This is a genomic window from Amaricoccus tamworthensis (genome assembly GCF_049800875.1).
GTDB classification, from domain to species: Bacteria; Pseudomonadota; Alphaproteobacteria; order Rhodobacterales; family Rhodobacteraceae; genus Amaricoccus; species Amaricoccus tamworthensis.
Map to the genome: position 1 here is coordinate 57,672 of NZ_JBNAFV010000014.1, position 57,671 is coordinate 115,342.

The following is a 57,671-nucleotide window of genomic DNA, read 5'->3' on the forward strand; positions in this document are numbered from 1 at the left end:
CCCGCCTTCATCTGCACCGGCACCACCGGCCCCCGCGCAACCCGCCGGATCGCGGGCGCGGGCGACCCGCGTGCGTCCTGATACGAACGGGCGGCCCGGATCACCGTTACTCCTCCCGATCCACGTCAGCCTTCATCGCCCGCAACAGAGGCTTGATCCGCCCTGAGGTCGCCGTCAGCCTGCGCCCCGGCACCAGTGTCGGACGTCTGACGTCCGGCCGGGTTGGTCGCAGCGGATCCCTCTCGCGTTCCTCAGGCAGCCTGTCGGAATCGCTCTGAATGCGAATGTCGGGAACCAGAAGCGACGCCCTGCCAAGCTCGAACACCCGACTTGCCACGCTCTCGGCCCCGCGGGTCGGCGGCGTGGCAATGATGGTCGCGCCACGGTCGAAATCCGCGCCACTCCGCTCGATCTCGTCCATGGAGAACCGCATCGCATACTTGCCGTTCCTGTCGGTCGTACCAGGCTGAAGCGCCGTGACCGGACGGCCCCGCGCATCCCCAAGCGCCACCTCCGCCAGCGCAATGCCAACGCCCCGCAGGGTGGTGACACGCCCCTGAAGCACCACAAGCCTGCGGTTGTTGTCGTCGGTTTCCTCCTCCACGATCTCCGGCTTGTCGGCCACAATCTCCTGCGCCGCCCGGATGCGCGTCACGTCACGCCGGATCGTCGCCAGCCGCGCCCGGTTGGCCGCCACGATATCGGCCCGCGCACCTCCGCCGGTCTCAAGCCTCGCGATTTCATTGTCGAGAAGCGCCGCATTGGCGGTCTTGTACTCCACCGCCTCCGTCAGCCTCGCCTGCTGATAGGTGTTCAGCGTCACCAGATTGGCATCGAGCGCCTGGCCATAGACCCGCCCGGCCCCCTCGGGCTCATCAAGATCGTTGATGAACCCCAAATCCTTCAGACCCGCCGTCCCCAAAATCGGGTTCCGCGCCGCACCCGCGGCGGCCGACTGCAACTGGTCACAGAAGGTCGTATCGAAAACCATGTTACCGCCCGACATCAGCTTCGGTGGCGACCCCAGATCAAAGGCATAAATGCAGTGATCCCCCTGGTTCGACGTCGCGGTGTTCATCAGGGTGGTGAGCGACAGCAGCGAAAGCTGAAACGCCGTCTCCGTCGACCGGAACGGCTCCCGGAACCGGTTGCCCGTCGCCCGCGTCGATCCCGCAAACACCAGCGTGTTGAGCATGAACGACCGGTCGCCGGAGACGAGCCCGCCATGCAGCGCGTGGATCTGGTTGGCATCGAGCCCCAGATCCTCCGCCGCCGCCAGCGCCACGGCGATCATCGCCTCACTCTCGGCCCCGAGCGAAATCTGGTTGGAATTCACCAGACACCCGCCGGAGGGCAGGTTGCCCACGCCGCTGAGACTGATCAGCATCAGCGCCCCGGCCATACGGTCCGCGGCCTCCGCACCCGTCCGCTCGGCCGTCAGGTGGTTTGCAATCACCGAAACCGGTCCGGCCGCCATCACCGTCATCGCCCGCCCCATGGGCTGCTGCACCACATTGTCATGCACCCGCAGCGCCGGTTTGACCGTCAGGCTGCCGCGATTGTCATCCGCCCCGAAATCATCCAGCCCGATGGACAGGAAAATCCCGGCAATACCGCTGCGCAGCCCCGTCCGGATCTCCGCCTCGGTCCGCTCAAAGGGACCATTGTCGCGGATCAGGTTGTCGGTAATCTCCACCTGTTCACCGAACAGAATGAAAATCCCGCAGACCGGATCAACATGCCGCCGCCCGTTCGACTCAATCCGGTTGCCCGCAACCGTCACCGTCTCGCACAGGCCAAGGGAAATCCCGCCAAACCCGGACACGCGCGCCGCATCCAGCATCGCGGTGCTGAAGGGCCGACCCAGGTTACGCACAATCCGGTTGTTGCGGATCGTCAGATCATTGACCGGATGCCCCAGCCGTTCCAGCGCCGGGTTAACCGCCGCCGCCCGCGCCACCGAGAAACGCGGCTCATCCGCCCGAACCCTGCGCAGGGTCGGGCTGTCCGGCTGTACCTCCGCGCTGATGCCGAGGACACCGGGCGCGGGTGGAATACCTATTCCGTTCAGGCCCATCTCCGAAATGACATTGTCTTCGATGCGAATGCCATAGAGGAACCCAAGCCGCGGATCGGCCTCCTCCCTCTGGCGGTTCAGCCCGAGGCGCATCCGCACCAGCGACCCCCGTCCGGTGGTGATCCGCCCCAGGATTTCCGCCGTCTCAATTCCAATGCCGGTCGTCACCGGCGAGATCCGGTGCGTGCCCTCCTCCTCGAAAAGCCGGATCGTGAACCCGCCGCTGGCACTGACCTCAAAACTGCGCACCTGCCCCGATGGTGAGCGGATCTGAAAGGTCGTCCCCGACGCCGGGTTGCCGTCCGGGTCGATCGCCTCGCCCTCCACAACCAGGTCGGTCCGCACCAGGGCAACATCCTGGAACACCGGACCGTTCCCGCCGCCATCCCCGCCCTCGACGATGTGGCTGCCACCAAGGGTGATGCCATTGCCCGCACCGCCCAGAATACGGTTGTCGAGCACCCAGGTCCGCACCGTACCGGCGCCGAGCTGAACACCGCCAAGCGCGCGATAGGGCGGCGGCAGATAGGCCGTCAGCGTGAACCCGAACAGAAACTCAACAAACCCGATCAGAAACCCGATATTGGCATAGATGGTTTCCTCGTCGGCGCAGGGATCGTTGGGATCCTCCGGCTCGTCATCGTCCTCCCCGTCATCGGGCGGGCGCGGCGTCACCTCCGCCGGAACCACACCAATGTCATTGTCCTCGATACGGCTGTCCGACGCCGCCAGATAAACCGCCACGCCGGAGCCGTTCCTGTCGATCATGCGGATACGGTTTTCACGGATTGCGATATCACTGCCACCCTCGAACTGCACCGCCCGCACACAGGCAATGATGCGGTTCCCGGCAATGTAAATCTGCCGCAGGGCATCGTCATCGGACGACTCGCCAAAGATCCCCACACCGGAGAGCGTGATGATCTCCATCCCGGTCAGACGGATGTTCTCGCAGTCCGAGACATGAAAAACCGGCTCATCCCTTTGCCCCGGCCGTGGCACGACACGGGTATCCCGCCCGCAGCCCTTGATGGTGATATTGGCCCGCTCATGCAAAACCGCATTGGTCTCGTGCAGTCCAGGCAGCAGGCAGATCCGCCCGCCGGAGGACGGCAGCCGCTCAATGGCCGCCTCGATACTGTCCTCATCCGCATGGGTGCGGCGCCCGTCGCCCACCGTGATGGTGCAGCACGGGCAGGGATCGGTCAGCGGCGGAAAACTGTCGCGGCAGTCACTGATGTCATCCGGTCCCAACTCCTGCGGTGCCGGCCCGGTCCAGGTCAGAATACCCAGCGGCGCGCGGTGATACCGCACCCCCTGCGGCGGCGCATCGGTCGGCCAGACCGAGGGATCAAACCCCTCGCCATCCGCCCGCGCCTGAAACTGCCAGCGGTCCCCAGGGCGGAACGCGCCTTCGGCCGGTGGCGTGAAATCGAGCAGAATGCCGTCATCGACCTCATTCGCGCCAATGAACTCACCGACCGGCGCAACACCGTCCCAAAGCCTGAAAAACCCGTGCTCACCTGGACCCGCAGGCCATGTGCCCACGGCATCGGTGACATTGAGAACACCATCCGAATCCAGCGACACCGTGGCCTCGAATACCACTTCCCAGCACCCAGTCCCCGCCACCTCCGACAGTGCCTGAAGCGTCATGCCGGTGACACCCGCCGCCCGGATCATCGGCAGGTTATGAGTAATCTCAATCGTCTGCTCCACCGCGTCATACCGGCCCCGCCCGACGAGACCGCCGCCATGACGCGACCAGAGGAACCGCTCATTTCCGTCGCGGGGCTGCGTGATCTCAACACAGTAGAGCCGATGCTCCGCCCCGGCATAGCCGCCCCCCGCCTCCACCGGACAGTCACCCGCAATGGCAATGGCCGGGGCCGGTGTGACCGTCAGCCGCCCCAGAGTTGCCGGATCATCGCGCAGATCAATGGTGCGGCAGTCCTCATCCGGCCCCAGCCGCCGCAGACGCAGCCGGTGGCACACCCGCACCCGCGCGGTGGTATCCACCCCGCCAAGCGCCGGTTCCAGCAGGCTCAGGTCCTGAAAGGCACTGACCGAGTCCTCCCAGACCTCCAGAACAACCGCGTCGCGCACATCCGCATCAATGCTGTCCGGCCCCACCGGCTCCTGAAGCGGCGGCGGCAGATACGTGGCCGTGCCGGTAATCTCCCGCCCCGAGATCAGCGGAATGCCCTCGATCCAGGCCCGCCCCGGCGCATAGGTCACCTCAACATCCGTGCCATCCGTGGAGGCCCCGGCAATCCGGAACGACCCGCTGGCCTCCGCCGGAACCGCGACCCGCCCAGGGCCGAAGGCATCGCGCCCCATAAGGTTACGCAAATTGCGGCCGATTTCCTCCGCCGCAAGACCGTCGCGGTCGATACGCACCCGGCCCTGCTGTTCCAGCACGCCGGTAAAGTTGTCCGATGGCCGGTAATCAAACCATGAAAAGTCGCCTTTCATAGTGCTTCCCCCCTCAGGTGACCGTTTTCAGAATCGTGCGCACGCCCACCGGAGTGAACTCGCGCAGCCGGATCCCGAGATTTCTGAATTTGTGACTGTTGAGCTGGTAGCCATAGGCCCCCATCTCGTCGGCCTCCGGACCGTCCTCCAGCACCTCCCGCACCGTCGTGACCCGGTCGAGCTGGCCGTAGCCAGGATTGCCGTGAACCGTCGAGGTAAACGCCACCCGCGCCGCCGGTCCAAACACGCAGGCAAAGTTCTGTGGCAGACGGTCGGCATCCCCCGAAAACCGGCTGAACGACAGGCACCCGGTCTGGTGATCGCGCACCTCGACCCGGTCGCGGAACAGCCCGCCCTGCCCTCTCGCCTCCCGCACGCGCACCCGGCCCAGAACCGTCACGCCGTCAATTTCCGTGCGCGGCCCCCAGGCCAGCGCATCCGCATCCGCCGCGCCAACGGCCAGGCCATCGCCCGCATCCACCATGCTGTTGACCAGCCGCAGCGTGTAACGCGGCCCCATCGCCACCGGCCCGGAGACGCAGTTCTCCATGACCACTTCCGGCAGTTCCTCAAACGCCTCCAGGGTCTCCGCATCGTCAAACCCCAGATCCGGCTCCAGAAACAGCGCGGGCTGATGCGCCGCCAGACTGCCCCCGACCGACCCGTCGAGCAGATGATGCCCCCCCGGATCGAGCGTCACCCCGACAAACGTCAGGCTGTTCACCGCCGCGCGCGTAACAATCGCCTCCGCCACCGGCGCATTGCGCAGCGTCAGGAACGTCCCGTCAAACCGGATATCAAGCCCCGCCACCAGGGCCGCATTCCCTGGCTCCGCAGGGCGCAACCGCAACGGCTGGCGAAACTCCACCACCGGCCTCTGACCCGTCGCCGCCCGTATCCAGAACGGCCGCGCCAGTGTCAGCGTCGGCCCGTCCTCGTCAACAATGTCATCCACATCCGCAAGGTTCACCCGATGCGTCATGGAATCCGCGACCTCAATGATCCGCGGCGGCCCTTCCTCCGACAGCCCCGACAGAGCCGCCCGCAGACCCGTCCCGCCCGGATGCACCGTCACCCGCACCACCTCCGGCTCCGCCAACCCCGGCCAGATCGTCTCCTCAAACCGCCGTCCCACCGGCCAGGCTCCGGTCTCGCCCGGCGCCGCACAGGTATGGGACAGCCGCAACCGGCTTCGTAGCGCCGCCCCTTCCGTCGCATCATCCGCCAGCCCCAGCAGAACCCGCCCATGAACCGGATCGACAACAATCTCCCGCTCGCGCAGCGGCACCCGCAGCCCGTCCTCCCACGCGCAAAGACTGGCCCCCCGCGTGGACCATTCCGTACCCGCGAAAACAGTCCCGGGCAGATGCACCGTCAGCCCCACCGCATCCGCCCCAGGATCGTCCGGCCTGCTGCCCTCGAAAATGTCGACCGCAATGTACTCGTCGCGGTTCCCCGTCGGTTCCTCCTCCTCCAGCCGCGCGGCGGGCATCGGCCCAGGCGTCCGGTCCGGCACCGAAAAATCCGGCGGCTCGGCACCGGGATTGTAGCGGAAGGTGTTGAAAAGCCGCATCTCCCGCCCCAGCGGATCAACCGTGTACCGCGCGGCAAACCGGGCCTCCCCCGCCTCCGGCGCAACCTGCTCCACCGTCGCCACCTCAAAGGGCCGTGCCACCGGAACCAGGTGACCCCGCAACCGCCAGACAAACAGCGCCAGATTGGGCAGGTTCACCCGCGCCGTCGTCCCGTCAAGCGGCCTCAGATCCGCGTTGCGCGCAAACCCGTCAAAGGCCCCGCCCAGGAAACCCAGCACGCCCGGATCGCGCAAATTGACCGTGCCATGCCGCACCGGATCGGCAATGTGACGGTCCAGCGCCCCCGGTGGCACCCCGCCCGCATCCGGCCTCTGGTGGTTGAGGTGCTGGTTCCACACCATCCGCTCGCGCAGTTCCACCGCATGCGCCGCCCAGCCGGTCAGGTTGAACGCCAGCGACTCCAGAGCCCCCGGCGTCCCGCACCGCCGCCGCAGATGCACCGTCCGCGCCACATCCGCCCGGATCGTCCAGGGATCGCCCTTCAGATGCGTCACGCCCAGCATGTCGCCCAGATACGGCACCATCCAGTCGGAACAGGTCTCAATGAAATGATCGTGGTAGAGCGTCTCGACATGATCATCGAGCGCCTCCAGGATCTCGTCCATCAACCCGATATAGGCCTCAAACTGCCCATACCGGGACGGGTCCGCATCGCGGGTCCGGTAGATCTCCGGCAGGCGGTCGAAAAGACGGTCACGGGTCATCACACACACTCCGCATCTGTTTGGGCGGAAGAGAGCGACAGAACCAGGTGCGCCGATGACAGGGCCAGAACCTCCGACACCCCGGCCAGAATGCGCGCATGCACCCGGTCCGTTTTCGGGAGCGCGATCCGTGCCGGATCATCCTCATCCGCCGGCAGTCTGACAAACGCCTTCGGTGTCACATGCACGACCCCCTCCACCGACTGGGCCGCCGCAATTGCCTGCGAGACATGCACATCCTGCCCAAACCCGCGCGCCGACAGCGAAAACAGCCCCGGCGCTGAGCCCGCGTCACCCTCCAGAGGCAAAACACCCAGCGCATCCGCCACCGCGGCCTCGATATCCGTCGCCCGAAATGCCGGATCGGTTCCAATGACCAGCGACAGGGACAGATACCGCCGCCGTCCGCCGATCACCTCAAGCGCATGGCGCCCCGCCCCCCGGCACCGGTCCGCATGGCGCAGTGCCGCCGCGACCGCGCCCAACGCCTCCGGGCTCTCATCCGCCGTCAGCACCGTCACCGAGAGACCAGGCCGGTCGCCCGTGCGCGCAAACACCGCGCCCGCCTTCAAAACACCTGGAATGGCCAGAGCCTCCGTCTCATAGTCCGCCAGCGAAACAATCCGGCCCAGCCCCTGCATCCGCCCCGGCGCCGCCAGCCGCGCGGTATCCATCGTCTCCGGGTCACATCCACCGGTCGCGGGTCCAGGCATCTCCACCGAGGTCAGCGGCTTCAGCCGGGTCTTGCCCTTCGGCTCCTGGTCCACGGCCAGATCCCCATGCGCGCCCTGCCCGACGCGATAGTCCGCCGTGACATTGCCCTGACCGGACGGCAGCCGCGCGCCATTGATCCCGTCGCCGAACTGCACGACATCCTGCCCGTCCACGCGGCGCAGCACGTAAACCTGCGCCGTCGCAGCCCGGTCGAAAAACGTGTCCACGGCCTGCCACAGCCGCCCGCCCACGCGTATTTCCAGCGCGGCGCGCCAGGGCGGGGAAATCCCCGCATCCGCATGAAAGGTCAGCGGCGCTTTCGGCAGCACAAATGTCTGAAAGATCTCCGCCGCATTGCCCGAACCAATTACGGCCCCGCTCTGGCTCGCGCCTTCCGAGGCCGCGACCAGATTGCCGTAAACCGTGACCGTCGGGTCCGTTTCGGAAAACCCGCCCGGCCCCTCCTGCGGCGCGGTGCCAAGCACGATCGGCCACATCCGCCTGTCCCCGGTTGGACCCTTCGCGGCCTCAAGCTCCGGCTGCTCCGCCGCCACCACAATGTCCTGAGGCGCCTCCCCGCCACCGGCGAGCAGAATGCGCCGCCCCGCCAGGCTGCGCGCCTCCTCACGAGTGCCAAAAAAATTCACCCTTCCATCCGCCGCCGAGGGTTTCTGAACCGGCGGCGCCCCAAGAACCATCGTCTCGCCCAGCACCTCGTGAAACCGCAACCGGCGAATGTCCTGCATCTCCGGCTCCGCCGCCTCCGGCCCATCGTCGAGATAGCCGGTAAACAGCGCCTCCTGCATCGCCGGAAGAAATCCGGACATGTCGAGCATTGCCATCTCCGCAATCTCTTCGGAGGCCACGGCACCGGTTTTCAGAACCGCCGTCACACCCGCCTCCCCCACCGGTTTGTCGAACCCGGCAATGTTCAGCGCCTCCGCATAAACGCCCTCCACCACCGCCTCATCCGCGTCCCGCACCGAGCCCAGCCTGCGGTTGAGCAGCAACAGTGTGACCGGCGCCGAATTCGCCGCCCAGACCACGTCGCGCGGCACAACCTTTTCAATCCGCCGCAGCAGCACAAAATCCCGCGCCACCGGTCCGGTCACACGCCCCGTACAGATCACCCGGCTGCCCGGCGAGAGATCATCAATCTCACTGTCGAGCGGCATCTGCCGCCGCCCCAGCGCGGAATAGTTCGGCCGCCCCCGCGTCGTCCCTTTCGTCCTGCGCAGGAAGTCACTGGAATGGATGCGGCTGAGCGGCGGGTCCTCCCGGAAGGTCGAAAACTGTCGCGGCGCATCGGCGCCGAAATGGCGGAAGGTTCGCCCAATGCGAAACGCGCTCACCTCCGCCGGATGGTTTTCCCGCACCGCGCCATCAAGGTGCAGCGTCACCCGGTCGAGATGCTCACTCACCTCCGCCACGGTCAAAATCTCATACGGGTCATGCGGTCCCGACCGCAGCAAAATCCGGTCCCCCGCCTCAATCCCGTGCTCAAGCCGCCGCTCCAGCCGGGTCGAATTGCCCAGCCGCAGAATATCGAGCGATGTCTTCCCCTTAACCGGCTGCGGCCCTTTGCGACGCCGGTAAAAATGGAACGCGTTCAGGCCAGGAAACGCCTCAATCGCCGCATCACTCTCAAAATCCGACGGTTTGTCAAAACCCTCCAACTGCGCCTGAAACGCAAACCCGGCCGGCACGGTAACCCGCTCCTTCACGGAGAGCGCAAACACCGCATGCCCGCCCAGGCCCGGCGCGGGCCGATACCCGGTGAGGGCCACAAGATCGAACAGACTGTCCTGCCACACCGCCGTGGGCAGCCGCGTCTCGTTGGCATACACCTCCTGATAGAAACTCAGGATATCCCCCACCAGCGCCGTCCCTTCCAGCAGGGCAATCCCCGGATCATCCGCGCCCAGATGCGTCCACCCCGCCAGTTCCGGGGTCTTGACCAGCCGGTCGAGCATATGCGCCCGCATGGTCGCGTAGTCGCCAATCCGGTAGCGAAACCGGCCCAGCCCCGGCCGGTTGTAAATCTCCATCGGAAACCGCGGCGGCCGGTCGCAATCATGTTCACAGCTCATCGCCGCCCCCCTTTCACCACAATCGTCATGCGCCCCAATTCAAGCGCGTTGGGATCATTCGCCACCCGGATGATCTGGTTCGGTCCAACCTCAATCTTCTGCGCCTCCGGTATGGGCAGATCCTGCGGCTCCACCACCACAACACTCTCCGACGGCCCCCCGGCCTGGTCCCAGGGCCGCATGCCAACACGGGTCACCCGGTCCACGCCCTCCACCTCCAGCGCCCGTCCGATGATCGCGCTGGCATAAAGGCTCTGACCAAAACTCCAGAGATCGGGATGGAAAAACCCACGGCCTCCGGACCCGGTCCAGGTCTCCGAAAACGCCTCCTCCAGATCAAACCGCAGATCCTCGCGCCAGAACCGCGGCTTCGCGCAGACCTCCAGAAGGATATCCAGCGATACAAAGTCCGGCGGCCGGATCTCCAAATCCTCACCAATCAGACGAACGCTGTTGAGATGCGCGGAGGCCTCCGCAATCTCCTCCGCCCCAAGCTCAAACCCGCCCACCGGATCGAGTGTCACCACTACGGTCCGCCAGCTTCCGGTCCAGGCATGGGCCGCCGCCGCCCGCTGCACGAAGGGCAGCTCCTCCGCGCGCCTGCGGTAGTCGTTGAGCGTAACCGCCCGCAACTGGCGGCTGCGATAGGCCTCCGGAGCGCGACGGCGGATGACCTCCGGCGTCTCCGGCAACCGCCCGTTGGTCAGATCGAACGGGTTCCACACCCGCGTGACACCCGGGAACATCCCGCTGTCGAAACCCGAAATGGCATCGGCCCCCACATTCCCGTCCGGCCCCGTCCCGGTCAGATACCAGGCCGCAACAAACGTCCCAGGCGGCGGCGCGGCGCCGTTGATCCCGTTGCCAAACCGTATGGCACTGCGTCCCAGCTCATCCGCCTCGACAATGAAATCCGCACTCTCCCCCCGGCTCTGCACGAGATCGGTCTGTTCATGCCACCCCGGCATCCCCTCGACATCGACCTGCAGCGTGCTGCGCGGCGGCACCTCCCCGCCCGGCGGCGTGTCCCGCCAGGCCAGCGGCCCCTCCGGCAGGACGCAAAGCCTCCCCCAGGGCGTCGTGGCATATGTCGTCTCACTGATCCGCCCAAACGGAAACGCCGCCCGAAAACCGTCGCGGACCAGATCAAGCTCCGCCGCCAGCGCCGCATCCATCGCCCGCTCCGGATCATTGAACAGCGTCAGATTGGGAAACCCGTGCACCACCGGCACCGTGTTGCCATGGAACAGACTGACGCCCCCAACCGGACCCTCGCCCGGACAGCGCGTCACAAAACAAAACCGCTCGGGCAGCGCATCCTCCCCCCGCCACGTCACCCGCACCATCCAGACACCCTCCGCCGGATCGGGCCGCACCACCGCATCCGTCAGCCGCAGCATCCGCCGCTGCCGCATATCCCGCCCCGCAGGCCGCCCCGTCTCCGGATTGAGCGCCTCCTCAATCAGAAGCGGCCGGTCCATCCCCATCAGCAGATCGCGCAAATCCTCCGCCTGCGCCTGCGTCATCTCCGCCCCCGGCTGGGTCAGGTCCGCCTCCGTCGATCCATCCTCGAGCGCCCCAACCAGATTGCCCCAGGTGTAAAGCTCCAGGGCGTTCAGCTCCGGATGCAGCACCGTTGCCTCCTCCGGATCGACCGGCTCATGCACGAACACCTCGCCCCGCGTCGACCGCCCGGTCCAGCAGGTGAAATGCGCGGGCAGCTCCACCTCCTGCGACACCTCAAGCGCCGCCCAGGACGACGCCTGATTGCCCTGATGCACGTGATAATCCATCAGCCGCGCATGCCGCGTCAGCGACAGCCGTTTACGCGCCCGCGGAAAATACGCCTCATTGACCACCCGGTCCTGCTTATCGGCAATCTCATCCCCCCGCGCCGCCAGCAGGTTGATGATCACCATGTCCAGATCCGCCTCACTCGTCGGCTGCCAGCCTGGCACCCTCTCGGCCATGGCGTTGATCAGCATGTGCTTGAACGAGTGATAATCCCGCGCGAGGTAATCAATGACCGGCACCTCGCCCGGCTCCGGCACGGGCTTTTTCGCCCTGCGGCAGTCGAGATTGAAACAGCCGGGCCTGAATTTAAAATCAATCCCGGCAAACACCGGATCGAAATCCCCGCGCAGCGCCGTCAGCCGGTAGGTCGAATAATCCCCGACCGGCGCCACGGTAAGCTCCAGCGACCGCGGCCCGGCGGCCTGAATGTCATGCACCTGCACCTCGCCGGGCTCAACTCCGCCCCGCCGCCGGTGTCCGCCGCTGATGTCAAAAATCCGGTGGGCCGCCAGCCCCCCGGCAAATTCCGCCAGGATCTCCGCAATCCCGACCTCATTCAAAAACTCCGCCGTCAGAACCGCATTCGGCAGATCGCTTTTCAGATCGACAAACACCAGGTCAAAGCCGTTGAACCCGTTGAGATCACGGGCCCGGTCGCGCAGCTCCTCGTCATTCAGGATCTCGGCCATCACACGTCCCCGCTGGTTGAGAGGTCATGCTCAAACCGCAGCCGCGTCGTTTCCGCCGACCCAAGTACCTGATAGGCCAGGTCAACCGACAGGATGCCGCCATCCACGGCGGTCTCCAGCTGGCGCACCACCAGCCGCGTGCCGAGATAATGGTTGAGAGCCCGCGTCAGCCGCGCCCGCGCCAGCGCCGCCGTCACCTCGCTGTTGGCCTCAAACACCAGCCGCTTGAGCCCACCGCCAAACAGCGGCTGGAACAGCCGTTCCCCCGGATCGGTCAGCAGAAGCTGGATCACCTCCTCCTTCACATGCCCGTTCAGCCCGTCCGGAGCCATGGGGCGTCCATCATCGCCGATGGTGAAGGGAAATTTCAGATGTCGTCCCGCCATGCGCTTAATCCCACTCAAAATTCAGTTCATGGGCGTGTTCGGTCCCCTCGCCACCGGCCTCCTCCTCGGTGGTCCCGATGTCGGAGCGGTGGTCGTGCAGATAGGCAAGCAGCCCACGGGCAATCGCCACGAACATCATCCGCCTGTCCCGCACCGCCTCGGCCGTGTCGGGCAGCTCAATATCCCGGTGGCTATTCCACAGGCTCTTGAACTCCAGGTCGATCGCATCGGCCAGCGTGTCGGTCGCCTCATTGGTTACGGATCCCGCGTTCAGTTTTGCCATCAGTCCGTTTTCACCTTCATGCTGAGCAGGGCCGGGGTCGGCGGCGTCTGCGGTGAAACCGGCGGCGCCGGCGTGACAGGGATGCCAAGCACGGTCTCCCCCGGATGAATGTGCGAATTGAAAATGGTCACGAGCTGGTTGAGATAGGTCACCAGGTCATCGCCATAGACCACCGGATGCCGCGCCCCGTCGCCCAGTTCGACCTGCGGAGCCTCGACCACGACCTTTGAGTTGGCCTTCACCTCTATCCTGCCGTCCCGGCTGGTCAGCGTCATTTTGCTGGTACCGGAACCATCTGAAATCACAATGGTTTCCTGATCGTCATCGAGCGCGATGTGCATCCCGCTGAACGTCTTGATAACCGTCGTCACCTGTTCACCCTGACGGCCCTCCTCAGGATCGGGAGCATCGCCACGCGGCCACCATCCCCCGGACCAGATCGGATACCGGATGTCACCGGCCTCGAACTCGATCCACACGGCCGCATCCACCGGCGGCACCGCGAAAAATCCAACATCCGGGCCGGTGAAGGGCGCGCAGGGCAGCGCCCAGGGCAGTTCCCCGTCCTGCATCACACCCGGCACCCGCGCGCGGATGCGCCCCATGTTTTCGGGGTCGTTCACATCCGTGACGATCCCGCGCCGCTTGCCATGGACACGCGCCTGCTGGTCCTCGATGAACCCGGCCACCAGACGCTCAAACGACAGCCCGCGCATCACACCACCCCTCCCAACGGTCCCAAACCGCCAGCCGCCGAAACGCCGTTCCGGCGCAGGGTAAAGGCCTGGGTATAGGCCTCGTCACGCAGGGAATGGGTAACCTCGCTGATCAGGTAAAACCCGCCCAGAACCGCACCGGCCCCCGCCACCGCCACAACCTGATAGGGCCGGAGCACACCGGGATAGATCTCTGCCGAAACCTCCCCCTGACCGGACCAGGCCCAGGCACCCCGGTCCACGGTCGCCTGAACCTGGGCGTCCAGCTCCGTGCCATCGCCGTGGCTCTCCACGAACACCTCGCCCGGATCCACCACGTCGCCTGCGGGCGTGTCCCCCAGGGTCGCCGTGGCCGAAGTCTCAAATGCGGCCTCCAGTTCGGAGAGATCGGCGGGATCGATACTGCTCCCCCGCGCCTTCACCGGCGAGAGGGCATCAAGCTCCAGCGTCAGTTTGTTGAGGTTGCGCTCGGCACCGCTCAGCACAAGTTCCGGCAGGCCACTCTCCGCCGTCGGCAGGAACCGGAACCTGCCAATGGAGGTGCCAGGCTCCGCGCCCGGCTCGACATTCACCACCATGTTGGCCTCACGGGCCAGCCGGCGCAGCAACCCAAAATCCGTACCGTGCTGGGTCACCACACGCTCAAGGCTCGGCGCCCCGACACCACTGGATTCCGTCTCGGCCGTCAGCCCGTACTCGGAGAATATCTGTTCCGCGATATCCTCCGGCGCCATGTCCTCAAACAGCCGCGCCCGGTCGGTGCGGTTCATCATGGCGCTCTCGTCATTGACCACGATCACCGAACGGCTCTCATTCGGGCCACCGCCCATCTCGAACCGCTGCGCCACCACCCGGCCCTCGATCAGCGGCACGAAATCGCCTTTCCCGACCTGGACCTCCACCCGGACCTGGTTGAGCGGCGTAATCGCGTCGTCCTGAACCCAGGGCCAGTCACCCGCGCGGTCCTGCGCCATCGGAACCGTAATCCGTGCCTCGGTCACCATGTCGATGGCCTGATCGACACGGATCTCCTCGATCAGCGCCAGGCGATCCCCGTCCGCGGGGCTGCCTCCAAACCAGACACGGAACCGCGACACAGCCATCTCAGTCCTCCGGAACCTGGACGATCCGCCCCGGCGGCGTCAGAATGTCACCGGCATCCAATTCCGTGTTCGCGTCCGCCACATGCCAGAACCGCGTGCCGTCCTGGTAGCAGCGCTCGCAAATCACATCGAGCCGGTCGCGGCCCTCCACGGCCAGAGGCGCACCCTCCGTATCCGGCAGGCGGCGGAGCCTGACCACACTGACCTCCCCGTCTTCCTTTTTGGCCGTGGTCACCGGCGTATCGGCATATCTGCTGTTGGCGGTGAACATCTTCCCTCCCCCTAAAACCCGATGATTTCCGGAATGTCGCTGATGGATCGCCCGAGGTTCAGCACCGCCTGGGCGTCCTTTAGTGTTTTCAAGTACTCGGTCGCGCCCACCCCGATCAGATCGTCGGTGTCAGGCGGAAAGGTCACCACCTCCAGACCCAGGGTGACCTCCGCACGGATCACCGCAAGCCCGGAATTGAACAGCTTCTCGCCAACCCGAAACGCGGTGATCTCAACCGGCAAAATCCGGGTCAGCCCGCCCACAAAAATCAGTTTCGGCAACTGCTCCGGCGGGATCGACCGTGTGGGCGGGCTCTTCCCGCCCCCAAGAAGTGAGCCCACCGCATCCACCACCGCCCCGAGCAGCGCACCATTGCTGTCCGGATTGACCATCTTCTCAAGTGCGGCAAGCTGCGGCCCAACCCCAAACAGCCGCGCCGTCCCGTCACCCTGATCCAGATCGTCGGAGGCGTCGAATTTCAGGTTCAGGGTGAAACTCTCCACCGGTGCGGCATGGGCCCGGTGCGTCTCAAGCTGGCGGGCCGGCACCTTGTCATCCGTCGACCGCCGCTGAATGGCAAACTGCCGGTCCAGCTCCTCCACATTGTACTGGAACACCAGCAGATTGGGGATCGGCCCCAGAAACGTGTCGCCATACTGAACCAGCGCGCCCTTGGTGTGGGTCATCCCCTGCCCTCCCCTTCCGTGCGCCCGCGCCCTCCGGTCAGCCCGTCCACCACCCGCAGCGCAATCGCCTCGCGCAGAGCGGCCACATCACGGGGATCGGACACACCGGTCTCGCGCAGGTCGATACGAAACACATCCACCGTCGGCAGCGTCGACACCGCCCGCCGCGCCAGGTGCCGCCCCAGCGCCTCACCCAACCCGTCCATCGCCGCCTCCGCAACCGGGCGCGAAACCCCCTGCAACCGGATCGACAGACGTTCGAGATCAATCCGCGTCATGGCCGCAACTCCGGTATGTCACTGAAATAGGGCCCAAACGCCTCCGCCCCGGATTTCCGGCTCAGCTTGTCCAGCTCCCGTTTCGTGGCAATCAAAACGTCCCGCATCGTCACCCTGGGCCGCGCCCCCCGCGCCGCCGCCTGCAGCCCCGCATTGAGCGCAATCGACCGGATATGCCCGCCCGAGATCTGAAACCGCCGCGCCAGAAACCCGAAATCCACGTCAGCGGTGCACACCCGCGCGGGAAACACCCCTTCCCAGATCAGCCGCCGTTCCGCCTCACCCGGCACCGGAAACTCGATGATGTAGCGCAGCCGCCGCGAAAACGCCTCATCGAGGTCCTTCCGCCGGTTGGTGGCCAGCACCGACACACCCCCAAACGTCTCCATCCGCTGCAACAGGTAACATGTCTCGATATTGGCAAACCGGTCATTGGCCTCCCGCGCCTCCATCCGCTTGCCAAACAGCGCCTCGGCCTCATCGAAAAACAGAATGCAGCGCATTTTTTGCGCCACATCGAAAATGCGTTTGAGGTTCTTCTCCGTCTCGCCAATATACTTGTTGACCACCTGGCTCACATCGACCCGGAAAAGCGGCAGACACGTCTCCGCTGCGATCACCCCCGCACCCATCGTCTTGCCGGTCCCGGCCACCCCAGCAAACAGAAGCGCCACACCACCCGAGCCCAGCCGGTCTCCCGCCCAGTCATTGCGGAACCGCGACGCCCCCCGCACGGCGGCGACCGCTTCATCGAAATGGCTCGACACCGACGCGGGCAGGATCAGGTCCTCCCGCCGGTGAACCACCTCCACCGGCTCGGCCAGCCCATGAAAATCCAGCCCGCACTCAACCCGGCACACCGAGACAAGTTCATCCCGAGACCCAGGCCCCGTCCGACCAATCCGCGCGATCTCCCCCGGCTCCAGCCGAAAGTCCCGCGCCACCGCCCGCAGCCCTGGCAGGGACCCCAGCGCCTCGCGAAACAGCCCCTCCCGCTGCCGCGCCGACAGCGGCGGAATGGCAATCACCGGCCCGCGCAGATCAGCGGGCAGCGCCGCGAGGCTCTCCCGCCCATCCACATGCACAAACAACCGCACCGCCAGGTCGCGCAGCCCCGCCAAGACCCGCGCCACACCGGCCATCTCCTCCCGCGACGAAACAACTCCGGTGAGCAGCAGATCAGCGCCCGACACGCCCGCCGCCAGCAGCGACAGCGGCCGCACCTCCCCCTGAACGCAGGCACGCCCCGACCCGCCGTACTGCGCAGCCAGAAATCCCGCCGCATCGGCCCCGGCCGCCCCGGTCAGGGCCATCACCTCCAGACGCTCCGGCACCGACGAGAGCCGCCGTGCCAAAGTCGACCCACCCCGCGCCTTCACCGGTCCGAGAGCCTCAAGCCCCCCATCCGAGAGCCCGGCCAGGAACAGCGCCACATCCGGCGCCACGGACAACACCTCACCCGGTTCAATCAGCCCCAGGCGCAGCAGCGGCCGCGACGGATCACCCGCAGCCAGAACCTCATGGCCCTCATCCCAAAGCGCCTGCGCCAGATCGAGACAGGCCCAGGGCCGCCCGGCATCGTTGCGGCAGGCCGCAAATACCCGCGCCGAAGCCCGGTCCAGCCGTGCCAGAAGCGCCAGACCCAGCACGAAACACTCGGCCCGCGTCAGACCAAACCGCGCCGCCAGCCGCGCCACCCGGCCCTCATCCGGCGCATCGTCCGACAGCTGCCCGCCGAGCCACCCGGCCGCGACATCCGTTTCCATAAACTCCCGCCGCGCCTCCGCATGCCGCAACAGATCAAGCGCCGCCTGGCCCGCGTCTCCCGCGCCCAGATGCCGCTGCCACGCCGCCTCCCGGCGCAGCCGGATCACCGCCTGCCACATCCACCACCGCGCGGAAACATCGGGGATAACGAGATTGGGCGAAAGGACGCCCGGACCTTCATCATGTCGAAAATGCCGGTTCATGCCCAGGTCACCTCCGGCGCATCCATGGCCTGCTCCCCATTGACCCGCACAATGATCCGGTAACTCCCAGGGGGCAGAGCCTCATCCTCGGGAACACTCACCGTGAGCGAGGTCTGCGCCGCCGTCCCAGGCACCTCCAGCAGCAACCGCACGACCCCGCCGGAATAGAAGCCCACGAACACCGCATCCTCCTCCGTCCCGAGCAGGTCGCCGGTCACCGTCACATCCCCTAACAGGTTTGGCCCCGATGGAGACAGGACCCCCGGCGTCGCCGCCGTCACGGTCGGGCGCAACCGCCCCAGCACCGCGTTGGACGACTGCCGCCGCCCATTGGGCAGCGTGCGCCGCGCCGTGATCGAATGACTTCCCGCCGACAGACCTGCCGGCACGCTCAACCGCAGCTCCCGGTTGGACACATCCGCCGCCGGCACCGGGAAACAGGTCGTCCCGAAACAGACCTCTACCGTGTCCGCGGCCAGGTCACCCCCCTGAAGGGTGATCGCATCTCCCGCGTCAAACGCCATCGGCTCCACCCGGTCGAGCCGTGGCCCCAGCGAGGGCAGCACCAGAATACCCGGATTTGCGGGCGCTCCGACACTGTGGATCAACGGCGCGCCACCCGACCCCTCAACCCGTGTCAGCATCAGCGGCCGCAGATCGAACGCCGCCGAAAGCCGGTAATGCTCATCCGTGCCCTGCATGATGGCCGAGAGCAGCTCGACGGCGGAATCGTCAAAGCCGATCTTGATCGGCTCGGGATTGTCGAGCAGCGCGAGTTCCGGCGGCCTTTGCATGTTGATCTGCCGCAGCGCCAGCATCCCCTGCCCCAGCAGGTCCAATGCCGCGGAACTGTCGCTGTCCCGCTCACCATCCACCGCCGTCATGAGGAATTTCAGACAAAGCCAGATCGGCGGCTCCTGCCCCCGGTCCAGCGGCACGTTGCGCATATGCGCGTCATGGTTGAAGCCATAGAGAAACAGGTTGAGTTTCGGCCCCGGACTGCCGGACTGGGCCGAATGCTCCGGGCGTCCCACATCCACCGTGGTCGCATCCGTACGGGCGGTCAGCTGCTGGGCCAGCACGCGGGTCACCTCCCCGATTGCATTGCGGGTTTCATTCAGGGGCACGGCTCAAAGCCTCCGCACATAGGACCGCGACAGCCCCTGGCCACCGGTCCAGATCCCCCCCGCCGCCGGACGCGACGGGGCCGCCGGGCGTGGCGGAGGTGCCACCGGTTCAGGCTTCGGTGGTGCAGGTGCGGGCGGCTCCACCGACAGGCTGACCTCCCCGATCGACACCGAAACCCGCCGCGGCGGTCGCGGCACCTCCGGCACGGACGTCTCCCGCACCGGCTCATCCCTCACGCGCGCGGGGGCCACGGCCTTCCCCGCGACCGGTTTCACATCAGGCGCTGGAGCCGAATCAGGTTCCACCCGCCTCTCTTCTACCGCGGTCACAACCGACCGGTGCGGTTCATCCATCATGGCCGGACCTGCATCCGCCCGCGCCACCTCTGGACGCGGACTTTCCTTCGACCGAACCATTCGCGGCTCCGCAACTCCGTCCCGCGGCAATTCCGGAGAAGCCACCGCCCCGGACGTCTCCACCATAGCCTCCGATGCATCACGCACCTCCGGTTTCGCCAAAGACGCACCCACATCGGCGCGTCCTTCCGCCACCGGTTTCTCCACCGCAGCTTCCACGGCCAGGCGTTCCGCTCGCAACTCCGGCCCAACCGACACCGGCGCACTCTCCGCCACCCGTTCCGCCGGCCCGACCGTCGCTGGCGCATCCCCCACCGGCCGAGGCTCCCCACGCCCGCCAGGGACTTCCGCCACCGAAGCCGGTCGCACCGCCGCCTGCTCAACCGGCGCGGACGGCGCGGCAACCGTGGTTTCCCGAATGTCCGCCGCAACCGCCGCACGAAACCCCGAACCGCCGGGGCGTTTCGGATGCGTCACGGCCAGCGCCGCCATGCGGGTGAAATATCCGCTCATGCCGCCCAGGCCTCCCGGATCCGTTCGAGGTAATGGCGACGACGGCTGTCAGGCAGCGAAATAATCTCCCGCTCGCTCCAGTTATAGGCCATGGCAATCATGTGGATCTCATCCATCAGCCGTTGCGGCTCACGGGCCAGTTCCGTCACCAGCTCCATTTCCAGCGACAGCGGCATCCCCACATCCGCGCCACAGTCCGGGCAGGTGCTGCGCAGCTCCACATCCGAAAGCGGATCCAGTTCCGCCAGAACCTCCTCCGCCTCCTCCCGCCAGTCGCCACCCGGCGCCTCACCCTCCAGCAGCAGGTCCGCCAGCGCCACGGGATCCCCCCCGCTGCGCGCCAGATCACCCGCCCGCGGCAGCCGCAGACGCGCGCCGCCAAACCCGGTCTCCTCAACGCTCCAGTCCTGACGAAACATCGTCAGGTCCACCTCAACGTCGAGCTTTTCGCCACACTCACCGCAGGCCGTCTCAAACACCCGCCGCGCCCCGTTGGTCGCCACCGCCACCGCCAGAAGCCCCTGGCGCTGGCGCGGTATCGTCCATTCCGCCAGATCCGCTCCGGTCCAGGACGTGCCTTCCGCGGAGGACAGACAGGACTGCAAAACCGCACTGATCACGCCGGTCAGCGGACGGTCGAAATCAACCGTCATGTCGACCATGCCGATCCCGAAGGGCCGCGCCACCATGGCCTCGCCCTCTCGCCCCTGAACGGCCCAGACGGTCAGTGCCATGACGGCCTACCCTTCCGAAGGCTCGGTAACGGACAGATCGCGCTCCCAGCGTTCAGGCTGCAGCGTGATGGACTCGATCGCCACCCCGTTCTGCCCGCCATCCAGATCGGGCATCGCCGTGTAATCCGACACCCAGCAGCGCATGAGGAAATAGCTCTTCGCCACCTGCCCCTGAAGATTGAGCAGGTTCAGAACGAAATCCTTCTTGTACTGCGCCAGCAGGGCATTGGACGACCCGTCATGGGGATGCACGCTCGACGCCCATTCCTCAAAATCCGGATCATGGGTCAGTCCCCGCTCCATGGTGATCGCCTCGTAACTGGTCCGCCCCGGCGACTTCACGTCATAGGTGTTGCCACCCCCCGAGCGGTAGTTGACGACCTCGGTGCTGCGTTTCAGCGCCCCCACCTTGGACACGCCCATGACCACCCGCCCATCGAGCGACACCTGAAAGCGGAAGTTCTTGTACGGGTCGTAACGGTGTACGTTGACGGTAAATCCGTTTGGCATGACGGGGCCTCCTATACCTCGACCTGTCCGACGATCTGCCGGAACCGGATCACAACAAATTCCGCCGGTTTCAGAGGGGCGAAACCGACCTCGATGTTCACGATGCCCTGGTCGATATGGTTCTGGGTCGTGGTCTCACTGTCGCATTTGACGTAATAGGCGTCCTTCGGACTGGACCCCTGGAACGCCCCCTGCTGAAACAGCCCGTTCATGAACGCGCCGATATTCATCCGGATCGTGGCCCAGGTCGGCTCGTCATTGGGCTCGAACACCACCCACTGCGTCCCGCGAAACAGGCTCTCCTCCAGCATCAGCGCCGTCCGCCGCACCGGCACATAGGCCCATTCCGAGGCCAGCGCATCCGCGCCCACCAGGGTCCGCGCGCCCCAACAAATCGTCCCGTAGACCGGAAAGGTGCGCAGCACGTTGATGCCAAGCGGATTGAGCACGCCGTTCTGCCCGTCATTGACCTGGGCCGCCAGCTCACTGACACCCTGCAAACCCGTCTCGATACCCGCCGGCGCCTTCCAGACACCCCGCGCCGTATCCGTCCGCGCCCACACACCGCCAAGCGTGCCCGACGCGCCCACGGTCCGCAGCCGGAAATCATTGGTCGGATCGGGAATGCGCACCCTCGGGTAGTAGATCGCCGCGTTTTCCGACCGGAACCCGGCCTGCTCCAGATCGGCCATCAGGTCGGTCATGTCCGCGAGCGTGTTGGTCAGCGGCGGCAGATCGACAATCACCATCGCCCGGCGATCCTCACAGTAGGCAATCGCGTTCGAATAGACCGCATTCCTGTCCGTATCCGACAGCTCCGCCGCCCGCGGGATCATCAGCGTGTTAAAGAGATCCACATTGTCGAGCGCGAACATGCCCGTGGGCGGCTCCAGCGCCGAGGACCCGATCAACTCCGCCGCCTCCGGCGGATCGCCACTCACACCCCCGGTCAGCTGATACTGCTGTGCCGCCGCAAACGCCGTCGCCGCCGCCAGACCCAGGGTGCCCTCGGCCGTACCGCCGGTCACCGTCATGGTATGGTCGGGATCATAGGCCGCCCCGCTGCGCCCGGTCAGAAGCCGCAGCCGCGAATTGGCAAGCGTCACCCGCGCCGCCGCATAGGTGGGATTGCCAGGATCGGCGGCCCGGATCGCCGCCTCCACCCTGCCGCGCAGCTGACCAAGCGTAAGCACGGCCCCCGCATCCCAGGTCAGCGTCGCGGTCGCGGTCACCCCATCGACCGACAGATCGAGGGTCTGACCACCGCCCAGCGTATTGAACGCCGTCTCATCGAGATCCAGCGCCGCACCCGTGGTCCCGTTCGCCGCCGGACGCGTTGACCCGTCAACGCCGTCCTCGACCTCAACCTGAACAAGCAGCGACCCGTCATTGACGATGGTCTCCACAAATCTCGGACTGTCCTCATCCAGCGACAGGTCGAGGAAGGACTCGCTCAACAGCACCGGCGCATTGCCGTCGGTCCCCGCATGGCGCGACACCCGCAGGTTGAAGCGCAGATCGGTGGCATCCCCATCCACCACGTCATGGTCGATATCGACCCGCAGGTTGTTGCCCCAAAGGCCGGGATTGGCGGCCCGCACGGTCAGGACATTGACCGTGGCCTCATCCTGGATGACGTCCTCCGCCTCGTCCGGGGACCCGGCCGCGACGCGGATCACCCAGGCCTCGGTGCCCCCGTTGAGGAAAAACTGGGGTATGGCGAAACTCGCCTCCGACCGGCTGTCATAGCCGCCGAACACCCGTTCAAAGTCGCCGGTCCCAAAGATACGGACCGGCGTGTTCATCGGACCCTCGCGAAAGAAATCGACAAAGGCGCCGATACTCGTCGCGACCGACCGGATGGTCCGGCGTCCGCTGGGAACTTCCTCGATATAGACGCCAGGGGCGCCAAGCTGCTGTGGCATGTTTCCTTCCCTCCAGGAGCGGCGGCACGGGAGGTCCCGTCCGGAACTGTCAGGAAATTACAGTGCAGGTTCCGTGCCAGGTTTCGCGCCGGATGCGGGACTGATTTCACGGGCTCTTTTCGGGCCCTCCCCCTGTTGCGGGGCACAAATGACCCGCCCATGGGCCAGGAATTACCCGGCCCCGCCCCTCGCCTCTCCCGGCTTTACGGCACGACACGCCATCCACGCAACCTTGACAAATCGCATCTAGCCAGCTATCTAGCCAGTTACAGGAGACCAATCCCATGTGGACATTACAGGACGCCAAAAACCGCTTCAGCAGTCTGGTCGACGCCGCCATGGCCGGCCAGCCGCAGGAGGTCACCCGCCGGGGAAAGCCCGCCGTGGTGATCGTGTCGGCGGCCGAATATGACCGCCTTCTGGCCGAGGCCGGGGGCCATCGCGGGCGCTTTGCCGACCATATCCTGGCCTTCCCCGGTGACGCCATCGAACGGGCCGAAGCCCGCCCCCGCGACGTGGAATTCTAGTCGCGGCATGTTCATCCTCGACACCAATGTCATCTCCGCCGTGCGCCGCCCGGAACGGGCCGTCGCGGTCGCCAACTGGCTCACGGCCCAGCCCGAGAGCACCCTCTTTCTCAGCGTCATAACCCTGGGCGAGATCGAACGCGGCATCCGCCAGCAGGACCGCGCCAACCCCGATTTCGCCCGCGACCTGCGCGACTGGCTCAACCGCACCGAGACCCTGTTCGCCGACCGCATCCTGCCCTTCGCCTCCCCCGACGCCCGGATCTGGGGGCGGCTCTCGGCCGAGATCGGACACCCCGGCGCCGACCTGATGATTGCCGCCACGGCACTGGCCCACGACGCCACTGTGGTCACCGGCAACACCGCCGATTTCCGGCCCACGGGCGTTAAGCTTTTCGATCCATTCGTTATTTGAGCGCTGGGGGATTCGCCCCCGAACCGCCCCCACACAACCGCCGCGATTCCCCCAAATCGGGAATCGCCAGATGCCGACCCAAAGGCCTTGCGGCCATGCGCCGCCCCTGATTTCCGATAAAGCGTTAGATTTCAGTTACTTAAAGATTGATATTGACAGGTGCCGTTCCAAAACAAAGAATATGTTGCCATAGTCATGGCTTTTCGGGCTATATATGGCGAAATACCAAGAATAAGCGGCCCAAGGCCGTTAATCAGGCGGACACTCCAAATGCGCAGTTTGCGTACCGAAATTCAATTCCGGCGCCCCGCGCCGCCCGCTGACATGCACCTTCCGGCCACCGGTTTGGAGGGTTTCATGTAGGCTGAAAACAACAAAACCGGATGGCTGCAACCACCCGGTTTTGTCTAACGATAACCCGTGGGCTGTTCGTCTTTCACACCTTCAGAATAGCGCCACGACATAAAACCCGCAAGTGTTTGCTGCGCGGGAACGAGGAAAATATGTCCAGGCACCCCTCTTTTGACCGCAAAAAGGGCTTTATTGCCCTGCCCGTCGAAATCCTTGAAATCGATCTTTCCCCCGGCGCCTTCCGCCTTTTGGCCGAGCTTTGCCGCATGGCAAATACCGAGGGTCAGTGCTGGCCCTCCCTGGCCCAGCTCAGCGACCGTATGGGCCGGTCCCGCGCTTCCATCTCCGGTTATATCCGTGAACTTAGGGACACGGATCTGCTCACTACCGAGGAACAGAAAACCGCGAACGGCTACAACTACCGCCTCAAATACCAGGTGACCTTCTGGAAGGAATGGCGGGCTTCCCTCACCGGACGGACCGTTCAGAAACCCGAACGCCGCATTCAGCCTGTTGAACGCTTAAAAGAGGATAAAAATCAGATCAATAAAAACCACAGTACGCCGCCTGCGCGGCAGGATTTTGATAATCTTCTTGTTCGCTGGGCCAATGTTTTCCGCGGGGCGCCCTACCCCGCCTGCGCCCGAAATCCGGAGCCCGACCTTCTAAATCAATCCCGTTCCGCGACTTCGGATCCCGGACCGATTCAAATTATATCCGCGGATATAATTCAAAAACTCACCTCGTTCTGGCGCTCAAAAAACGTGGAAACCGACGCCGCCAAACTGCAAAAACAGGCGCAATACCTCCGCGATCTGACCCTCGATCCCATCGAACTGGCACACCTTCTGAGCCGCATCAGCCACCATTGGGAGCCCCACTGGCGCCGCTGTCCCGACATTGACCAGTTCACCCGACTGGTCAAAAAGACCGGGATCACCACCACCGCCCAGAAGAGAAAACTGCTGGTCCAGCACCTCAAACGCTGGGAGATGGCACAAAAATCCTTGCGCAATCCGCCCATGTCGGTTTGTGTGTCTTTCAACAAAAATCAATCGGAAAACGCGGTCGCGTGACCGATTATATCCGCGGATATAATTTATGGCATACGGGCAATTTGAGCAGTTCATCCGCAACATGAGCCGGGTGATGGGCGCGGTAAATACCCGCCTGCAAAGGGATCTGACCCTGCGAACCCGCGTCGCGCGGCGCTTCTCCATGGTCGAGGTCGCGAGCCTTTTGGGTGTCGATACGACCTATCTGACCCGCATATCCAACGAGGAACCGGCCTTCCCCGACGGTGAAAAACGCGGGCGCGAGCGCACGTTTTCGCCGTCCGAGATCATGCTGATCCGGGCCCTGATCGGGTCAAATCCGGCCGCCAAACGCCCCTATCTCCACTGGCGCAGGAAGGGTCAACCGGTGAAGGTCGTGACCTTCGGTGCGCAGAAAGGTGGCACGGGCAAGTCGCTGAGTGCCGCCCATTTCGCCCAGTACGTGAACCTCCATTACGGCCTTCGTGTGGGTGTCATCGACGCGGACCCACAGGCCACCGTGAGCCTCTATTTCGCGGACCAGTCGCTGCCGCTGTTCCAGCCGGACACGCCGACGCTGGCGGATTTTATGGGGGTCGACACGCCTGGGGCCGACGACCTGACCGAGCGGACGCCGCAGGACCTGGACGCTGTCTGGCATCCGACGCCCTGGCCTGGGATCAAGCTGATACCCGGCGGGGCCAATATTCAGAACGGCGATATCAGCCTGTTCTTCATGTCGCAGAGGTCCCATGTGCCGGTCTATCGCGTGTTGAAGGACACCATAGCGAAATGGGATGAGTTCAACGGGCCGAAGACAGCGGTGGAAAATCTCCGCGGAGATAATGGCCGGTTCGACCATGAGGCCTATGAGACGGCGTTGAATGAGACGCTGGACGTGATCGTGATTGACCAGCAGCCGTCGCTGACGCTGATGCAGCTGAATGGACTGATCGCGGCGGACAGTGTGGTGATCCCACAGACCATGAAGGGGTTCGACCTGGCGACGCTGGCCACCTATGTGTCGAATATCGGGGAGTACCTGGAGTTCATCATGGGGTTCGAGGCGGACATCGAAATCGGTGCGGGTGAGCACATGGTTCTGCCGACCATCGTGCAGGAGCAGAACACCCAGGATACCGACCAGATCGTGGAGCTCTACCGCAAGGCGCCGCGGGAGGTTTTGCAGGTGTGGTACGGGCGGTCGGATGCGATCGCCAATGCCGCGGAGGAATACAAGAGCATCTATGAATACCTGCCGCCGTCGTCGAGACGGGTGTCGGCGCGGGCATTCATGGCGAATGCAAATGCGGTGAACGACGCTCTGGTGCAGAGGATCTGGCCGGATCTGCCACCACGGGAATTTGCCGCGAAATTCATTGAGGAGCGCTGGGGCTGATGGCACGTAAACGCAAGCTGGATGCGACCATTCCGGAAGAGGAGGAAACGGTCGAGGAGGCGCGGGAACCGCGGCAGGGCATGGGGGGCATGTGGGCCGGGTCGGCCATGAACATGCTGCGCCAGCGCATCGAGGACGCCAATGACTCGCTGCACCGGGGCATCCTGAACGGGACCGTGGCGATTGAACTCGACCCTGACCAGATCGAGGACAGTGTGGGCAGTGACCGCATGACCGACTGGCGGGAGGATGAGTCTTTTGCCCATTTGGTGGCCAATATTAAACGCCGCGGACAAACCCAGCCGATCCGGGTGAGGCCCAAAAGCAAGGATTGGGAGCCGGATCAGGCTAACCCGTTGGTATCAAATGATAAATTCAATATTCAGTCCGGGCGGCGACGTCTGGAGGCCTGCCGGGAACTGGGGCGGAAGGTTTTGGCGATTGTGTCGACCGAGGAGGGCGATGCGATCCAGGCGGATCTGGAGGAACGCTTCCTTGAAAACACCATGCGCAAGGACCTCAACGGGTTTGAGGAACTGATTTCCATTGGGGCGCTGGCCAAGGGGATGAAGGACCTGACCCAGATGGAGATCGCGGACCGGCTGGGCATCCCGCAGGGGGATGTGTCACTGGGTCTGGGGTGCCTGGAGTTTCGCAATGAGATCCTCGATCAGGTCGATATCGCGAAGGCACCGAAACGGTATTACCGCTCGATCCTGCCGAAGCTGAAGCGCGGCAAGCGGCTGAAGCCTCTGCTGCCGCCGGCGCTGACCGGGGACGCGCCGCAGAGCTATGACGTGCGGGGCATCCCGATGATGACCAAACCCAATGAGGGCGGGTTCTCGGTCAATATCCGCAAGGCCAATATCGCCCGGGATGACCTGGAGGACATGCTGGTCGATATTGCCCGGGTGGTTATGAAATACCAGATGAAGCGCTGAATTATTGGACGTAAATATGGCGCTTTCGGGACGGCGGTTTTGGCGTCGGCACGTAAGGCCAACCGCCGCTAGTCATAGCCGGTCATTTCGAGGTATCCAACGCCGGAATGACTGCCCTGGACCGTGACGGGGCCTTCCCAGTAGGAGACGGACATGTCCATCCAGGCCTGGGGGTTCAGCGCCGCGACGGTCAGGTCGACGCCGTATCGGGGCGTTTCGACGCGCCATTCGGTTGGAATCTCCCGTCCGCCCACGTCGCTGGTGGTGAGCGGGGTGGCCAGAAACTCACCGTTTTCCAGAGGGGTAGCCGTGCCGTCGGGAGCGATCCAGGTGCCGACCGACCACGGGTCGCCATCGGTGTGGCGCAGCACGTAGCCCATCAGTTTTTCGCCGGAGTCGAAGGTGAGTGAAAACCAGTCCCAGCCGGACTGGTTTTCGGCCAGGGGCTGCGAGGACCATTCGCGATCGAGCCAGGCGTGGCCCGTGACCTCGATGGTGCCGGAGGGCAGGGTGACGGTCCCGATGAGGTCGTAGGAGGGCTGTGCGTAGTAGTAGCTGGCCTGGCCCTGTTCGGATTTGACAGAGTAGCCGCCTTCGCCATGGAACACGAGCGGGGACGTGGCGGTGAGAGCCACGTCATAGGCAAAGTCGGTGCCGTTGGCGGCGAGGCGCAGATTGTCGAAATCAGGGCCGGAGAGGTGCCACTCATCGATCCAGGCGTTGAAGGGGTCGGGTGTGACGCCCGCCTGTCCGATGCCGCCACGGGCGAAACGCTCGGCGGTGCGGTGGATGTCGGCCGTGGTGACGGCGGCATGGGCGAACCAGATCTGGGGGGTGTTCCAGCCGGTGCCGTCGGTTGGCGCGAGAGCGGAGCGGAACAGGGTCCATTGCAGGCCGAGCGGTGTGCCGTCGGGGGCGGTCATGTTGGCGGTGATGTACCACCACTCGATGCGGAAATCCGGGTGCGGGCCGTGGTCCTGGGGGAAGGTGAAGGTTGGGTTTGGCGCGGGTAGCGTGAAGCCCTCGGCATCGGAGGCCATACCGGCAAAGCCCTGAGCGAGGGCGGGGAGGGGGAGGGTGGTGGCCGCGAGGGTTGTGAGGAAGCTGCGGCGGGTGGGCCCGATTGGAGAGGGGAGTGCGGACCTCGGGGGGCGCGAGAGCGCCTCCCATGGGGGAGGTCGGCGCTGCCGGGCGTTGCCGCCGGGCGGGAGGGTTGAGCGGGGTCTATCTCTCATTGGCGAACACCTTGAGCAGGTCGGCAGGGGGTGTGCGGGACAGGCGGATGGCAGGCCAGAGCGCGGCAAGCGCGGCGGCGGCCAGGGCCAGAAGCCCGAGGCGGGCATAGTCGAGCGGGAAGAGGAACATGGGGAGTTTCCAGCCGAATGCCTCCACATTGATGATCGCGAGCAGCACCCATGCGAGTGCGAGACCCAGCGGCAGGGCGCAGAGCGCGGTGAGGGCCGCAAGGATCACGGCGCGGGCCAGTTCCAGGCGGCCAAGCTGTCGTCGCGTCAGGCCAAGCGCCCAGACCGGCGCCAGGTGGGGCAGGCGCATGGTGGCAAGCGTCAGCAGGCTCATCAGGATCGCGAACCCGGCCACGGCCAGGGTCAGCACGTTGAGCGCGCCAGTGACCGTGAAAGTGCGCTCAAATATGCTCATGGAGAGCGCCTTGACCCCGGCCTGGTTGGTGATGGCGGCGGGCGCGAGACCGAACTCAGTGATCAGCGCTTCGCGCAGGGCGGCCGGGTCCTCCGTGCCGAGACCGAAGCGGGTGGGCTGGATGTCGGGGTGAAGCTGCCGGAACAGATCCTCGCCGATGATGGCCTGGCCCACCGGGTTACCGTAATCGCCAAAGACGCCGGCGATGGGCAGGGTCAGGTCGGGGGTGATGGCGAGGGTGTCGCCGGGGGCGAGACCGGCGCGGCGGGAGAGCTGTTCGTTGATGATGACGGCCTCACCGGTTTCGACGCGGGGCCATAGGTCGGGGGTTTCGCTGAGGAATTCCCAGTTGTCGGTGTAGATCGGGCTGACCCGGGCGCCGCCCAGCTCGGCGGGCAGGCCCGCGAGCCTCGTGTCGGTGTCCATGACCGGGCGGATCAGCACGTCGCGGGGGGCGAGAAATGCCTCCAGCGCGCCGCCATCCTCGGCCACGATGTAGAGGTCGGCGGCGAGGCGCTGGTCGAGGAAACCGGTGAAGGTGGCGCGGAAGCTTGAGACCATGGTGGAGACGCCGACATTGGCGGCCATCGCGAGCAGGAGCGCCATGAGCGCGAGGCTGAGGCCCGAAAGCTGCGCGCGGGTGTCGGCCCAGAACCACTGGCGCAGGGCGGTGGGGGCGCGGCTTTCGGCCAGTGTCAGGACCGCGCGCAGGATCAGGGGCAGGGCGAGCGCCGCGCCGATCAGCATACAGCCGAGCAGCGCGAACCCGGCGGCGAGGCCGGTGCCGAACAGGGCGAGCAGGAGGGCTGCGGTAAGCAGGATCGTGGAGGCGATGGCCAGTCCGCGCAGACCGCGTGTGGTCATCGCGGTGCGGGCGCGGCTGCCCGCGAGGATGGGCATGCGGGCGATGCCGTAGAGCGCGCCGGAGGCCGCGATGGCGGTGCCGCCAATGGCGATGGCAAGGCCGGAGAGCCACCATTCGGGGCGCAGGCTGAGGCCCTGGGCGATGCGCGCGCCATAGAGGCCTTCCAGGGTGGCGGAGACATCGGGCAGGAGGCCCGCCGCCACCAGCCAGCCAAGCGCGGTGCCGGTGAGGCCAGCGACAAGCGCGATGATCAGAAGCTCGGTGACGGTCAGGGCGATGAGGGTGGTCAGGGGCATGCCGAGGGCGCGGAGGGTGCGGATCATGCCCCGGCGCTGTTCGAAGGCGAGGCCGGTGGCGCCGTGGACGATAAAGATGCCAACGGCGAAGCCGAGCAGCCCAAAGGCGGTGAGGTTGAGGTGGAAACTGTCGGTGAGGCGCGAGAGGTCGCTGCCGGCCTGGGCGGGCTGGCGGATGAGGTCGGGGGCGATCTCCGCGAGGGGCGGGCGGTTGAGCGGCTGGCTGTCCGAGACGATCAGGCGGGTGATGCGGCCCGGTTCATTGAGCAGGTCCTGGGCGGTGGCGATGTCGGTCAGCGCAGTGCCGGGCGCTATGGCGGGGTCGGTGATGACGCGGTATCCGGGGTCGGGGGGCAGGCGGTCGGCCGTTTCCGGGGTGGCGAAGATCAGTCCGCCCGCGAGGATCTCCGGCAGGGTGACGTCGTCGGTGGCGGTGACCGGTCCCATGCCGCCGGGTGCGGTGAGCGGGTCGAGGCCGATGATGCGGATGCCGTTTTCAAGTTCGCCCTCCAGCACCGGGCCGACCTGCCATCCGGCGCGGCGGAGGTCGATGAAGCGGCTTTCCGGCAGGGAAGTGCCGGCGCGGGGCAGGAGCTGGTCGTAGCGGCCCTCGCCCAGGGTGGCGGCGGCGGCATCATAGCTGGCGCGCGCTTCGGAATTGACAGCCTGGACGCCGGACCACAGCGCGGTGGCGAGTGCCAGGCCCGCGACGAGGGTGAAGAGCTGAAGCGGGTTGCGGCGCCAGTGGGAGAAAAGGGCCTGGAGGCCTGCGCGGATCATGCGAGGCGGCCCTGGCTGAGGTGGAGCCGCCGGGACATGCGGGCGGCGAGCGTGTCGGAATGGGTGACCATCAGCAGGGCCGCGCCGGTTTCCGCGACGAGGTCGAGCATCTCGTCGAGCACTGTTTTGGCGGTGGCCTCGTCAAGGTTGCCCGTGGGCTCATCGGCCAGCACGAGTTTTGGCCGGGCCGCGAGGGTGCGGGCGATGGCGGCGCGCTGCTGCTGCCCGCCGGAGAGGTTTTCGGGATATTTGTGCAGGTGGTCGTCGAGGCCCAGGGCTTCGGTCAGGCGGGCAACGCGGTCGGGGTCGGGCGGGCCGGAGAGACGGGCGTGAAAGGTGATGTTGTCCGCGACGGTGAGCGAGGGGATCAGGTTGAACTGCTGGAAGATCACTCCGACCGTGGTGCGTCGCAGGGCGGCGCGGGGGCGGTCGCCCATGCGGGTGACATCCCTACCGTCGAGACGGATGGTGCCGCCATCCGCCGTGTCGAGCCCGCCCACAAGATGCAGCAGCGTGCTCTTGCCGGAACCGGATTCGCCGGTCAGCGCCAGGGTTTCGCCCGCGTCGAGCCTCAGGCCCGTGCCGTGCAGGACGCGCACCGGGCCGGAGGGGCCGTCATAGGATTTTTCGAGGTTTTCGACTTCGAGAAGCATGGGCGGGCTCATGTCTGATCGCGGTTTCCAATGAGTGGACAATCGGGGGCGCGATGTCACCCAACTTTCCCGGGAGTGGTCCAACGTGTCCGCGGGGCGGTTGTTCCCTGTCGGTGCCGGGCGGGCAATGTGGGATATACAGGGTAACAGGGAGAGCGGATCAAAATTGGGGGTGTCGCGCGGCTCTCCCGGCGCCTCGTGCCTCACGTGTTTTGCGGGCGCGAAATCAGTGGTTTCATTCGCCGGGGAGGGGCTTAAAGTGGTGCCAACGCGTGGACTGACAGGGGTGCCTTCCGGTGACAAAAATGAATGAAAACAAACTGAACGCGGCTTTGGACGCTCTGGCGAACCAGTATCCCGGGCCGGGGGGTGTTGCGGGTGTGGTCCATGAGGGCCGGGTGGTTGCGTCGCGGGCCTGGGGGTACAAAAACCTTGGCACTGCGGAGCCGATGACACGGGCGACGCGGCTGCCGATCTGTTCGATTTCCAAGCAGTTCACCTGCGGCGTTCTGCTCGATCAAATCGGTGATGCGGACCGGTTGAATGACCGTGTGGCGCGGTATCTGCCGGCGCTGGAAACCGAAGCGCCGCGGGTCACGGAGCTTGCCCATAACCAGTCGGGGCTGCGCGATTACTGGGCGCTGAGCGTGTTGCAGGGCGGCCGGGCGGAGCAGACCTTTGGGCGGGGTGATGCCCTGCCTCTGCTCGGCACGATCCGGACGGGGCATTTTCCGCCGGGCACGGGCTATTCCTACAACAACGGCAATTTCCGGATCCTTGCGGAGCTGATCGAAGCGGAGACCGGGCGGAGCCTTGAAGAGCTCTACCGGGAGGTGATCTGGGATCCGGCGGGCATGAAAACCGCGGAGCTGACCCCCGATACGCGCCAGCCCGCCGATGGGGTCGTGGGGTATGAGGGCTGTGACGCGACCGGGTTTTTCCCGGCGGATAACGGCATTTACTGGCGCGGGGATGCGGGGATTTCGGCCTCGCTCGACGACATGCTGGCCTATGAGGCCTGGATTGACGCGACGCGGGACGCGCCCGACGGGCTTTACCGGCGCATGTCGGCACGGCCGACGTTCCGTGACGGCAGCGCCGCAACCTATGGCTATGGCCTGGCGCATATGGAGATTGCGGGTCTGAAGGCCACGGGCCATGCGGGTGCTCTGCGCGGGTTCCGCTCGGTGCGGTTCAATCTCGCGCGGGAGCGGCTGTCGATCGTGGTGATTTTCAACCATGAGGCCAACATGTTCGGCGCGGCGTTCGGTCTGCTCCATGCGGCGCTGGATATCGAGGCGCCGAAACACGCCCCGGTGCCGGAGGGCTGGGACGGGCAGTGGATCTGTCGCGGGACCGGGCTTCTGGCGCGGATGTCGACGGCGGGGACGGACGCGACACTGCGGTTCAGCACCTTTCCGGACGTGCTGCATGTGGAGGGCGATGGCCTGAAGGGGGGCGAGGTGACCGTGGCGCGGGAGGGCGATGCCCTGCGGATGCGCCGGGCGGGGGAGAACCTGGAGGTGGTGCTCGACCCGCTGGAGGTGCTGTCTGACGCGGATGGCGGTGACCTGGCCGGGCGCTACGTCTCGGAGGAGACGGGCGGCGCGGTGGAGATCGAGTCGCGGGACGGTGGGGTGTACTGCCGCTTCGAGGGGATTTTGGGCACTGGCATCATGGAGCGCGTGCATCCCGCGGGGCCGGATGTGTGGATTGTCGCGACGCGGCGGTCGATGGATGCCCCGGCACCGGGAGACTGGACCCTGCGGGTGCGGCGCGACGGGGCGGGCGCGGTGGCCGGGTTCGAGCTTGGCTGCTGGCTGGCGCGGGGGATCGGGTATGTGCGGGAGGGGTGAGGGGTCGCGGTAACCTGTCAGATGTCCCGCCCGGCGGTGACGCCGGGCAGCACCAACCGCCCCCAATGGGCGGCGCTCCGCTTCGCCCGCGGTTTGCGATGCCCTCACCTGACGAGCGGAAACGTTGCACCAAACCCCCAATCGGGGCAGGCTGCCGCCCGTGGTCGGTTTTCACAGGCGAGGAGCCCAGACATGCCCTATCCGGATTTTATCAGAGCGTTTCCAGAAATAGACGTGCCGTTCCCCGATGACGTGGTGCAGACGGCGGTTGTGCGGTCCGATGACGGGCTCGTGGCGTTTTTCACGTTCCTCAAGGATATGGTGCTCCCCCCGCATTCCCACGGCGCCCAATGGGGTACCGTGATCGAGGGTGAGATTGAGCTGACCATCGGGGGTCAGACCAAAACCTACCGGGCCGGTGACAGCTACGACATCCCGGCCGGCGTCGAACACGGCGCCACCATCCGCGCCGGAACCCGCGCCATCGACGTGTTCGAGGAGGCGGACCGGTACAGGGTGAAAGGGTAGGGCGGGGGGTGCTCGAACGGACTGTCGACCGGACGAAAACGGGCGGAGCCTGAAGCCCCGCCCGGATTTTGCTTTTCACGCTGTCGTGCGGATTACTCCGTAATGACGGTGTCCTCGAGGAAGAAACGGCCGAGGGGGTTCTGGTCGAAGTTTTCCACGCCCGCACGGCTCACGTTGATGAAGGGGCTGTAGAAGAGGTCGATCCAGTGAGCGTCGGCTTTGGCCAGTGCCTGGATCTCGTGGTACATGGCCTCGCGTTTGGTCGGATCCAGTTCCAGGCGCGCGTCGGCGACGAGCTGGGCTACCGTGTCGTTCTGGTAGCGGGTCATGTAGTTCATGTTGACATCATGACCGAGCACGAAGGTGGTTTTCTGGTCCGGGTCGAGGATGTCGTTGGTCCAGTACATCATCGAGAGGTCATACTCGCCATCCACCAGCATGTCCCACGTCTGGCTGGGGTCCATTTTCACGAGATTGACGTCGATGCCCACGTTGGACAGCTGCTGCTGGATGAGGACCGCGACCTGCTCGTCGACCTCGTTGCCCGCGTTCACGAGGTAGTCCAGTTTGATGTCTTCGATCCCGGCTTCGGCCAGGGTGGATTTGGCGAGTTCAGGGTCGAAGGGACGGGCGCCGTTGTCGGCGCTGTGGTAGAGCGCACCGGCGGGAACGTAGCTGTTGGCGACGGTTCCCTGACCGAAGGTGACGGTATCGACGATCGCCTGTTTGTCGATGGCATAGTCGATGGCTTCACGCACGGCCAGGTTGTTGAGCGGTTCGCTTTCGTGGTTGAGGAGGAGGTGGTCCTCGCGGGTGGAGGGCTCGATATGGACGGTAAGGCTGTCATCGGCCTGAAGTTCCTCCACGCGGGAGAAGGGCACGAAAATGGCGGCGTCGAGTTCACCGGCCTGAACACTCAGCATGCGGGTGTTGTCGTCGGGCATGGAGATCCATTCGACTCCGTCGAGGCTGACGCGGTCGGCTTCCCAGAATTCGGGGTTTTTCTCAAGGATCACGCGGTCGCCGCGCAGCCAGTCCTTCACGATGAAGGCACCCGACGCGATGGGGTTTTCGGCATAGGCCTCCTGGCCCATTTCCTCGAAGCCCGCCTTTGAGATCACCGAGGTGGCGGGCATGGCGAGGGTGGAGAGGAACGGCGCGGACTGTTCCGACAGGGTGATTACGAGGGTTTTGTCATCGGGGGTCTGCATGTCCGAGATGATTTTGTAGCCGTCGGCCCAGAGCGAAAGCTCGCTGTCGCGCACGCGCTCGAGCGAGAACATGGCGTCGGTGGAGGTGATGGGCGTGCCGTCGGAGAAATTCGCGTCGCGCAGGTGGAAGGTGTAGGTCAGGCCGTCGTCGGAAATCTCCCAGCTCTCGGCCAGGCCCGGCACGAGTTCGGCGCCGGATTTGTCGACGCGCACGAGCACGTCATAGACGTTCATGAAGACCCAGAAGTCGATGTTCTGGGCGGTGTTGATGGGGTCAAAGGTGGAGCTGTCCTCGCGGCGGCCGATGGACAGCACGCCGGCGGCCTCGGCGATGGAGACGAGGGCGGTGGAGGCGGCGAGGGCAACGAGGCCCACGCGGGCAAATCGGGATATCATGGTTCTGGTCTCTCCTGTTGATTGGTTATGCGGTTTTTATTTCCTGGCCCCGTCCACGCGCGAGCGGGCGGTCGGGGTCGATGTTGGGAATGGCTGCGATCAGGTCGGCGGTGTAGGTCTGTGCGGGGTTTGCGAAGACCTCCGAAGTGGGGCCGGTTTCCACGATGCGGCCGTGGTGCATGACGACCACGCGGGCGCAGAGGTCGCGCACGATGGCGAGGTCGTGGGCGATGAAGATGAGCGTGAGGCCGAGGCGGTTTGAGAGGTCGCGGAACAGGTCGATGATCTGGGCCTGAATGGTCACGTCGAGGGCGGCGACGGATTCGTCGGCGATGATGACCTTTGGGTTTACCGCGAGGGCGCGTGCGATGCCGACGCGCTGGCACTGGCCGCCCGACAGGCTACCGGGGCGGCGGTTCAGGAAGCTGCGGTCGAGTCCGACCATGTCGAGCAGTTCGCCGCAGCGGGCGTCGATGCCGGATTTGGGTGTTTCGCCCTGGGTCAGGAGTACCTCGCGCAGGGTTTCAGCAACGGTCATGCGCGGGTTCAGGGCGTTGTAGGGGTCCTGGAAGACCATCGCGACCTCGCGGCGGACGCGGGTCAGGGTGCTGGTGGCCGTGATGGGGTCTCCGTCATAGCTGACCGCGCCGGAAGCGATTGGGGTGAGGCCCATGATGGTTCGGGCGAGAGTGCTCTTGCCGGAGCCGCTTTCGCCGACGATGCCGACGGTTTCACCCGGCATGATTTCGAGACTGACACCGGCGAGGGCGCGGAAATCCTCGCGTTTGCGGAACCAGCCGCCCGTTCCGGGGAATCTGACCTCAAGGTCGTTGATCTGGTAGACGGGTTTCGGATGGATTGTGGCGGGTGCGTTTGTCCCTGCCGCTTTGGCCTCGAAGGAAGGGTGCGAGGCGATCATTTTTTGGGTGTAGGGGTGCTGCGGGGCCGAGAGAAGCGCCCGTTTTTCGCCGGTTTCGACGATCCGACCCTCCTGCATCACGGCGATGCGGTCGCAGGTCTGGGCCACGACGCCAAGGTCGTGGGTAATCAGGATGATTGAGAGCTCGCGTTTGCGGCGCAGCTCCACCAGCAGTTCGAGGATCTGGGCCTGGATGGTGACGTCGAGGGCGGTTGTTGGCTCGTCCGCAATCAGGATTTCGGGGTCGCAGGCCAGCGCAATGGCGATCATGGCGCGTTGGCGCATGCCGCCGGAAAACTCGTGCGCGTAGCTGCGGAAATTGCGGGGCGGGTCGGGGAAGCCGACCTGGTCGAGCAGGTTTATCGCTTCGTTGGTGGCGTCGGCCTGGGAGAGACCCCGGTGGCGGCGCAGGCCCTCGCAGATCTGGTCGCCGATGCGGATGAGCGGGTTCAGGTGGCTGGTCGGGTTCTGAAAGATCATACCGATGCGACGGCCGCGAAGGTTGATCATTTCCCGTTCCGGAAGGTCAGGAATGGAGGTGTCGCCCAGAAGGATGTCGCCCTCGGTGATGTGCATGTTCGGCGAGGGTTTCAGGCCGATGATGGTGCGGCAGAGCAGGCTTTTGCCCGAGCCGCTCTCACCGACGAGGCCGAGGATTTCCGATTTGCCCAAGTTGAGACTGACGTCGCGCAGAAGAGGGCGCGGGCCGTCCGGGGCGTCAAACGTGAGGGAGAGGTTTTGAACAGTCAGAAGCGGGGTCATTCGAGGCGCCCCCAAATGTCGCTGAGCGCGTCGCCGAGCAGTGAGAACCCGAAGGCCAGAACAACAATGGAGACGCCGGGAAAGAAGGGGATCCACCAGGCCCGGGAGATGAAGCTCTGGCCCTCGGCGACCATGATGCCCCATTCGGCGGTTGGGGGCTGCACGCCGAGGCCGAGATAGCTGATCGCGGCACCGTTGAGCAGGACAAGAACAACGTCGGACATGGCGAAGACGATGGAGCCCGCGAGGGCGTTGGGCAGGAGGTGGCGGAACATGATGCGCGTACGGGAGAAGCCGAGGCTTTGGGCCGCGACGGCAAAGTCCTTTGTTTTCAGAACCAGGATCTGGGCGCGGATCAGGCGGGCATAGCTGACCCAGCCCACGAGGGCCATGGCGATGTAGAAGCTCGTCAGGCCGGGGCCAAGGATGGCGATGATGGAGAGCATCAGCACGAGGAACGGGAAGGCGAGCACGATGTCGATGATGCGCATGAAAATCGTGTCAACGATGCCGCCGAAGAAACCCGCGACCGTGCCGACTATGGTGCCAATGATGAAGGGGAAGAGTACGCCAAGCAGGGCGATCTGCAGGTCGATGCGGGCGCCCCAGATGACGCGGGAGAGCACGTCGCGGCCGAAATTGTCGGTGCCGAATGGATGCGCCCAGGAGGGTGGCGTCAGGCGTAGGTCGGGGTTTTGGTGAACCGGGTCGAAGGGGGCCACAAAGGGTGCCAGGATTGCGAGCAGGAGGAACGTGCCGATAATGCCGAAGCCTATGACAAGGCCGGTGTTTTTGCCGGGCAGACGCAGGCGGAGGATGGAACGCGGTTCGGGGGAGGGAATGTCGGTCATCAGAACTTCACCCTCGGATCGACGGCGGCAGTAATTATGTCGGCCGCAAAGTTGATGAGCAGCGTGGCAACCGCGAAGGTCATGGCCACGCCCTGAACGACCATGTAGTCGCGGGTGAAAATACCGCGCACAAGAAGCTGGCCCATGCCGGGCAGGGCAAAGACGCTTTCCACGACCACAGTGCCGCCGATCAGCCAACCGATATTGACGGCCAGCAGGTTGATGGTTGGGACCAGTGCGTTGGGGACAACGTGGCGCCAGAAGACCACGTTATCGGGCATGCCGCGGGCGCGTGCGGCGGTGGCGACGTCGGACTGAAGCCCGGCGATCATGCCCGCCCGCAGGCTGCGGGTGACGACGGCGGACAGGGACAGGGCGACGGTGAGGCCGGGAAGGATGAGGTGGGTGATCTTTTCCTGGAAGGTTTCGCCGTAGCCGGAGACGGGCAGCCAATCAAGTTCTACGGAAAACAGAATGATCAGCATCACGCCGAGCCAGAACTGCGGGAAGCCGATTCCTGCGGTGGAGACGATGCGGACGGCGTGGTCGGGAAGCTTGCCCTGGCGGCGGGCGGACATGGCGGCGAAGGGTACGGCGATGATGAGCGACATGATGACGCTCACCACCACCAGGGCGAGGGTTGGCTCGATACGGGTGGCGATGAGGTTAAGGACGTCGACCTTGTAGAGGGTGGAGCGGCCCATCTCGCCATCGGCGAGGTTTTTGAGAAAATAGAGGTACTGCACCCACATGGGTTCATCGAGACCGTACTGGGCGCGTATGTTGGCAAGCGCGGTGGGCGTGGCGCGGGTGCCGAGCAGAACGCGGGCCGGGTCGCCGGGTATGAGGCGGACCAGAACAAAGGTGATCACCGATATGCCAAACAGCACGGGTATGAGCTGTATCGGACGGTAGAGAATGAAACGGTATCGGTGCATGTGGGCTCTTCGGCTGGTGGCTGTCAGGTGCCGCGTTCGCAGCGTTGGAGAAATTCCTCGACGAGTTCCATGCAGGCCGCGCGTTCCTCCACATGCGGCATGTGGCTGGAATTCGGGAAGACATGTGGGGTGACGTTGGGAATGCGGTCCCAGAAGGGTTGCAGGCATTCGGTCGTCGCCTCGTCATACTCGCCCCGGAAGGCGAGGGCCGGTGCGGTGATGTTGTGCAGACGGTCAATGATCGACCAGTTTTTTAACGTACCGATGACGTGGAACTCCGTCGGGCCGTTCATCGTGTGGTAGACTGTCGGGTCACTGGCCATGGCGTCGAAGGTGCGCTGGACCTCGGGCGGGCGGGGTTTCACGCGGCATACATGGCGGTCGTAGAACACCTCCGTCGCCGCCTGGTAGTCGGGGTGGTCGATTGTGCCGGCGGCCTCGTGTTCGTCGAGGGTCGCCTGGACGTCCGCCGGGAGTTCGGCGCGCAGTTCGGCGGCGCCCTTCAGCCAGATCTGCATTGAGCAGGGGGAGTTGGCTATGACGAGCGCCTTAAGTCCGCTTGGCTGGCGGACGGCGTGTTCGGAGCCGAGCATGCCGCCCCAGCTTTGGCCAAGGTAGGCGTAGCGGTCCTCTATGCCCAGGTGTTTCAAAAGCGCGTCGAGTTCAGTCAGGAAAAGGTCCACGGTCCAGAAATCCGCGCCCTGGTCGGGCAGGCGGGTGGAGTTCCCATTGCCGATCTGGTCGTAGTGGATCACGGGACGGCCGGTTTTGGCGATGTCCCTGAAGCTGTCGACATAGTCGTGGGTGCAGCCGGGACCGCCATGGGCGACCACAAGCGGGAGTTTGGGTGAGTCGAGTGAACCGCTGATCCGGTACCAGGTCTCGTATTCCTGCCAGGTTGAAAACCCTTCGGTCATTTCAAATCCGCTCATCGCGTTTCGTGTCCCCTGTTCGCAATGGGGAAGCTTAGGCACGGAATTCATCGGAAAAATACCCAGGTAAACTTATAGGTTCCTGGACATCTCAGGCGTTCGGATTGAGCAGGCGGTAGTGTGCGGCAAGGGTGACCGCGTGGTTGCGGTTGCGCGCGCCGAGTTTCTTCGTGGCCGAGGTGAGATGCAGGGTCACTGTGGGGATGGAGCGGCTGAGCTCCCAGGCGATTTCCTTCGTGGTCATGCCGTGGGCGCAGAGGCGCAGGCACTGGGTTTCGCGGGGGGTCAGCTGCACGTGCGGGGTGCGCAGTTCATGGGGTTTGAAGCCGGGATGAATCGCGTCGTGGAGCATATGAGCAAGATGGCCGACAGACGAGAGGTGCCGGTCAATCCCGGACTTGTCCATGGGATCGCGGCAGATGGCCGTGAAGGTCGCGAGCGCGCCGTCCGGGTTGGGGATGGGCACGGTGATGCCGCAGTCCATGCCCGTGTCGCAGAGGTAATCCACCACGGGGCGGTGACGCTTCGACATTATTTTGTCCATGATGGCGCTCTGGCGGCCGCGATGGGACCAGGTGAAGGGACAGGTGACATGGCGGGAGGCTTCCATGACAGGGTCCCATCCGTAATAGCCTTCCGAGCACCAGAGACCTTCCATGTCGTCGGGCGCGTTGCGCATGTCGAAGACCGTGGGAAGGATAAAGCCGCCGTCATGGCTGAGCGGGACGGGTGAGTAGTCGTAGGTGAACACGTTAAATCCCGCCGGAGCGAGGGCGTCGCGGACCAGGTCCATGGCCTGATCAAGGGGCATTCCGTGGTGCAGGCCGTGCAGGTTTTCAGATGGGGTGTCGTACATTGGCGTAAATCTGGCACAAGTTTTTCATTAGTCAATTGGACGCCAAACCGGTGCCGTTTCCGCTTTGTTTTTCGCGCGAACCGGCGGTCCGGAGCAAGTGGGCGCCCCGATTCGACCGGCCGCTGTGTGACCGGCGGGTGGCGATTCGGGGAAAAATGGGTGAAAAATGGTCTGCAAACAGGTCTGGAATTGGGCTGACTGCAAAATTTCCGCACTTTTTTGAGGCAAATTTGGTGGTTTTGACTGATATGGGGCGTTGAGCGCCCTCTGACTTGACCGATTAGAAAACTGGCGACAGTCTGGATGCACATCCGGCTCAACGCCGATCGGCATTCGCGCCCCGACCCGACATCCTGTCCCATGGCAGATGTGGGGGCGGGGCTTTTTGGTTTCTGGGGGTCTCTTGAAACGCACCGTTGCACTTGGTCTGCTCTATTCGCGAAGTGGCAGTTACGCCCGTATCAGTGACGCCTGCCGCACCGGCGCCCTGGGGGCGATTGAGAAGATCAATGCCGATCCGGGCCGCCGGATTGCGTTTGAGGCGGTGGAGCGGGATCCGGGGGGGAACGTGGATCTCTACGGGCCGCTCTGTAAGGAAATTCTGCGGGACACGGAGGCGCATCACATTATTGGCTGCGTGACCTCGTGGAGCCGCAAGGAGGTCATTCCGACGCTGGAAAAATTCGACGGGACGCTGTGGTATGCGGTGCCCTATGAGGGGTTTGAGGCGTCGGATCATGTGGTTTACCTGCATTCCTGCCCCAACCAGCATCTTTTGCCGCTGCTTGACTGGTGCATGCCGGCTTACGGGCCGCGCGGGTATCTGGTGGGCAGCAATTACATCTGGGGCTGGGAGATCAACCGGCTGGCGCGGGAGACGATGCACGCGCGCGGCGGTGAGGTTCCGGGCGAGCGGTATCTGCCCATCGGGTCCACGGATATTGACCGGATGATCGAGGAGGTACGGGCGACCGCGCCGGATTTCATCATCAATTCGCTGATCGGTCCGTCCTCCTACGCGTTTTTGCAGGCCTATGCGGAGCTGGGCCGGGAGGATGCGCGGTTCCGGCCGGAGAGCTGCCCGGTTCTGTCGTGCAATCTGACGGAGTGCGAACTGGACGAGATCGGGCCGGAGGCGGCCGAGGGTCTGGTGGCGGCAGGGCCGTATTTCCGGGACGGAAATGGCGCGTTCGGCAGCAGTCACGAGGCGGCGGCGAGCCGGGCGGTGCATGCGCTGGCAAACCTTCTGGAACATGCGCCGGAGAGTGACGCGCAGAATATCGCGGCGCTCCTGAAATCGCCGGTCGGGCTGCGCAGCGGGATTGATGCGAAGACCCATCACTGCCACCAGCCCGCTTTGATTGCGCAGGTGCGTGAGGGGACGTTTCGGGTGATCGAGGATGGCGGGGTTTTGCCCGGTGATCCGTATCTGACGCAGCCGCGGCCGAAAGGGACCACGCCGAAACTGAGGGTGATCCGGTGAGCCGGGGCGTGCGCATAGCCGATCTTGGCGGGGCGCGGGCGGTGATTTTGCACCGGCCCCATGCGGTTGTGACGGCCCTGACGCGGCAGCTTCAGGCGGTGGGTCTGCATGTTGAGACCTGCTGGCCGGAGTTGAAGGCGGACGCGCTGGCGGCGGATTTCGTGTTTTTCGACGCGGATATGGGCTTTGACGAGCAGTTTCCCTGGCCCAAGGGGCAGCCGCCCATGCCGATGATCGCGCTGATCGGGTCGGAGGCGCCGGGCCGGGTTGAGTGGGCGCTGTCCACCGGGGCGAGTGCGCAGATCCTCAAACCCGTGGGCGATGGCGGGGTCTACAGTGCGCTTCTGATTGCGCGGCATTCCTTTGAGGCCCGGCGCTCGCTGGTTTCCGAGGCGGCGGATCTGCGGCGCAGGCTGGGTGAGCGGCAGACGGTGGTGCGCGCGGTGGTGCAGCTCATCGACGTTATGGGCTCGGAAGAGGAGGCCTATGCCGAGTTGCGCCGTCAGGCGATGGATGCGCGGGTGGGCCTGGAGGAGGCGGCCGCGCGGATTTTGGCGGGCAAACCGCTGCGGATGGTACGGCCCAAAGGTGAGAGAAAATGAGTGACGTGGCGGTGACCCCGGCGGCGGTGCGGCGGCCCGATGGTGTCTGGGCGCGGCTGCGCCGTCGCAAGCTGGCGCTGTTTGGCATGGCGATTGTGGTTCTGATGGTGGGCTCGGCCATTCTGGCGCCGTGGATTGCGCCCTACGATCCGTTTGAGCAGCATTTTGAGGGGCTGTCGCTCTATGGTGAGCCGTTGCCGCCGGGGGGTGATTTCCTGCTGGGGACGGACCTTCTGGGGCGGGATCTGCTCAGCCGGCTGCTCTATGGGGCGCGTACCAGTTTGATAATTGGTGTGGTCGCAAATGGTATTGCCCTGGTGATCGGGACGCTGATCGGGCTGGTGGCCGGGTTTTTTCGGGGCTGGATTGGCAGCGTGCTGATGCGGTTCACGGATCTGATGATGGCGTTTCCCGCACTTTTGCTGGCGATTTGCCTCGCGGCGATTTTTCAGCCGTCTCTGTGGATCGTGGCCTTTGTTATCGCGATGGTGAACTGGGTGCAGACGGCGCGGGTGATCTATACCGAGACCACGGCGCTGACGGAGCGGGATTTCATTGCCGCCGAGCGCACGCTGGGCGCGTCGACGACGCGGATCGTGTTCAGGCATATCCTGCCGCATCTGATCCCGATGATTGTGGTCTGGGGCACGCTGGGAATTTCGACGACTGTTCTGCTGGAGGCGACGCTGTCCTATCTCGGGGTTGGGGTGCAGCCGCCGACGCCGAGCTGGGGCAACATTATCTTCGAGAACCAGACCTATTTTCAGTCCGCGCCATGGCTGGTGTTCTTCCCGGGTGCCGCGATTGTCGTGCTGGCGCTGGCGTTTAACCTGGTGGGGGATGCGCTGCGCGACGTGCTGGACCCGACCTTGCGGGGGTCGAACTGATGGCGGGCTATGCGGTACGGCGCCTGGTGCAGGCGATGCTGATTTTGCTGGGCGTGTCGTTCATCACGTTCTTCCTGCTCTATGTGCTGCCCGCCGATCCGGTGCGACAGATCGCGGGGCGTTCGGCCACGCCGCAGACGGTGGCGAACATCCGCGAGCAGCTGGGCCTCGATCAGCCGTTTCTGGTGCAGTACTGGCGTTACATGGCCGGGCTGTTCCAGGGAGATATGGGCCGGAGTTACCTGCAGAAGACGGATGTGGCGACGCTGATTGCGGCGCGTCTGCCGGCGTCTCTCCTGCTGATGGCGGCGGGGATTTTCGCGGAGCTGTGCATTGGTCTGACCATGGGTGTGATTGCGGCGCTGTGGCGTGGGCGGTCGATTGACAACTCGCTGATGATGACGTCGTTCGTGACGGTTTCCGCACCGCAGTTCGTGGTGGCGCTGCTGCTTCTCTACGTGTTTGCGGTCAAGCTGGGGTGGTTTCCGATTGGGGGCTACGGCACGGCGGCGCATCTGGTTCTGCCGGCGATGACGCTCGGGGTGCTGGGGTCGGGCTGGTATGCGCGGATGATGCGTTCGAGCATGGTTGAGGTGCTGCGCTCCGATTTTGTGCGGACGGCGCGGGCCAAGGGGCTGACGCGGGGGCGGGTGATCCTGCGCCATGCCATGCCCAACGCGATCCTGCCGATCATTGCCATGATCGGGATCGATATCGGGATCTTCATGGGTGGCATCGTGGTGGTGGAGGGCGTGTTCGGCTGGCCGGGCATTGGTCAGCTGGCCTGGCAGGCCATCCAGCGTGTCGACATTCCGATCATCATGGGCGTCACGCTGGTATCCGCCTGCGCCATCGTGCTGGGCAATCTGCTCGCTGATCTGATCACACCGCTGGTCGATCCAAGAATTCGCATTCGATAGGTTTCAACAGGAGAGAAAGTAGGAAAAATGAAAAAGCTGCTTGCAACGACCGCCCTCGTGGCCGCGCTGGCCCTGCCCGCCGCGGCTCAGGAGACACTGGACCCGAACGCCACGCCGGGTGGCAACATCACCATCACTTACAAGGATGATGTGGCCACGCTCGATCCGGCGATTGGCTATGACTGGCAGAACTGGTCCATGATCAAGTCGCTCTTTGACGGGCTGATGGATTATGCGCCGGGCACGACCGACCTGCGCCCCGGGCTCGCCGAGAGCTATGAGGTGTCCGAGGACGGCATGACCTTTACCTTCACCCTGCGTGAGGGCGTGAAGTTCCATAACGGGCGTGAGATGACCGCGGAGGACGTGAAGTACTCGCTCGACCGCGTGACCAATCCGGTGACGCAGTCGCCTGGTGCGGGCTTCTTTGGTGCGATTGAGGGCTATGACGCGATGGCCTCGGGCGAGGCGGAGACGCTGAGCGGTGTGAGCGTGATTGATCCGCAGACGGTGGAGATCAAACTCTCGCGGCCGGATGCGACCTTCCTGCATGTGATGGCGCTGAACTTTGCCTCGATCGTGCCGCAGGAGGCGGTGGATGCCGCGGACGGTGATTTCGGCAAGATGCCGGTGGGTACCGGTGCGTTCAAACTCGACGAGTGGACGATTGGTCAGCGTCTGGTGTTCGCGAAGAACGGGGACTACTGGCGCGATGGGCTGCCCTATCTCGACAGCGTGACCTTTGAGGTGGGCCAGGAGCCGATTGTGGCTTTGCTGCGGTTGCAGAACGGTGAGGTGGACGTGCCCGGTGACGGCATTCCGCCCGCGAAGTTCCAGGAGGTGATGGCGGACCCGGAGCAGGCCGCGCGCGTGGTTGAGGGCGGTCAGCTTCAGACCGGTTACATCACGCTCAACGTGACCATTCCGCCGCTCGACAATGTGGATGTGCGCAAGGCCATCAACATGGCGATCAACAAGGAGCGCATCACCCAGATCATCAACGGTCGTGCGGTGCCCGCGAACCAGCCCCTGCCGCCGTCCATGCCGGGCTATACCGAAGGCTATGACGGCTATCCCTATGACGTTGAGGGCGCGAAGGCACTGCTCGCCGAGGCCGGGTTCCCGGACGGATTTGAGACCGAGCTTTACGTCATGAACACCGACCCGAACCCGCGGATTGCCCAGGCGATCCAGCAGGATCTGGCGGCGATTGGTGTGGATGCGGCGATCCAGTCGCTGGCCCAGGCCAATGTGATTGAGGCCGGTGGTGCGGGCACCGCGCCGATGATCTGGTCCGGTGGCATGGCCTGGATTGCGGATTTTCCCGATCCCTCCAACTTCTTCGGTCCCATTCTGGGCTGTGCCGGTGCGGAGGAAGGCGGCTGGAACTGGGCCAAGTTCTGTGACCCGGAAATTGACGCGGCGGCCACCGAAGCCGACAGCATGCTCGATCCGAGCGCGCCGGAGCGGCTTCAGATGTGGTCGGACGTGTACATGTCCGTGATGGAGCAGGCGCCCTGGGTGCCGGTCTTCAACGAGCAGCGTTACACCATGAAGTCCGAGCGTATCAGCGGGGATGACAGCCTGTTCGTCGATCCGGTGTCGATCCCGGTCAACTATGACTACATCTACGTGACCGAGTAAGAACCATGTGCAAGGCGTGCGATTACACGATCCACGGCGCACAGCATCATTTCGGCTGGGACAACTCGTTTGCCCCGGTCGAGACGGTGGAGCCGGGACAGACAATCAAATTTCACTGCCACGACAGTTCGGCGGGCCAGCTTGGTCCGTCGTCCACGGTCGAGGATGTTGTGGCGCTCGATTTTGGCAAGATCAATCCGGTCTCCGGGCCGATCCTCGTTGACGGGGCGGAGCCGGGTGATGCGCTGAAAATCACGCTCGACAGCTTCGCGCCGCAGACGCAGGACGGCAAGGGCTGGGGCTGGACCGCGAATATTCCGGGCTTTGGCCTGCTGGCGGACCAGTTCACCGATCCGGCGTTGCATGTGTGGAGCTATGAGCCCGACACGATGGCGCCGGCAATGTTCGGGACCGAGGGGCGCGTGCCACTCAAGCCCTTTGCCGGGACCATTGGCAATGCGCTGGCCGAGGACGGGCTGCATTCCATCGTGCCGCCGCGGCGGGTTGGGGGGAACCTCGACATCCGCGATCTGGCCGCGGGGTCGGTTCTGTACCTGCCGGTGGAGGTTGCGGGGGCGCTCTTCAGCATTGGGGACACCCATGCCGCCCAGGGTGATGGCGAGGTCTGTGGCACCGCCATTGAGAGCCCGATGGATGTGGTCGTGACCCTCGATCTTGTGAAGGATGCGGGGCTGAAAATGCCGCGGTTCACCACGCCGGGGCCGGTGACGCGGCATCTCGACGCGAAGGGCTATGAGGTGACCACGGGCATCGGGCCGGACCTGATGGCGGCGAGCCGGGACGCGGTGTCGGGGATGATTGATTTCCTCTGTAGGACGCGGGGCATGGCGGCGGTGGACGCCTACATGCTGGTTTCGACCTGTGGGGATCTGCGGATTTCCGAGATCGTGGACATGCCCAACTGGGTTGTCAGCTTCTACTTCCCGCGGTGCGTTTTTGAATGACGGCGGAGGCGGTCATGCCGGATGTTGCGCAGGTGACTGACGGCGCGGAGACGGTTCTCTCCGTGCGCGGGCTTCAGGTGGCCGCGCGCGGGGAGGGCGGGCCGGTGCCCCTGGTGAAGGGCATCGGTTTTGACCTGAAACGGGGAGAGACCCTGGCGATTGCCGGTGAGAGCGGGTCGGGGAAGTCGATCACGTCGCTCTCGATCATGGGGCTGTTGCCGCCGCCGGGCGTGAATGTGACAGGCGGGGAGATCCGGCTGGGGGATCAGGTTCTGACCGGGCTGTCCGATGCCGGTTTGCGGCGGGTACGGGGCAACCGCATCGCGATGATTTTCCAGGAGCCGATGACCAGCCTGAACCCGGTAATGACCGTGGGCAATCAGGTGATCGAGGCCATTCGCGCGCATACGCCCATGTCGCGTCAGGCGGCGAAGGCGGAGGCTCTGGCGGCGTTGAAGGCCGTGCGGCTGTCGGAACCGGCACGGCGGATGGTGCAGTATCCCCATGAGCTGTCAGGGGGGATGCGCCAGAGGGTGATGATCGCGATGGCGCTGGCGTTGAAGCCGGAGGTTCTGATCGCGGATGAGCCGACCACGGCGCTCGATGTGACGGTGCAGCGGGAGGTTCTGGAGCTTCTGCGCGATTTGCAGAGGACCCAGGGCACGGCGATTTTGCTGATCACGCACGATATGGGTGTGGTGGCGGAATATGCCGACCGGGTGGTGATCATGCGCCAGGGCCAGGTGGTGGAGGAGGGCGACACGCGGCGCATCTTCCAGGCGCCGCGGGAGCAGTATACCCGCGATCTGCTGGCCTCGGTGCCGCGGATGGGGACGGGCGGTGAGGCCGTGGCCCGGACGTCGGCGCCGGTGGTGGCGGAGCTGCGCGACGTGCAGGTGCGTTTTGACATTCGGGGCGGGGTTCTGAACCGGGTGACGCACCGGGTCCATGCGGTGGAGGGGGTGAGCCTCGACATTCGCGGGGGCGAGACCTTTTCGCTGGTGGGCGAATCCGGCTGTGGCAAGTCGACGATTGCGCGGGCGATTGTGGGTCTGGTGCCCCATGAGGGGTTGATCAATGTGGCCGGGCAGCGCGTGGGTCTGATGACGGCCGAGGCGCGGCGGCGGCTGAGTGCGGCGACGCAGATCGTGTTTCAGGACCCTATGGCCGCGCTTGATCCGAGGATGACGGTGGGCGAGCAGATTGCCGAGCCGCTGCTCATTCACGGGGATGGTGACGCGGCCAGCCGACGGGCGCGGGCGGGGGAGTTGATGGAGCGGGTGGGGCTGACCACCGCGCAGCTCGACAACTACCCGCATGAGTTTTCCGGCGGGCAGCGGCAGAGGATCTGTATCGCACGGGCGCTGGCGCTGACGCCGAAGCTGATCATTGCGGATGAGAGTGTCTCGGCGCTCGACGTGTCGGTGCAGGCACGGGTGCTCGATCTGCTCAGGACCCTGAAGGACGAGATGGGCATTGCGATGCTGTTCATCAGCCATGACATGGCGGTGGTGGAAAACATCTCGGACCGGGTGGCGGTGATGCATCTGGGGCAGATCGTTGAGACGGGCAGCCGGGCGCAGGTGTTTGGCGATCCGCGTCATCCCTACACGCGGCGGTTGATGTCGGCGGTGCCGGTGCCCGATCCGGATCATGTGCGCGCCGCGGAGCTGCGGATGACGGGGGATGTGCCGAATCCGGTGCATCCGGTGGGCGCGGAAGTCAGACGGCATCACATGTTTGAGGTTACGCCCGGGCATTTCGTGGCGGGAGTGGTCTGAAAACGGGGTTTTTTCGGGAATTCAGGTGTGGCAATGTTGCACTGCATGATCGCCAAGTGCCTTAAAAATATGCGGTTTAACCTCAGCGCATAGCGGCAATGCAAATTTTGTGTGTGCAATGCAGCATTTGGTAACCTACCTGCCCTACTCGACGGACATTCCGTCATCCCGGGCCGCGATGCATGTGGCCAGAACTGAGAGCTGAAAATGACTTCCGTTACGACAAATACGAGCGTCGTCCATAAACCTCTTTTCCCCGGCCTGGCCGCGGGATTTATGCGCCTGTACCGCGCAATGGTGAACTCGAGCCAGGGTGCAAGGGGTCTTGCCCATGCCCGTAAGCTGGACGCGTTGACCGACGAGCAGCTTGCCGCGAAGGGTCTGCGCCGCGATCAGATCGTGCGCCACTCCTTCCAGCATCTGATGCATCTGTAATATTTCGGGCCCGGCTGTCGTGAATGGCGCCGGGCCCAACACTTTTTTGGGGGGTCAGGCCGCGGGGCTTTCGATCCGCTGGCGCAGGGTGCGCTGTTCAGCGGCATCCATGGGGAAGCGCCACATCAGGCCGATAGCGGCCAGTTTCAGGACAATCGGAGCGAGTGCGTAGAGGAGCGAAAGCCCCAGGAGCGCGCCGTCGCTGTTTGGGCCCGAGGCCGAAAATCCGATCCATCCGAGAAGTATAAGTGCCGCGCCGCCCGCACCGGCGAGCGCGAATTTCTGTGCGAGTGACCAGAGGGCGAAGAAGGCCCCGGTGCGCTGGTTTCCTGACCGGGCCGTGTCGAGGTCCACGAGGTCGGCCTGCATGGCCGATGGCAGGGAGAGGTCCGCGCCAAGGGCGGCGCCGGAGAGCGCGCAGATGGCGGTGAAGGCCAGGATGTCACCCTCGCGCAGGAAGAGGGCCACGGCGAATACCGCGCAGGCGTAGAGCATGGCGCCGCACCAGACGCGGTGTTTGGAAAACCCGCGTTTCACCAGCCAGGGCCAGAGGGGGGCGGCGAGGACGGCCGCGCCGAAATAGACGATCAGCAGCGGACCGCCGAGGTCCGGGGCGCCAAGGCGCTGGCTTACGAAAAAGATGAAGAGGCCCGCGGGCAGGGCGTTGGCCGCACCGTTGATGAAGAAGGCGGCGAGCAGGCGGAGGAACAGTTTTTCCCCGGTCAGGACGCGCCAGAGCGAGGCGGGACCGGCCTGCACACGGCTGAAATCCCTCGGTTCGGGTACGCGGGCGAGGCAGAGCAGAACGGCGAGGGGCAGGCCCGCGACGATCAGGAGGGCGACGTATTCCATGCCCTGGGTCGCGTTGGTGCCAAGCGCGTAGAGGATTGCGGCGAGGATCGTGCCGATGAGGCCCGCGGTCTCGCGCCAGGTGGCGACCGTGCTGCGCCCGGCATAGTCACCGGTCATCTCGGCCCCCCAGGCGAAATAGGGCGTGAGGATGATGGTCCAGCCGAGGGTCAGCAGGAAAAGCCAGAGTGTCAGGTGGGCGATGTCGACGCCGTCCGGCGGGACGAAGAGCATCCAGGCCGAGAGCATGACGAGCGGGGTGCCGAGGGCCAGCCATTGCCGTCGTCGGCCCCATCGGGTGGTGATGCGGTCGCTGAGAATGCCGATCAGGGGGTCGCTGATTGCGTCGAAGATCCGCACGAAGATGAACACGGTGCCGATGGCCACGAGGGACAGCCCGTGGGTGTCGGCGTAGAATTCCGAGAGAAAGACGTAGACGGGAAAATACATCGCCGCCAGCGGCAGCGCGGGGGCGGCGTAGGCGGCGAGAAGGCCGGGGCGCAGGATTGGTGGCGCGCTGGCCGGTTGGGTCGGGTCGGGGCCGCGTTGTGCCATGATCCTCCGGTGGCGGGTTTCGCCGCGAGTGTCGCGGAAATTCCGTCAGCGGTCGAGGAAAAAGCTCGCGAGGATGGGGGCGAAGCGGACATTCGCGCCGGGGTGGGCGTCGAGCCAGGCGGCTTTTTCGTCCTCGGACCAGCCGGTGTAGAGCACGATCTCGGTGGGCGCGGTCAGCATGGTGTCGTTGAGCATCGCCACATGGGCCTGGACGTGGGGGCTGTTGAAATGGGCCTCAAGGGCCGCCGGGCTGTCGAAGACCTCCAGCCAGCGGTAGACGGCCTCGTCGGAGGTCTCCGTGACTTTGGTGAGGGCGTGGACAAGCATGCCGGGCTCGGTTTCCTTCACCTTGTTGTCGATGGTGACGCCCGCGGCCTCGTATTCGGCGCACATTTCAGGTTTGACGTGTTCAAAGGCCTCAAGGGCGAGGATCTGGGTGGACTGGACGCTCATGGGGCGGGTTCCTCGTGTTGGTTTGGTTTTTTCGGTTTTCGTTTCCACCGTCCCGCCCGGCGGCACCGCCGGGCAGCGCCCGACCCTCCCCCAGGAGGGCGCTGCCCTTGGGACATGGACGGGCGGGGGCCTACCGGATCGCGGTGCCGTCGCTGCCGTGGAAGAAGTGCATTTTGGACGTGTCGAGATGGATGGTTTTACGGTCGCCCGGTTCGGCGCGGGTGGCGGACGAGACCTGGCCCGTGAACTTCACGCCGTCGGCCTCACCGATGAGCAGGGTGTGGGGGCCGAGGGGTTCGATGTCGAGAACCTCGATCTCCACGCCGGGTGCGACGGGGTCGTTTTCGAGCGTGTGTTCGGGGCGGATGCCCAGGGTGCAGGCGTCGCCGGTGAAGGGGCTGAGCGCGCGTTTGCGGTCCCCGGGCACGGCGAAGCGCAGTTTGCCGGGGCCCTGGAAAAAGATATCGCCGTTTTCCTCGCTGAGGCGGCCGTCGAGGAAGTTCATGCTGGGCGCGCCGATGAAGCCCGCGACGAAGCGGTTGACCGGGCGCTCGTAGAGGGTGATGGGGTCGGCGGCCTGCTCAATGCGGCCGTCGCGCAGCACCACGACGCGGTCGGCCATGGTCATGGCCTCGACCTGGTCGTGGGTCACGTAGACCATGGTGGTGCCGAGGCGGCGGTGGAGCTGCTTGATTTCGACACGCATTTCCACGCGCAGTTTGGCGTCGAGGTTTGAGAGCGGTTCGTCAAAGAGGAACACGTCCGGATCGCGGACAATGGCGCGGCCGATGGCGACGCGCTGGCGCTGGCCGCCGGAGAGGGCGGCGGGCTTGCGGTCGAGATATTCGGTGAGGTTGAGGATCTGGGCCGCGTTTTCAATGGCGGTGTTGGCCTCGGCCTTCGGGACGCCGCGCACCTTCATGCCGTAGCCGATATTGTCGCGCACGGACATGTGCGGGTAGAGCGCGTAACTCTGGAACACCATGGCGCAGTTGCGCAGGCCCGGGCGCAGGTCGGTCACGTCACGGCCGCCGATTTTTATTTCGCCGGAGGTGATGGTCTCAAGCCCCGCAATCATGCGTAGCGTGGTGGATTTTCCGCAGCCGGAGGGGCCGACCAGGACCACGAATTCGCCATCATTGATGGTCAGGTCCAGAGGGGGAATGACCTCCAGGGAGCCGTAGTTCTTCGTGACGCCGGTTAGATTGATTTCTGCCATTTGCCGTATTTCATCCCATCCCCAGGGGGGTGTCTGATCCGGACCCCGCCGGAGGTGAAGGACGGGGCGCGCGTGGTGTGCGCCCCGCCTGGTTGGTTTGGTTTACTGCGTCGGGAGGCCCATGGAGGCGCGGTAGGCGGCGAGCTGGGTGTCACGGCCGAAGCTGTCGGTCAGCTCGTTCCACTCGGCAGCCACGGTGTCCAGCGCTTCCTGGGGTTCGATCTCACCGGCCAGTGCGCGGGAGAGTTCGATCTCCAGGATCTCGGTGTAGGAGAAGTAGCCCGGCAGACGCATGTCGAGTGCCACGTTGTCGGCGGTAACCGCGTCGCGCTGTGCGCCGAGATATTCCTCGGCCTCACGCTCGGAGAAGAGCGCCGACCAGCGTTCCATGTTGGTCGTGTGCGAGATGCGGTAGGGGTTCACGCCCGTACCACCGGTGACGGCCGCCTCGCCGGAGACGTCCGGGCTGGAGAGCCAGGAGACGAAATCCCAGGCGGCTTCCTGGTTTTTCGAGGATTGCGGCACGGCGGCCTGCCAGCCACCGAAGGCCATGAAGGACGTGTCGATGGGTGCGTCGAAGGTGTCCCACTCGCCGGTTTTGTAGTTGTAGACCTCCGCGGAGGAGGGCAGGACGGCGGAGCCCACATTGCCCGCGACCGTGGACTGCTCCGGGTCGGCGGCGATCACGCCGGTGTCGCCCCAGCCGATGGACTGTGCCACCTGGCCGCCCGCGAAGGCCGCGTTGACCTCACCGAAGGAGAAGTTGAGCGCGGATGGCGGTGCCAGTTTGGAGGCGCGGATGTATTCCTCAAGGCCGCGGACCCATGCCGGGTTGTTGACCTGGGCGTCCATGGTTTCGGGGTCGAAGAACATCGCGCCGGGCAGGTCCGGGTGGCTCGCGTAGGCCGCCACGTGGCTGAACAGGAACCAGAACTGCTGACCACCACGGCGGAAGGCCTCGGCGGTGCCGTAGACGCCGTCGACGTTGTTCTGGAAGAACTCGGCGATGTCGAGGTACTCTTTCCAGGTTTTGGGAACCGCAAGCTCGTAGCCATAGGCTTCCTGGAAGGCGGATTTGTTGGCCTCGTCCTCGAAGAGGTCGATGCGGTAGGTGTAGGTGTGAACGTCGCCGTCCATGGTCTGGGACAGAACCTTGTCGTTCCAGACCATCAGCGATTCACGGTAGACCGGTGCGATGTCCTCCCAGACCTCGCCTTCCTGGTAGGAGGCGGGCATTTCGGTGAGGAATGGTGTGAAGTCCGGTGCCCAGGCCGGGGCGAAGGCGATCACGTCAAAGGCGTCGTCGCCGCTGGCGAGCGTGGTCACGAGTTTCGGGTAAAGCTCGGACCAGGGGAATTCGACGACCTTCACGGTGCCGCAGGTTTTCTCTGACCAGCCCTCGGCGGCGAGGGACAGGGCGGAGGCGATATAGGGTCCGGTCTGTGTGGTCGCGGTAATCTCGACGCCGGAATAGTCAGGGTCGCAGGCAAATGCCGCGCCGCTTGACAGAAGCAGGGCCAGAGCCGAGCCGGTTAATCCGTATTTCATGTAAAGTCTCCCTTGAGTGGCCCATGTTTTTGCTATGTTTGCGGGCCGGTTGCGGTTTGAAGGTCGGTTACTTGACGGCTCCTGACAGAAGTCCGGAGCGCATGAGCCGCCCGAGAAGTCCGGCGACGACGATCATCGGAATGATCGCCACCAGCGCGGCGGCGGAAATGGCCCACCATTCATCCCCGCGCTGGCTGTTCTGACCGGCGATGAGGACCGGCAGGGTCTGCCATTCGGAGTTGGTCAGAAAGAGCGCGAAGAGGAACTCGTTCCAGGTGAAGGCGAGCGTGATGACAAATGTGGCGATGAGGCCCGGACGGGCCATGGGCAGGACGATCTGAAGGAAAATCCGCCACTGCGGCACGTTGTCCACCAGTGCGGCCTCCTCGATCTCCAGCGGCAGGGCGGAGATGAAATCGCGCATCAGCCAGACCACGATGGGCAGGGAGAAGGCGATATAGGCGAGCGTCAGGCCGAGATAGGTGTCGGTCATCTTGAATCCCATTTTGCCCATTTCCGAGTAGAGCAGGAACAGGGCGAAGGCCACGACGATGGGCGGGAAAAGGCGCTGGCTTACGAACCAGAAGACGATGTCGTCGTTCTCCAGAACCTTGCCCGGCAGCGGGAAGCGGTTGATGAACACGGACAGCGCCAGCGCCACGCAGAACGCGAGGATCGACGCGGTGGCGGGGGCGATGCCGAGGATTTCGCGGCCAAACAGGAAGCCGCCCATGGCGACGGCAAAAAAGATGATGCCCGAGAGCAGCCGGACGCGGAACGGGAAACGGACGAGCGCATAGGCGGCCATCGCTCCCAGAAGTGTCGCGATCACGGCGGAGGAGACCGCCACGATGGTCGAGGACCAGAAGTTGGCGTAGAACTCACCCCGGACGCCGGAGAGCAGTTCCCTCCAGGCCTTCAGGGTCGGCTGGAAGTCGATGAACGGGAAGTAGGTGGGTCCGCCCACCACGTCGGGCGGGGTTTTGAGCGAGGTGATCGCAACCCAGTAGAGCGGGAAGATGGTGAAGGCGAACCAGATGAGGCACAGGACGAGCGACCAGCGTTTGCGCGAGCCTTTGAGATCGCGGATGCTCATTTGTACTTCTCCAGGTAGGGTTTGAGCAGTGCCAGGTAAACGAGGCTGAGGATCAGAACGACCGCGAGGAACAGGAAGCTGAGCGCCGAGGTGTAGCCGAGGTTGAACTTCTTGAAGCCCTCCTGGTAGGCGAAGAGGGTCAGTGTCTCGGTGGCGACGCCCGGGCCGCCGCCGGTCATAACGAAGACTGTGTCGATGATCTTGAAGCTCTCCACGATGCGGATGAAGATAACCGCTGCCGAGATGGGCAGCATCATGGGGAAGGTGATGCCCCAGAACTGCTGCCAGGGCGAGGCGTTTTCAAGCTCCGCGGCCTCGTAGACATCGTCGGGCAGGCCCTGGAGGCCGGCGAGCAGCAGCAGGATCACGAAGGGCGTCCACTGCCAGATTTCCACGGCGATCAGAGAGCCCAGGGCCCAGTTGGCCTCAGTGAGGTAGGGCAGGTTGGCGAAACCGAAGAAGGTCGCGATCTGGTTCAGGGGGCCCATGGTCGGGTTGAGGATCTGACGGGCGACAAGCGCCACGGCGACCGGGGCGACCAACATTGGCATAAGGAATGTGACGCGGAAGAACTCCACCCCGCGCACCTTGCCCGCGAGGGCCAGTGCGATGGCGAAGCCGATCACGAACTGGAACGCGACGGAGGTGAAGGCAATGAGTGCCGTGGTGCGGACCGTCTGCCAGAAGCGGGGCTGGGTCAGCAGGTCGGCGTAGTTCTCGAATCCCACGTAGCGCGCGGGCATGGGCGGGACCAGCCGCAGGGACATGAAGCTGTTCGCGAGCGAGAAGATCAGCGGGAAGATGGCGATGGCCAGCACCACCAGGAAGGCGGGCCAGAGAAAGAGATGTTTGACCGGATCGTCGCGCGTCATTGGGCCAGGCTTCCCCCGCTGAGAAGGGTTTCGATCTCGTCGCGTGCGGGCATGGCCGGGGCCGTGCCGCGGCGGGTGACGGAGATGCCCGCGGTGGTGCAACCGAAGCGCACGGCGTCGCTGACCGGTTTGCCCTCGGCCAGCGCGGTGGCGAAGCCGCCAACGAAGGCGTCACCCGCACCGGTGGTGTCGATGACGGTGCCGGCGGAGACGGCGGGGACCAGTTCGCTGATGTCCGGGCCGTGGATATAGACGCCCTGGCCGCCCATGGTGATGAGGGCGGTGCCGACGCCGCGTTCCAGCAGGGCCTCTCCGGCGCGTTTGGCGTCGGCCCCGGTCTGGACCTCGAAACCCACGATGGCGGAGGCCTCGCTCTCGTTCGGGACGAAATAGTCGCTGAGCGCGTAGCAGGCCTCATCAAACGGGTTGGCCGGGGCTGGGTTGAAGACGGTGGTCACGCCTGCGTCACGCGCGATTTTGAGCGCGGCCTGGGCCGCGTCGGCGGGCTGCTCAAGCTGGGTGACGAAGACGGCGGAGTTCTCGATAATTTCGCGGCGGGCCTCGACATCGTCGACCGTGATGGTGCCTGCGGCGCCGGGATAGACGATGATGGCGTTGTCGCCGGTGGTGTCGTTGACGAAGATGAAGGCGGCACCGGAGGGCATGTCGGACATGATCTCAAGCTGCGGTGTGACGCCGGTTTCCTTATAAATTTCAAGGGCCATTTTGCCGAACGGGTCGTCGCCGATCTTTGAGATGAAATCGACATTCGCGCCCGCGCGGGCGGCGGCGACGGCCTGGTTGGAGCCCTTGCCGCCGGGGCCGAGGGCGAAGCCGCTGCCGGAGATGGTTTCACCGATTTTTGGCAGGCGCGGGGCGAGATAGGCCGTATCCGCCACGTAAATGCCGAGGATTGATATTCTTTTTTCGGTCACCGCTGTCTCCCTGTTGTCTTTTTTTGTCGCGTGCCGGTTTATTCGCCGTAGGGCACCCAGATGTTTTTAACCTGGGTTGCGCGTCTCAGGAACGCCTCTCCTTCCGCCGCTGTGGGATCGGACCAGTCGATGCGGCGGCCGTAGTCGGTGAACGTGCGTTTGAGGTTGCCGACCGAGAGCCTCTCCACCATTTCCGACAGCTCCGCCGTGCCGAAGGCCCAGAGACCCTCGACGCCGTTGTGCTGGGCCAGGACCTTCGCG

Annotated in this window: 50 protein-coding genes and 1 pseudogene (2 of these 51 cut by a window edge); 16 read left to right on the plus strand and 35 right to left on the minus strand. The window is 64.9% G+C overall.

Annotation, left to right across the window (positions count from 1 at the left end):
- The 18 genes in view from ACP15P_RS17905 to ACP15P_RS17990 are tightly spaced (at most 13 nt apart) and all read right to left on the minus strand, a layout consistent with a single transcriptional unit that may run on beyond the window.
- On the minus strand, positions 1-104 hold the start of the coding sequence (locus ACP15P_RS17905; RefSeq protein WP_424929840.1) for an eCIS core domain-containing protein. The gene continues 1,642 nt to the left of window position 1, outside the view; 104 of the gene's 1,746 nt are visible here — the first part of the coding sequence; the start codon lies at positions 102-104; the stop codon falls past the left edge of the window.
- Positions 105-106: 2 nt separating this feature from the next.
- Positions 107-4,552, minus strand: coding sequence for a DUF6519 domain-containing protein (locus tag ACP15P_RS17910; protein ID WP_424929841.1), 4,446 nt, complete (start codon positions 4,550-4,552; stop codon positions 107-109).
- A 13-nt stretch (positions 4,553-4,565) separates the two neighbouring features.
- Entirely contained in the window at positions 4,566-6,851 is a 2,286-nt protein-coding gene (locus ACP15P_RS17915; protein WP_424929842.1) for a hypothetical protein, read from the minus strand.
- Positions 6,851-9,655: a hypothetical protein gene (locus ACP15P_RS17920; protein ID WP_424929843.1), complete on the minus strand. Its 2,805-nt coding sequence runs from the start codon at positions 9,653-9,655 to the stop codon at positions 6,851-6,853. The genes ACP15P_RS17915 and ACP15P_RS17920 overlap by 1 nt, the downstream gene beginning before the upstream one ends.
- Complete coding sequence (locus tag ACP15P_RS17925; protein WP_424929844.1) at positions 9,652-12,138, minus strand: baseplate J/gp47 family protein; 2,487 nt, start codon at positions 12,136-12,138, stop codon at positions 9,652-9,654. Before ACP15P_RS17925 ends, ACP15P_RS17920 begins: the two co-directional genes overlap by 4 nt.
- A complete protein-coding gene (locus ACP15P_RS17930; RefSeq protein ID WP_424929845.1) occupies positions 12,138-12,524 on the minus strand; it encodes a GPW/gp25 family protein in 387 nt (128 codons plus the stop codon). The genes ACP15P_RS17925 and ACP15P_RS17930 overlap by 1 nt, the downstream gene beginning before the upstream one ends.
- 4 nt (positions 12,525-12,528) lie before the next feature.
- Complete coding sequence (locus tag ACP15P_RS17935) at positions 12,529-12,807, minus strand: hypothetical protein (protein WP_424929846.1); 279 nt, start codon at positions 12,805-12,807, stop codon at positions 12,529-12,531.
- Positions 12,807-13,523, minus strand: a complete 717-nt coding sequence (locus ACP15P_RS17940; protein ID WP_424929847.1) for a phage baseplate assembly protein V — start codon at positions 13,521-13,523, stop codon at positions 12,807-12,809. The genes ACP15P_RS17935 and ACP15P_RS17940 overlap by 1 nt, the downstream gene beginning before the upstream one ends.
- A complete protein-coding gene (locus ACP15P_RS17945) occupies positions 13,523-14,626 on the minus strand; it encodes a contractile injection system protein, VgrG/Pvc8 family (protein ID WP_424929848.1) in 1,104 nt (367 codons plus the stop codon). Before ACP15P_RS17945 ends, ACP15P_RS17940 begins: the two co-directional genes overlap by 1 nt.
- Position 14,627: 1 nt before the next feature.
- Entirely contained in the window at positions 14,628-14,897 is a 270-nt protein-coding gene (locus ACP15P_RS17950; RefSeq protein ID WP_424929849.1) for a hypothetical protein, read from the minus strand.
- 11 nt (positions 14,898-14,908) lie between these two features.
- Positions 14,909-15,583 (minus strand): hypothetical protein, encoded by a 675-nt coding sequence (locus ACP15P_RS17955; protein WP_424929850.1) that lies wholly within the window; start codon positions 15,581-15,583, stop codon positions 14,909-14,911.
- Entirely contained in the window at positions 15,580-15,861 is a 282-nt protein-coding gene (locus ACP15P_RS17960; RefSeq protein WP_424929852.1) for a hypothetical protein, read from the minus strand. Before ACP15P_RS17960 ends, ACP15P_RS17955 begins: the two co-directional genes overlap by 4 nt.
- Complete coding sequence (locus ACP15P_RS17965) at positions 15,858-17,831, minus strand: AAA family ATPase (protein ID WP_424929853.1); 1,974 nt, start codon at positions 17,829-17,831, stop codon at positions 15,858-15,860. Before ACP15P_RS17965 ends, ACP15P_RS17960 begins: the two co-directional genes overlap by 4 nt.
- Positions 17,828-18,958, minus strand: coding sequence for a Pvc16 family protein (locus tag ACP15P_RS17970; protein WP_424929854.1), 1,131 nt, complete (start codon positions 18,956-18,958; stop codon positions 17,828-17,830). Before ACP15P_RS17970 ends, ACP15P_RS17965 begins: the two co-directional genes overlap by 4 nt.
- 3 nt (positions 18,959-18,961) lie before the next feature.
- Positions 18,962-19,828, minus strand: coding sequence for a hypothetical protein (locus ACP15P_RS17975; RefSeq protein ID WP_424929855.1), 867 nt, complete (start codon positions 19,826-19,828; stop codon positions 18,962-18,964).
- Positions 19,825-20,562, minus strand: a complete 738-nt coding sequence (locus ACP15P_RS17980; protein ID WP_424929856.1) for a hypothetical protein — start codon at positions 20,560-20,562, stop codon at positions 19,825-19,827. The genes ACP15P_RS17975 and ACP15P_RS17980 overlap by 4 nt, the downstream gene beginning before the upstream one ends.
- Positions 20,563-20,568: 6 nt before the next feature.
- A complete protein-coding gene (locus tag ACP15P_RS17985; protein ID WP_424929857.1) occupies positions 20,569-21,072 on the minus strand; it encodes a phage tail protein in 504 nt (167 codons plus the stop codon).
- A gap of 11 nt (positions 21,073-21,083) precedes the next feature.
- A complete protein-coding gene (locus ACP15P_RS17990; protein ID WP_424929858.1) occupies positions 21,084-22,997 on the minus strand; it encodes a phage tail sheath C-terminal domain-containing protein in 1,914 nt (637 codons plus the stop codon).
- A 284-nt stretch (positions 22,998-23,281) separates the two neighbouring features.
- Between ACP15P_RS17990 and ACP15P_RS17995 the strand changes: the two genes are divergently transcribed.
- The 6 genes and pseudogenes from ACP15P_RS17995 to ACP15P_RS18020 all read left to right on the plus strand — a co-directional run bounded on the left by ACP15P_RS17995 (position 23,282) and on the right by ACP15P_RS18020 (position 27,664).
- Positions 23,282-23,524, plus strand: coding sequence for a type II toxin-antitoxin system Phd/YefM family antitoxin (locus tag ACP15P_RS17995; RefSeq protein WP_424929859.1), 243 nt, complete (start codon positions 23,282-23,284; stop codon positions 23,522-23,524).
- A gap of 7 nt (positions 23,525-23,531) precedes the next feature.
- Positions 23,532-23,939 carry a type II toxin-antitoxin system VapC family toxin gene (locus tag ACP15P_RS18000; protein ID WP_424929860.1) on the plus strand — a complete coding sequence of 136 codons (408 nt, stop codon included), beginning with the start codon at positions 23,532-23,534 and terminating at the stop codon, positions 23,937-23,939.
- A 503-nt stretch (positions 23,940-24,442) separates the two neighbouring features.
- Positions 24,443-24,661 (plus strand): annotated as a pseudogene (locus ACP15P_RS18005) (helix-turn-helix domain-containing protein); the annotation flags it as partial.
- 66 nt (positions 24,662-24,727) lie between these two features.
- A complete protein-coding gene (locus ACP15P_RS18010) occupies positions 24,728-25,366 on the plus strand; it encodes a hypothetical protein (protein ID WP_424929903.1) in 639 nt (212 codons plus the stop codon).
- Between the two features lie 25 nt (positions 25,367-25,391).
- Positions 25,392-26,723, plus strand: a complete 1,332-nt coding sequence (locus tag ACP15P_RS18015; RefSeq protein ID WP_424929861.1) for an AAA family ATPase — start codon at positions 25,392-25,394, stop codon at positions 26,721-26,723.
- Complete coding sequence (locus ACP15P_RS18020; protein WP_424929862.1) at positions 26,723-27,664, plus strand: ParB/RepB/Spo0J family partition protein; 942 nt, start codon at positions 26,723-26,725, stop codon at positions 27,662-27,664. Before ACP15P_RS18015 ends, ACP15P_RS18020 begins: the two co-directional genes overlap by 1 nt.
- A 68-nt stretch (positions 27,665-27,732) precedes the next feature.
- Here the strand turns inward: ACP15P_RS18020 and ACP15P_RS18025 are convergent, their stop codons facing one another.
- The 3 genes from ACP15P_RS18025 to ACP15P_RS18035 are packed head-to-tail and all read right to left on the minus strand — an operon-like array spanning position 27,733 to position 31,917.
- Positions 27,733-28,899: a lipocalin-like domain-containing protein gene (locus ACP15P_RS18025; protein ID WP_424929863.1), complete on the minus strand. Its 1,167-nt coding sequence runs from the start codon at positions 28,897-28,899 to the stop codon at positions 27,733-27,735.
- Positions 28,889-31,264 (minus strand): ABC transporter permease, encoded by a 2,376-nt coding sequence (locus ACP15P_RS18030; protein WP_424929864.1) that lies wholly within the window; start codon positions 31,262-31,264, stop codon positions 28,889-28,891. The genes ACP15P_RS18025 and ACP15P_RS18030 overlap by 11 nt, the downstream gene beginning before the upstream one ends.
- Positions 31,261-31,917 carry an ABC transporter ATP-binding protein gene (locus ACP15P_RS18035; protein ID WP_424929866.1) on the minus strand — a complete coding sequence of 219 codons (657 nt, stop codon included), beginning with the start codon at positions 31,915-31,917 and terminating at the stop codon, positions 31,261-31,263. Before ACP15P_RS18035 ends, ACP15P_RS18030 begins: the two co-directional genes overlap by 4 nt.
- Positions 31,918-32,222: 305 nt before the next feature.
- Here ACP15P_RS18035 and ACP15P_RS18040 point away from each other — a divergent pair, with 305 nt between their 5' ends.
- Positions 32,223-33,773, plus strand: coding sequence for a D-aminopeptidase (locus tag ACP15P_RS18040; RefSeq protein ID WP_424929867.1), 1,551 nt, complete (start codon positions 32,223-32,225; stop codon positions 33,771-33,773).
- Positions 33,774-33,965: 192 nt separating this feature from the next.
- Positions 33,966-34,301: a cupin domain-containing protein gene (locus tag ACP15P_RS18045; RefSeq protein WP_424929868.1), complete on the plus strand. Its 336-nt coding sequence runs from the start codon at positions 33,966-33,968 to the stop codon at positions 34,299-34,301.
- Between the two features lie 92 nt (positions 34,302-34,393).
- Here the strand turns inward: ACP15P_RS18045 and ACP15P_RS18050 are convergent, their stop codons facing one another.
- The 6 genes from ACP15P_RS18050 to ACP15P_RS18075 form a co-directional block, all read right to left on the minus strand.
- A complete protein-coding gene (locus tag ACP15P_RS18050) occupies positions 34,394-35,908 on the minus strand; it encodes an ABC transporter substrate-binding protein (RefSeq protein WP_424929869.1) in 1,515 nt (504 codons plus the stop codon).
- 25 nt (positions 35,909-35,933) lie between these two features.
- A complete protein-coding gene (locus ACP15P_RS18055; protein ID WP_424929870.1) occupies positions 35,934-37,589 on the minus strand; it encodes a dipeptide ABC transporter ATP-binding protein in 1,656 nt (551 codons plus the stop codon).
- Positions 37,586-38,440 carry an ABC transporter permease gene (locus ACP15P_RS18060; protein WP_424929871.1) on the minus strand — a complete coding sequence of 285 codons (855 nt, stop codon included), beginning with the start codon at positions 38,438-38,440 and terminating at the stop codon, positions 37,586-37,588. The genes ACP15P_RS18055 and ACP15P_RS18060 overlap by 4 nt, the downstream gene beginning before the upstream one ends.
- The gene (locus ACP15P_RS18065) at positions 38,440-39,378 is read right to left on the minus strand and encodes an ABC transporter permease (RefSeq protein ID WP_424929872.1); all 939 of its coding nucleotides are present in this window, start codon (positions 39,376-39,378) and stop codon (positions 38,440-38,442) included. Before ACP15P_RS18065 ends, ACP15P_RS18060 begins: the two co-directional genes overlap by 1 nt.
- A 23-nt stretch (positions 39,379-39,401) precedes the next feature.
- Positions 39,402-40,310 carry a proline iminopeptidase-family hydrolase gene (locus ACP15P_RS18070; protein ID WP_424929873.1) on the minus strand — a complete coding sequence of 303 codons (909 nt, stop codon included), beginning with the start codon at positions 40,308-40,310 and terminating at the stop codon, positions 39,402-39,404.
- Between the two features lie 91 nt (positions 40,311-40,401).
- Positions 40,402-41,166, minus strand: a complete 765-nt coding sequence (locus ACP15P_RS18075) for a helix-turn-helix transcriptional regulator (protein WP_424929874.1) — start codon at positions 41,164-41,166, stop codon at positions 40,402-40,404.
- Between the two features lie 403 nt (positions 41,167-41,569).
- Here ACP15P_RS18075 and ACP15P_RS18080 point away from each other — a divergent pair, with 403 nt between their 5' ends.
- From ACP15P_RS18080 to ACP15P_RS18115, 8 genes are all read left to right on the plus strand, one after another.
- Positions 41,570-42,649, plus strand: a complete 1,080-nt coding sequence (locus ACP15P_RS18080) for a transporter substrate-binding protein (protein ID WP_424929875.1) — start codon at positions 41,570-41,572, stop codon at positions 42,647-42,649.
- Positions 42,646-43,251, plus strand: coding sequence for an ANTAR domain-containing response regulator (locus tag ACP15P_RS18085; protein ID WP_424929876.1), 606 nt, complete (start codon positions 42,646-42,648; stop codon positions 43,249-43,251). Before ACP15P_RS18080 ends, ACP15P_RS18085 begins: the two co-directional genes overlap by 4 nt.
- The gene (locus ACP15P_RS18090; RefSeq protein ID WP_424929877.1) at positions 43,248-44,138 is read left to right on the plus strand and encodes an ABC transporter permease; all 891 of its coding nucleotides are present in this window, start codon (positions 43,248-43,250) and stop codon (positions 44,136-44,138) included. Before ACP15P_RS18085 ends, ACP15P_RS18090 begins: the two co-directional genes overlap by 4 nt.
- The gene (locus tag ACP15P_RS18095; RefSeq protein ID WP_424929878.1) at positions 44,138-45,058 is read left to right on the plus strand and encodes an ABC transporter permease; all 921 of its coding nucleotides are present in this window, start codon (positions 44,138-44,140) and stop codon (positions 45,056-45,058) included. Before ACP15P_RS18090 ends, ACP15P_RS18095 begins: the two co-directional genes overlap by 1 nt.
- A gap of 27 nt (positions 45,059-45,085) precedes the next feature.
- Complete coding sequence (locus tag ACP15P_RS18100) at positions 45,086-46,702, plus strand: ABC transporter substrate-binding protein (RefSeq protein WP_424929879.1); 1,617 nt, start codon at positions 45,086-45,088, stop codon at positions 46,700-46,702.
- A gap of 5 nt (positions 46,703-46,707) precedes the next feature.
- The gene (locus tag ACP15P_RS18105; protein WP_424929880.1) at positions 46,708-47,667 is read left to right on the plus strand and encodes an acetamidase/formamidase family protein; all 960 of its coding nucleotides are present in this window, start codon (positions 46,708-46,710) and stop codon (positions 47,665-47,667) included.
- Complete coding sequence (locus ACP15P_RS18110) at positions 47,664-49,448, plus strand: ABC transporter ATP-binding protein (RefSeq protein ID WP_424929881.1); 1,785 nt, start codon at positions 47,664-47,666, stop codon at positions 49,446-49,448. Before ACP15P_RS18105 ends, ACP15P_RS18110 begins: the two co-directional genes overlap by 4 nt.
- 207 nt (positions 49,449-49,655) lie before the next feature.
- Positions 49,656-49,883 (plus strand): DUF1127 domain-containing protein, encoded by a 228-nt coding sequence (locus tag ACP15P_RS18115; protein ID WP_424929882.1) that lies wholly within the window; start codon positions 49,656-49,658, stop codon positions 49,881-49,883.
- Positions 49,884-49,937: 54 nt separating this feature from the next.
- On the opposite strand, the gene ACP15P_RS18120 is transcribed toward ACP15P_RS18115, so the two are convergent.
- From ACP15P_RS18120 to ACP15P_RS18155, 8 genes are all read right to left on the minus strand, one after another.
- The gene (locus ACP15P_RS18120) at positions 49,938-51,287 is read right to left on the minus strand and encodes an MFS transporter (RefSeq protein ID WP_424929883.1); all 1,350 of its coding nucleotides are present in this window, start codon (positions 51,285-51,287) and stop codon (positions 49,938-49,940) included.
- A gap of 45 nt (positions 51,288-51,332) precedes the next feature.
- Positions 51,333-51,740, minus strand: a complete 408-nt coding sequence (locus ACP15P_RS18125) for a putative quinol monooxygenase (RefSeq protein WP_424929884.1) — start codon at positions 51,738-51,740, stop codon at positions 51,333-51,335.
- A gap of 130 nt (positions 51,741-51,870) precedes the next feature.
- Complete coding sequence (locus tag ACP15P_RS18130) at positions 51,871-52,959, minus strand: ABC transporter ATP-binding protein (RefSeq protein WP_424929885.1); 1,089 nt, start codon at positions 52,957-52,959, stop codon at positions 51,871-51,873.
- A 102-nt stretch (positions 52,960-53,061) separates the two neighbouring features.
- Positions 53,062-54,507, minus strand: a complete 1,446-nt coding sequence (locus tag ACP15P_RS18135; protein WP_424929886.1) for an extracellular solute-binding protein — start codon at positions 54,505-54,507, stop codon at positions 53,062-53,064.
- A 67-nt stretch (positions 54,508-54,574) separates the two neighbouring features.
- Entirely contained in the window at positions 54,575-55,603 is a 1,029-nt protein-coding gene (locus tag ACP15P_RS18140) for a carbohydrate ABC transporter permease (protein ID WP_424929887.1), read from the minus strand.
- On the minus strand, positions 55,600-56,475 hold the full coding sequence (locus tag ACP15P_RS18145; RefSeq protein ID WP_424929888.1) for a carbohydrate ABC transporter permease: 876 nt from the start codon (positions 56,473-56,475) through the stop codon (positions 55,600-55,602). The genes ACP15P_RS18140 and ACP15P_RS18145 overlap by 4 nt, the downstream gene beginning before the upstream one ends.
- Positions 56,472-57,410, minus strand: coding sequence for a ribokinase (gene rbsK / locus ACP15P_RS18150; RefSeq protein ID WP_424929889.1), 939 nt, complete (start codon positions 57,408-57,410; stop codon positions 56,472-56,474). The genes ACP15P_RS18145 and rbsK overlap by 4 nt, the downstream gene beginning before the upstream one ends.
- 38 nt (positions 57,411-57,448) lie before the next feature.
- Positions 57,449-57,671, minus strand: partial view of an aldehyde dehydrogenase family protein gene (locus tag ACP15P_RS18155; protein WP_424929890.1) — the final stretch only. Its footprint extends 2,147 nt past the window's final position; 223 of the gene's 2,370 nt are visible here — the last part of the coding sequence; the start codon falls outside the window, past its right edge — the gene reads right to left on this strand; its stop codon occupies positions 57,449-57,451.

Excerpts from the sequence above, each read along its gene's own strand:
- ACP15P_RS17955 (WP_424929850.1), bottom strand. The coding sequence starts at position 15,583 with ATGACCCACACCAAGGGCGCGCTGGTTCAGTATGGCGACACGTTTCTG.
- ACP15P_RS18020 (WP_424929862.1), top strand. The coding sequence starts at position 26,723 with ATGGCACGTAAACGCAAGCTGGATGCGACCATTCCGGAAGAGGAGGAA.
- ACP15P_RS18130 (WP_424929885.1), bottom strand. The coding sequence starts at position 52,959 with ATGGCAGAAATCAATCTAACCGGCGTCACGAAGAACTACGGCTCCCTG.
- ACP15P_RS18035 (WP_424929866.1), bottom strand. The coding sequence starts at position 31,917 with ATGCTTCTCGAAGTCGAAAACCTCGAAAAATCCTATGACGGCCCCTCC.
- ACP15P_RS18110 (WP_424929881.1), top strand. The coding sequence starts at position 47,664 with ATGACGGCGGAGGCGGTCATGCCGGATGTTGCGCAGGTGACTGACGGC.
- ACP15P_RS18060 (WP_424929871.1), bottom strand. The coding sequence starts at position 38,440 with ATGACCGACATTCCCTCCCCCGAACCGCGTTCCATCCTCCGCCTGCGT.
- ACP15P_RS17975 (WP_424929855.1), bottom strand. The coding sequence starts at position 19,828 with ATGAGCGGATATTTCACCCGCATGGCGGCGCTGGCCGTGACGCATCCG.
- ACP15P_RS18040 (WP_424929867.1), top strand. The coding sequence starts at position 32,223 with ATGAATGAAAACAAACTGAACGCGGCTTTGGACGCTCTGGCGAACCAG.
- ACP15P_RS18145 (WP_424929888.1), bottom strand. The coding sequence starts at position 56,475 with ATGACGCGCGACGATCCGGTCAAACATCTCTTTCTCTGGCCCGCCTTC.
- ACP15P_RS18070 (WP_424929873.1), bottom strand. The coding sequence starts at position 40,310 with ATGAGCGGATTTGAAATGACCGAAGGGTTTTCAACCTGGCAGGAATAC.
- ACP15P_RS17965 (WP_424929853.1), bottom strand. The coding sequence starts at position 17,831 with ATGAACCGGCATTTTCGACATGATGAAGGTCCGGGCGTCCTTTCGCCC.
- ACP15P_RS17920 (WP_424929843.1), bottom strand. The coding sequence starts at position 9,655 with ATGAGCTGTGAACATGATTGCGACCGGCCGCCGCGGTTTCCGATGGAG.
- ACP15P_RS17945 (WP_424929848.1), bottom strand. The coding sequence starts at position 14,626 with ATGGCTGTGTCGCGGTTCCGTGTCTGGTTTGGAGGCAGCCCCGCGGAC.
- ACP15P_RS18065 (WP_424929872.1), bottom strand. The coding sequence starts at position 39,378 with ATGCACCGATACCGTTTCATTCTCTACCGTCCGATACAGCTCATACCC.
- ACP15P_RS17950 (WP_424929849.1), bottom strand. The coding sequence starts at position 14,897 with ATGTTCACCGCCAACAGCAGATATGCCGATACGCCGGTGACCACGGCC.
- ACP15P_RS18095 (WP_424929878.1), top strand. The coding sequence starts at position 44,138 with ATGGCGGGCTATGCGGTACGGCGCCTGGTGCAGGCGATGCTGATTTTG.
- ACP15P_RS17915 (WP_424929842.1), bottom strand. The coding sequence starts at position 6,851 with ATGACCCGTGACCGTCTTTTCGACCGCCTGCCGGAGATCTACCGGACC.
- ACP15P_RS17980 (WP_424929856.1), bottom strand. The coding sequence starts at position 20,562 with ATGGCACTGACCGTCTGGGCCGTTCAGGGGCGAGAGGGCGAGGCCATG.
- ACP15P_RS18140 (WP_424929887.1), bottom strand. The coding sequence starts at position 55,603 with ATGAGCATCCGCGATCTCAAAGGCTCGCGCAAACGCTGGTCGCTCGTC.
- ACP15P_RS18125 (WP_424929884.1), bottom strand. The coding sequence starts at position 51,740 with ATGAGCGTCCAGTCCACCCAGATCCTCGCCCTTGAGGCCTTTGAACAC.
- ACP15P_RS18050 (WP_424929869.1), bottom strand. The coding sequence starts at position 35,908 with ATGATATCCCGATTTGCCCGCGTGGGCCTCGTTGCCCTCGCCGCCTCC.
- ACP15P_RS17985 (WP_424929857.1), bottom strand. The coding sequence starts at position 21,072 with ATGCCAAACGGATTTACCGTCAACGTACACCGTTACGACCCGTACAAG.
- ACP15P_RS18135 (WP_424929886.1), bottom strand. The coding sequence starts at position 54,507 with ATGAAATACGGATTAACCGGCTCGGCTCTGGCCCTGCTTCTGTCAAGC.
- ACP15P_RS18015 (WP_424929861.1), top strand. The coding sequence starts at position 25,392 with ATGGCATACGGGCAATTTGAGCAGTTCATCCGCAACATGAGCCGGGTG.
- ACP15P_RS17940 (WP_424929847.1), bottom strand. The coding sequence starts at position 13,523 with ATGCGCGGGCTGTCGTTTGAGCGTCTGGTGGCCGGGTTCATCGAGGAC.
- ACP15P_RS18105 (WP_424929880.1), top strand. The coding sequence starts at position 46,708 with ATGTGCAAGGCGTGCGATTACACGATCCACGGCGCACAGCATCATTTC.
- ACP15P_RS18000 (WP_424929860.1), top strand. The coding sequence starts at position 23,532 with ATGTTCATCCTCGACACCAATGTCATCTCCGCCGTGCGCCGCCCGGAA.
- ACP15P_RS17930 (WP_424929845.1), bottom strand. The coding sequence starts at position 12,524 with ATGGCGGGACGACATCTGAAATTTCCCTTCACCATCGGCGATGATGGA.
- ACP15P_RS17925 (WP_424929844.1), bottom strand. The coding sequence starts at position 12,138 with ATGGCCGAGATCCTGAATGACGAGGAGCTGCGCGACCGGGCCCGTGAT.
- ACP15P_RS17990 (WP_424929858.1), bottom strand. The coding sequence starts at position 22,997 with ATGCCACAGCAGCTTGGCGCCCCTGGCGTCTATATCGAGGAAGTTCCC.
- ACP15P_RS18075 (WP_424929874.1), bottom strand. The coding sequence starts at position 41,166 with ATGTACGACACCCCATCTGAAAACCTGCACGGCCTGCACCACGGAATG.
- ACP15P_RS18120 (WP_424929883.1), bottom strand. The coding sequence starts at position 51,287 with ATGGCACAACGCGGCCCCGACCCGACCCAACCGGCCAGCGCGCCACCA.
- ACP15P_RS18090 (WP_424929877.1), top strand. The coding sequence starts at position 43,248 with ATGAGTGACGTGGCGGTGACCCCGGCGGCGGTGCGGCGGCCCGATGGT.
- ACP15P_RS18025 (WP_424929863.1), bottom strand. The coding sequence starts at position 28,899 with ATGAGAGATAGACCCCGCTCAACCCTCCCGCCCGGCGGCAACGCCCGG.
- ACP15P_RS18045 (WP_424929868.1), top strand. The coding sequence starts at position 33,966 with ATGCCCTATCCGGATTTTATCAGAGCGTTTCCAGAAATAGACGTGCCG.
- ACP15P_RS17995 (WP_424929859.1), top strand. The coding sequence starts at position 23,282 with ATGTGGACATTACAGGACGCCAAAAACCGCTTCAGCAGTCTGGTCGAC.
- ACP15P_RS18055 (WP_424929870.1), bottom strand. The coding sequence starts at position 37,589 with ATGACCCCGCTTCTGACTGTTCAAAACCTCTCCCTCACGTTTGACGCC.
- ACP15P_RS17960 (WP_424929852.1), bottom strand. The coding sequence starts at position 15,861 with ATGACGCGGATTGATCTCGAACGTCTGTCGATCCGGTTGCAGGGGGTT.
- ACP15P_RS17910 (WP_424929841.1), bottom strand. The coding sequence starts at position 4,552 with ATGAAAGGCGACTTTTCATGGTTTGATTACCGGCCATCGGACAACTTT.
- ACP15P_RS18115 (WP_424929882.1), top strand. The coding sequence starts at position 49,656 with ATGACTTCCGTTACGACAAATACGAGCGTCGTCCATAAACCTCTTTTC.
- ACP15P_RS18100 (WP_424929879.1), top strand. The coding sequence starts at position 45,086 with ATGAAAAAGCTGCTTGCAACGACCGCCCTCGTGGCCGCGCTGGCCCTG.
- ACP15P_RS18030 (WP_424929864.1), bottom strand. The coding sequence starts at position 31,264 with ATGATCCGCGCAGGCCTCCAGGCCCTTTTCTCCCACTGGCGCCGCAAC.
- ACP15P_RS17935 (WP_424929846.1), bottom strand. The coding sequence starts at position 12,807 with ATGGCAAAACTGAACGCGGGATCCGTAACCAATGAGGCGACCGACACG.